This window comes from Propionivibrio sp., assembly GCF_049316945.1.
Taxonomy (GTDB): Bacteria; Pseudomonadota; Gammaproteobacteria; order Burkholderiales; family Rhodocyclaceae; genus Propionivibrio.
The window spans coordinates 1-57,671 of sequence record NZ_JBMOJE010000003.1 but is presented as its reverse complement, the minus strand read 5'-3'; the positions used below and the strand labels follow the sequence as shown (position 1 = coordinate 57,671).

General features: G+C 58.3%; 45 protein-coding genes and 2 pseudogenes (1 of these 47 running past the window's edge). 35 read left to right on the top strand and 12 right to left on the bottom strand.

Annotated features, from left to right (window positions below; genetic code table 11):
- The 3 genes and pseudogenes from istA to ACOYNV_RS01315 all read left to right on the top strand — a co-directional run.
- Nucleotides 1–396, top strand: a pseudogene (istA, locus tag ACOYNV_RS01325) (IS21 family transposase) (its annotated part extends 459 nt beyond the left edge of the window); the annotation flags it as partial.
- A 116-nt stretch (nt 397–512) separates the two neighbouring features.
- Nucleotides 513–1,277 (top strand): IS21-like element helper ATPase IstB, encoded by a 765-nt coding sequence (gene istB / locus ACOYNV_RS01320; RefSeq protein WP_422897958.1) that lies wholly within the window; start codon nt 513–515, stop codon nt 1,275–1,277.
- 335 nt (nt 1,278–1,612) lie between these two features.
- The gene (locus ACOYNV_RS01315; RefSeq protein ID WP_422897925.1) at nt 1,613–1,882 is read left to right on the top strand and encodes a hypothetical protein; all 270 of its coding nucleotides are present in this window, start codon (nt 1,613–1,615) and stop codon (nt 1,880–1,882) included.
- A gap of 209 nt (nt 1,883–2,091) precedes the next feature.
- Here the strand turns inward: ACOYNV_RS01315 and ACOYNV_RS01310 are convergent, their stop codons facing one another.
- Both ACOYNV_RS01310 and ACOYNV_RS01305 read right to left on the bottom strand, forming a co-directional pair.
- Nucleotides 2,092–2,844 (bottom strand): ISAs1 family transposase, encoded by a 753-nt coding sequence (locus tag ACOYNV_RS01310; protein ID WP_422897924.1) that lies wholly within the window; start codon nt 2,842–2,844, stop codon nt 2,092–2,094.
- The gene (locus ACOYNV_RS01305; RefSeq protein ID WP_422897923.1) at nt 2,808–3,872 is read right to left on the bottom strand and encodes a Druantia anti-phage system protein DruA; all 1,065 of its coding nucleotides are present in this window, start codon (nt 3,870–3,872) and stop codon (nt 2,808–2,810) included. The genes ACOYNV_RS01310 and ACOYNV_RS01305 overlap by 37 nt, the downstream gene beginning before the upstream one ends.
- 154 nt (nt 3,873–4,026) lie before the next feature.
- Between ACOYNV_RS01305 and ACOYNV_RS01300 the strand changes: the two genes are divergently transcribed.
- The 3 genes from ACOYNV_RS01300 (at nt 4,027) to ACOYNV_RS01290 (ending at nt 5,952) form a co-directional block, all read left to right on the top strand.
- On the top strand, nt 4,027–4,398 hold the full coding sequence (locus tag ACOYNV_RS01300) for a restriction endonuclease subunit S (RefSeq protein ID WP_422897922.1): 372 nt from the start codon (nt 4,027–4,029) through the stop codon (nt 4,396–4,398).
- Between the two features lie 623 nt (nt 4,399–5,021).
- A complete protein-coding gene (locus tag ACOYNV_RS01295) occupies nt 5,022–5,360 on the top strand; it encodes an STAS domain-containing protein (RefSeq protein ID WP_422897921.1) in 339 nt (112 codons plus the stop codon).
- A 232-nt stretch (nt 5,361–5,592) separates the two neighbouring features.
- A complete protein-coding gene (locus ACOYNV_RS01290) occupies nt 5,593–5,952 on the top strand; it encodes a hypothetical protein (RefSeq protein ID WP_422897920.1) in 360 nt (119 codons plus the stop codon).
- A gap of 78 nt (nt 5,953–6,030) precedes the next feature.
- Here ACOYNV_RS01290 and ACOYNV_RS01285 read toward each other — a convergent pair whose 3' ends face one another.
- The 3 genes from ACOYNV_RS01285 to ACOYNV_RS01275 form a co-directional block, all read right to left on the bottom strand.
- A complete protein-coding gene (locus tag ACOYNV_RS01285; protein ID WP_422897919.1) occupies nt 6,031–7,809 on the bottom strand; it encodes a PcfJ domain-containing protein in 1,779 nt (592 codons plus the stop codon).
- Nucleotides 7,810–7,926: 117 nt separating this feature from the next.
- The gene (locus ACOYNV_RS01280; RefSeq protein WP_422897918.1) at nt 7,927–8,148 is read right to left on the bottom strand and encodes a hypothetical protein; all 222 of its coding nucleotides are present in this window, start codon (nt 8,146–8,148) and stop codon (nt 7,927–7,929) included.
- Nucleotides 8,149–8,279: 131 nt separating this feature from the next.
- Entirely contained in the window at nt 8,280–9,242 is a 963-nt protein-coding gene (locus ACOYNV_RS01275; RefSeq protein WP_422897917.1) for a hypothetical protein, read from the bottom strand.
- A gap of 304 nt (nt 9,243–9,546) precedes the next feature.
- Here ACOYNV_RS01275 and ACOYNV_RS01270 point away from each other — a divergent pair, with 304 nt between their 5' ends.
- The 25 genes from ACOYNV_RS01270 (at nt 9,547) to ACOYNV_RS01150 (ending at nt 44,212) form a co-directional block, all read left to right on the top strand.
- On the top strand, nt 9,547–10,911 hold the full coding sequence (locus ACOYNV_RS01270) for a vWA domain-containing protein (protein WP_422897916.1): 1,365 nt from the start codon (nt 9,547–9,549) through the stop codon (nt 10,909–10,911).
- Between the two features lie 128 nt (nt 10,912–11,039).
- A complete protein-coding gene (locus tag ACOYNV_RS01265) occupies nt 11,040–11,654 on the top strand; it encodes a hypothetical protein (RefSeq protein ID WP_422897915.1) in 615 nt (204 codons plus the stop codon).
- Nucleotides 11,655–11,763: 109 nt separating this feature from the next.
- The gene (locus ACOYNV_RS01260) at nt 11,764–12,279 is read left to right on the top strand and encodes a hypothetical protein (RefSeq protein ID WP_422897914.1); all 516 of its coding nucleotides are present in this window, start codon (nt 11,764–11,766) and stop codon (nt 12,277–12,279) included.
- Entirely contained in the window at nt 12,276–13,601 is a 1,326-nt protein-coding gene (locus tag ACOYNV_RS01255) for a S1C family serine protease (protein ID WP_422897913.1), read from the top strand. The genes ACOYNV_RS01260 and ACOYNV_RS01255 overlap by 4 nt, the downstream gene beginning before the upstream one ends.
- The gene (locus ACOYNV_RS01250; protein WP_422897912.1) at nt 13,589–14,506 is read left to right on the top strand and encodes an FHA domain-containing protein; all 918 of its coding nucleotides are present in this window, start codon (nt 13,589–13,591) and stop codon (nt 14,504–14,506) included. The genes ACOYNV_RS01255 and ACOYNV_RS01250 overlap by 13 nt, the downstream gene beginning before the upstream one ends.
- A gap of 186 nt (nt 14,507–14,692) precedes the next feature.
- Nucleotides 14,693–16,471 (top strand): NYN domain-containing protein, encoded by a 1,779-nt coding sequence (locus ACOYNV_RS01245; RefSeq protein ID WP_422897911.1) that lies wholly within the window; start codon nt 14,693–14,695, stop codon nt 16,469–16,471.
- A 221-nt stretch (nt 16,472–16,692) separates the two neighbouring features.
- Nucleotides 16,693–17,775, top strand: a complete 1,083-nt coding sequence (locus tag ACOYNV_RS01240; RefSeq protein WP_422897910.1) for a lactate/malate family dehydrogenase — start codon at nt 16,693–16,695, stop codon at nt 17,773–17,775.
- Nucleotides 17,768–18,241, top strand: coding sequence for a hypothetical protein (locus ACOYNV_RS01235; protein ID WP_422897909.1), 474 nt, complete (start codon nt 17,768–17,770; stop codon nt 18,239–18,241). Before ACOYNV_RS01240 ends, ACOYNV_RS01235 begins: the two co-directional genes overlap by 8 nt.
- A gap of 346 nt (nt 18,242–18,587) precedes the next feature.
- Nucleotides 18,588–20,219, top strand: a complete 1,632-nt coding sequence (locus ACOYNV_RS01230; protein ID WP_422897908.1) for a tetratricopeptide repeat protein — start codon at nt 18,588–18,590, stop codon at nt 20,217–20,219.
- 49 nt (nt 20,220–20,268) lie between these two features.
- Nucleotides 20,269–21,228 carry a metallophosphoesterase gene (locus ACOYNV_RS01225; protein WP_422897907.1) on the top strand — a complete coding sequence of 320 codons (960 nt, stop codon included), beginning with the start codon at nt 20,269–20,271 and terminating at the stop codon, nt 21,226–21,228.
- A gap of 220 nt (nt 21,229–21,448) precedes the next feature.
- On the top strand, nt 21,449–22,462 hold the full coding sequence (locus ACOYNV_RS01220) for a hypothetical protein (RefSeq protein WP_422897906.1): 1,014 nt from the start codon (nt 21,449–21,451) through the stop codon (nt 22,460–22,462).
- A gap of 301 nt (nt 22,463–22,763) precedes the next feature.
- Nucleotides 22,764–22,991 (top strand): type II toxin-antitoxin system Phd/YefM family antitoxin, encoded by a 228-nt coding sequence (locus ACOYNV_RS01215; RefSeq protein WP_422897905.1) that lies wholly within the window; start codon nt 22,764–22,766, stop codon nt 22,989–22,991.
- Entirely contained in the window at nt 22,988–23,407 is a 420-nt protein-coding gene (locus tag ACOYNV_RS01210) for a type II toxin-antitoxin system VapC family toxin (RefSeq protein ID WP_422897904.1), read from the top strand. The genes ACOYNV_RS01215 and ACOYNV_RS01210 overlap by 4 nt, the downstream gene beginning before the upstream one ends.
- Nucleotides 23,408–23,499: 92 nt before the next feature.
- The gene (locus tag ACOYNV_RS01205) at nt 23,500–24,045 is read left to right on the top strand and encodes a cyclin-dependent kinase inhibitor 3 family protein (RefSeq protein WP_422897903.1); all 546 of its coding nucleotides are present in this window, start codon (nt 23,500–23,502) and stop codon (nt 24,043–24,045) included.
- A gap of 257 nt (nt 24,046–24,302) precedes the next feature.
- Nucleotides 24,303–24,476, top strand: coding sequence for a hypothetical protein (locus ACOYNV_RS01200; protein ID WP_422897902.1), 174 nt, complete (start codon nt 24,303–24,305; stop codon nt 24,474–24,476).
- A 155-nt stretch (nt 24,477–24,631) separates the two neighbouring features.
- Nucleotides 24,632–25,615, top strand: a complete 984-nt coding sequence (locus ACOYNV_RS01195) for a helix-turn-helix transcriptional regulator (protein ID WP_422897901.1) — start codon at nt 24,632–24,634, stop codon at nt 25,613–25,615.
- A gap of 365 nt (nt 25,616–25,980) precedes the next feature.
- The gene (gene recC / locus ACOYNV_RS01190) at nt 25,981–29,691 is read left to right on the top strand and encodes an exodeoxyribonuclease V subunit gamma (protein ID WP_422897900.1); all 3,711 of its coding nucleotides are present in this window, start codon (nt 25,981–25,983) and stop codon (nt 29,689–29,691) included.
- Nucleotides 29,688–33,479 (top strand): exodeoxyribonuclease V subunit beta, encoded by a 3,792-nt coding sequence (gene recB, locus ACOYNV_RS01185; RefSeq protein WP_422897899.1) that lies wholly within the window; start codon nt 29,688–29,690, stop codon nt 33,477–33,479. The genes recC and recB overlap by 4 nt, the downstream gene beginning before the upstream one ends.
- Complete coding sequence (gene recD, locus ACOYNV_RS01180) at nt 33,476–35,629, top strand: exodeoxyribonuclease V subunit alpha (RefSeq protein WP_422897898.1); 2,154 nt, start codon at nt 33,476–33,478, stop codon at nt 35,627–35,629. The genes recB and recD overlap by 4 nt, the downstream gene beginning before the upstream one ends.
- A gap of 696 nt (nt 35,630–36,325) precedes the next feature.
- Nucleotides 36,326–37,225, top strand: a complete 900-nt coding sequence (locus ACOYNV_RS01175) for a zinc-dependent alcohol dehydrogenase (protein ID WP_422897897.1) — start codon at nt 36,326–36,328, stop codon at nt 37,223–37,225.
- 11 nt (nt 37,226–37,236) lie between these two features.
- Complete coding sequence (gene asnB / locus ACOYNV_RS01170) at nt 37,237–39,030, top strand: asparagine synthase (glutamine-hydrolyzing) (protein ID WP_422897896.1); 1,794 nt, start codon at nt 37,237–37,239, stop codon at nt 39,028–39,030.
- The gene (locus ACOYNV_RS01165) at nt 39,027–39,776 is read left to right on the top strand and encodes a class I SAM-dependent methyltransferase (RefSeq protein ID WP_422897895.1); all 750 of its coding nucleotides are present in this window, start codon (nt 39,027–39,029) and stop codon (nt 39,774–39,776) included. The genes asnB and ACOYNV_RS01165 overlap by 4 nt, the downstream gene beginning before the upstream one ends.
- Nucleotides 39,773–40,615, top strand: a complete 843-nt coding sequence (locus ACOYNV_RS01160; protein ID WP_422897894.1) for a hypothetical protein — start codon at nt 39,773–39,775, stop codon at nt 40,613–40,615. Before ACOYNV_RS01165 ends, ACOYNV_RS01160 begins: the two co-directional genes overlap by 4 nt.
- The gene (locus tag ACOYNV_RS01155; RefSeq protein ID WP_422897893.1) at nt 40,533–43,232 is read left to right on the top strand and encodes an AMP-binding protein; all 2,700 of its coding nucleotides are present in this window, start codon (nt 40,533–40,535) and stop codon (nt 43,230–43,232) included. Before ACOYNV_RS01160 ends, ACOYNV_RS01155 begins: the two co-directional genes overlap by 83 nt.
- Complete coding sequence (locus tag ACOYNV_RS01150; protein WP_422897892.1) at nt 43,229–44,212, top strand: AAA family ATPase; 984 nt, start codon at nt 43,229–43,231, stop codon at nt 44,210–44,212. Before ACOYNV_RS01155 ends, ACOYNV_RS01150 begins: the two co-directional genes overlap by 4 nt.
- 93 nt (nt 44,213–44,305) lie before the next feature.
- Here ACOYNV_RS01150 and ACOYNV_RS01145 read toward each other — a convergent pair whose 3' ends face one another.
- Nucleotides 44,306–46,186, bottom strand: a complete 1,881-nt coding sequence (locus ACOYNV_RS01145) for a GmrSD restriction endonuclease domain-containing protein (protein WP_422897957.1) — start codon at nt 46,184–46,186, stop codon at nt 44,306–44,308.
- Here ACOYNV_RS01145 and ACOYNV_RS01140 point away from each other — a divergent pair.
- The gene (locus ACOYNV_RS01140; RefSeq protein ID WP_422897960.1) at nt 46,140–46,448 is read left to right on the top strand and encodes a hypothetical protein; all 309 of its coding nucleotides are present in this window, start codon (nt 46,140–46,142) and stop codon (nt 46,446–46,448) included. The genes ACOYNV_RS01145 and ACOYNV_RS01140 overlap by 47 nt on opposite strands.
- A 290-nt stretch (nt 46,449–46,738) precedes the next feature.
- Here ACOYNV_RS01140 and ACOYNV_RS01135 read toward each other — a convergent pair whose 3' ends face one another.
- The 3 genes from ACOYNV_RS01135 to ACOYNV_RS01125 all read right to left on the bottom strand — a co-directional run bounded on the left by ACOYNV_RS01135 (nt 46,739) and on the right by ACOYNV_RS01125 (nt 51,810).
- Complete coding sequence (locus tag ACOYNV_RS01135; RefSeq protein ID WP_422897891.1) at nt 46,739–49,309, bottom strand: DNA phosphorothioation-associated putative methyltransferase; 2,571 nt, start codon at nt 49,307–49,309, stop codon at nt 46,739–46,741.
- Between the two features lie 27 nt (nt 49,310–49,336).
- Nucleotides 49,337–51,271, bottom strand: coding sequence for a hypothetical protein (locus ACOYNV_RS01130; RefSeq protein WP_422897890.1), 1,935 nt, complete (start codon nt 51,269–51,271; stop codon nt 49,337–49,339).
- A gap of 182 nt (nt 51,272–51,453) precedes the next feature.
- Entirely contained in the window at nt 51,454–51,810 is a 357-nt protein-coding gene (locus ACOYNV_RS01125) for a hypothetical protein (protein WP_422897889.1), read from the bottom strand.
- Between the two features lie 134 nt (nt 51,811–51,944).
- Between ACOYNV_RS01125 and ACOYNV_RS01120 the strand changes: the two genes are divergently transcribed.
- Both ACOYNV_RS01120 and ACOYNV_RS01115 read left to right on the top strand, forming a co-directional pair.
- Nucleotides 51,945–52,865, top strand: coding sequence for a hypothetical protein (locus ACOYNV_RS01120; RefSeq protein WP_422897888.1), 921 nt, complete (start codon nt 51,945–51,947; stop codon nt 52,863–52,865).
- Nucleotides 52,862–53,098: a hypothetical protein gene (locus ACOYNV_RS01115; protein ID WP_422897887.1), complete on the top strand. Its 237-nt coding sequence runs from the start codon at nt 52,862–52,864 to the stop codon at nt 53,096–53,098. Before ACOYNV_RS01120 ends, ACOYNV_RS01115 begins: the two co-directional genes overlap by 4 nt.
- A 103-nt stretch (nt 53,099–53,201) precedes the next feature.
- Here the strand turns inward: ACOYNV_RS01115 and ACOYNV_RS01110 are convergent, their stop codons facing one another.
- The gene (locus ACOYNV_RS01110) at nt 53,202–53,900 is read right to left on the bottom strand and encodes an RES family NAD+ phosphorylase (RefSeq protein WP_422897886.1); all 699 of its coding nucleotides are present in this window, start codon (nt 53,898–53,900) and stop codon (nt 53,202–53,204) included.
- A complete protein-coding gene (locus tag ACOYNV_RS01105) occupies nt 53,897–54,289 on the bottom strand; it encodes an MbcA/ParS/Xre antitoxin family protein (RefSeq protein WP_422897885.1) in 393 nt (130 codons plus the stop codon). The genes ACOYNV_RS01110 and ACOYNV_RS01105 overlap by 4 nt, the downstream gene beginning before the upstream one ends.
- Nucleotides 54,290–55,050: 761 nt before the next feature.
- Here ACOYNV_RS01105 and ACOYNV_RS01100 point away from each other — a divergent pair.
- On the top strand, nt 55,051–56,916 hold the full coding sequence (locus ACOYNV_RS01100; protein WP_422897884.1) for a phage integrase family protein: 1,866 nt from the start codon (nt 55,051–55,053) through the stop codon (nt 56,914–56,916).
- A gap of 453 nt (nt 56,917–57,369) precedes the next feature.
- Here the strand turns inward: ACOYNV_RS01100 and ACOYNV_RS01095 are convergent.
- Nucleotides 57,370–57,501: pseudogene (locus ACOYNV_RS01095) on the bottom strand (IS1595 family transposase); the annotation flags it as partial.
- Between the last annotated feature and the right edge of the window lie 170 nt (nt 57,502–57,671).

The following is a 57,671-nucleotide window of genomic DNA, read 5'->3' as shown; positions in this document are numbered from 1 at the left end:
GGCAAGGACTACTACCGCAAGCCGCGCCTGTTTGTCTGCACCTTACGTTATTCGCGGCGCAGCTTTCGACGCGTGGTGTGGAAGTCTAGCCAGGAAACATGGGCCAAGCTGCACGAGCAGGCTTGGCGATATTTCGGCGGCAGTTGTAGCTATGTGGTCCTCGATAACCTGAAGGAAGGGGTCATCAAGCCCGACCTGTATGAACCGGAGTTGAATCGACTTTATGCGGCCGTCCTCACGCATTACGGCGTGGTGGCCGACCCGGCGCGCGTCCGGGACCCGAATCGAAAAGGGACCGTGGAGCACGCCATCGGGCATACCCAGAGCACCGCGCTCAAGGGCCGACGTTTCGCCTCGATCGAGGAGCAGAACGACTTCCTCGAACACTGGGAACTGGTGCTGACTCAGGATGACCCCTTGATCCGATCCGCCGAAGACTATGCCGACCTATTCACCCTTGGCGCTCAGCGTAGCGCCGCCTTGCCACCTCCCTTGGAGAAAATGTTATGAGTATGACCTTGACTGAAATTGAACGCGCCCTGCGTGAACTCCATCTGTCCGGAATTCGGGCAACCCTTGAGACACGCATTCTGCAAGCCCAAGTGACCCAGGAGCCGTTCCTCGATACGTTCGCCATGATTCTGCAGGATGAACTCGATCGGCGTCGTTCGCGGCTCATGGAGCGCCGTTACCTTAAGTCGGGTCTGGACGAGCGCGTCACGCTGACCGACTTCGATTGGCGCTTCAACCCGAAACTTCCTCGTCAGGCTTGTTTCGAACTTCACACGCTCAAATTCGTCGCCGAAGGCCAGAACGCCTTGATCATCGGCAAGCCCGGCACCGGCAAAAGTCGGATTGCCAAGGCGGTCGCTTATCAGGCTACGCTGCAAGGCCATGACGTTCGTGTTCTGGAGGCGGACAGCGTCTTTGCCCAGTACGCGCTCTGTAATAGTGCCGATCAACAGCGGCAATTGCATCCCTGGCTTGAGGCCGATCTGGTTGTGCTGGACGATCTATTTCTCGCCAGGCGCATCAGCGACAGTGCGGGCGAGCTGCTGCAAACGCTCGTTCATCAGCGCTATAAGACGCGGCGCAGCATCGTGGTGACATCCAACCGCGTCGTCCAGGACTGGGGGAAATATCTGGGCGATAACACGATGGCCACCACCATTCTCGACCGTCTGATGCACCGTTCGCATCTCTTGGAGTTCGAGGGAAAAAGCTACCGGCTCAAGGAGGCCGCGACACGATTTGCATTGCAACCGGAAACCGACTGATGCGCACCCTCAGAACATCCCGCCGGCTTCCAAAACCTTGGGGCGCCGCCCCAAACCCCGCGTTCGCCACGTGGCAGCCGCCGGGGATGATCAAACCATCCCCGGCAACCGCCCGGAGCGTGGGGACGCTGCGAGCCGTCAAGTGGCTTTCGCGGCATAAACAGGCGGCATACTGCGCCGCCCATTTATTCCACGGTCCACTTGACCGCTCTACGCTTCACTCAAAACAAGACATCCGCACACAGAACCACTTTCCCGGTTCGCCATCGGTTTCGTTACCCCGTAACGACTGTTGCCGTACCGTTACTGCGTAACGTGATTGAAAGGAATTGAACATGCCAAAAACAGCCGCTCAACGACAAGCAATGTATCGGGCACGGCGCCCCTTCGCCGGCACGGACGGTAACGGCGAACGACGCCTGAATCTCTGGATAAGCACCCACGCCAATTTGGCGCTCGAACGTTTGGCCCGCCATTACTGCGTAACGAAACGCGAGTTCATCGAACGCCTGGTCACGGCCGAAGAAGAGCGCATCCTATCCACCATCATTCTGGATTCGAACGAGTGGAATAACTACTTCCAGATAGCCCCCGTTACGCAGTAACGTAATAAAAATCGCCCACTCGTTGTGGCTCAATACATCGATCCGCAACAGCTAACTGCATTACAATTTCCACCGTCCTGCCTGGGGGAGTTTGGGTGGCCATAAGTGGGGGAGTTTGAAGTGACCATCGGGGTCCTTCACAGTGAAGTTGAAAAGACGTATGTCGAGCATTGGTGGCGAAGCACGGTAAATTTGTTCTCCCCGCGAGATCAGGGCGAGAGAGGGCGAGTCGAGTTTTTGGTCATGCGCAGATAGTCGAAGACTAATCGAGTATTACGGTCCAACTGGCGCATTTTTTCTGCGATGCTGGCGCTGCCATCGGAGATGAACTGAATGACCCCGACGGCGAATCGGCGCAGGCGAGATACGTTTTCAGGACCGTAGCCTTTGCAGATGCGGCTGCGATCCTCATCGAAATTCCAGTCGATGACATAGTGGCATCTGTTTTCGATTGCCCAATGGCCGCGATTCGTTGCGAGAACCCGCTTTGGATTGGCTTGTTCTGGTGGACGACTGGTAATTCCGACCACGCATTCCAAGGTCTGTTTGCCGGTTTTTTTGTGGAACACCTCCCGCTCGATCATGAAGGTTTGACCCACATGGGGGAAGTCGAGATAGGTATTCAGCGCGGTACGGCACCAGATGCGACGGGTTTCAATACGGCCATGGTCGGGCGGTGAGACCTCGACAAAATCCGGCGCCTTCCGATCCTGGAACAGAAGCGTGATATCCGACTGAAGCGTTGCTTGATTGCCTTTGACCGTAAAGTGGTAATGCGCCTGACGCTGCACCACCAGATAAGTCGCAAGTTTGCGTTGCGTCAGCAGCGCATCGGCGGTGATGTCCTTGCCGGCGATGTCGATGCCATCCAGTAGCGGAATGAACATCCCGATTTCATTGGTTTTCTTGGCTTCTTCGCCCCCCGCTACGGGCAAGGTACCGACTTTTTTTGGGTGCGGCACAAGGCGGTTTCATGGCCGATGACGCTCATGATGTGCGCTTGTTGCCCCTGTGCGTCAATCGCGTTGCGCATGGTCTTGCCGTCCACCGCGTAGCTATTGTCTTCTTTGCCGAAGGCCGCATTCCACGCTTGCAGCGCACGATCAAGCCGCACCGGATCGACACGAACCAGCACCTCACGAATGACCGATTCGCTGGGGACGACGTAACGTCCCTTTTCGCGGCGGCAGCCAAAACGCTCGCGGGCCTTGGCGCCCAGGTCGTTAGCCCATCCGGAGATGGCATTGTAGCCACGCATGCCGCACAGGGTTGCGCCAGCGGCGATGCCGAGCACCACGGGGAGTCGATGGCGCCGTCCTTCGGCGCGACGGTGATCCGGGATGTCGTTAAAGAAATCGGGCAGAGTGCGCATCTGTTCGGCATTCAGCATTATCTTGGGGGATCCAGTGAGGTGAAGACGTGCTCGGTCGGGGTGCGTCAAGCATGCTTGCGCCGCGCGACAGAGCGGACGCACAAAGACGCGCTTCGGCGCGTCGATGTCCGCGCTGTAGCCGTCCCGGGTTCGTCGATAGCCTTGGGTTAACCCCAGTTCCATCCAGTTGGCAGCGCGATAGACGCCGCCATGAAAACGTCGGGGGTCGACAAAGGTTTCCAGGAGCAGCAACGGATGTCCAAAGCGGGCCTGCCAGTCCGCAACGACCCTACGCTCGATCAGCGAGAGGACGCGAGAGCCAACGTTCGGGTGGTGCCAGTCGGGGAGGATCAAAAAGCGACTGTTGTTGGCAATCAGTTTGAGCCGCCCATACTGGGTGCGAAAGTCCCAGCCAATCCAGCGATCGCGGACGCCACATTTCAGCGCCGCCGCCGATAGACTCAGCTGCGCGACCCACTGCTCACGCCAAGTCGCGATGTACCACACCGTCTCGCCAATCTTCGCTAGCTCGCCAAGATAATGGTGACGCGCCATCTGCTCTTGATAGCGCGCCTCCTCGCCCCGTTCCACAGGACGTACTTGGATCTCGGCTAGCATGTCGTTTCTGAATTCGGCTCGGTTCATTCCAGGCTTTATACCGGGTCTGTTTCACGATGTCCAGCTTTACCGCTTATCTCATTGTTTTATGTGTCAATTCTCGGGAGCATAAATTCACCCTGGGTGGCGAAGTGAGGCAGCAAACATTCAAGATTTGGGAACGGGTACTACTGTTAAAGGTATTCGACTTGAGGACATACGTTCGCTTAATTTTCCTTTGGCTCCTCTCCCAGAACAAAAGCGCATCGCCGACAAGTTGGACACCCTGCTGGCACGCATCGAAAACTGCCGCGACCGCCTTGACCGTGTGCCAATAATCATCAAGCAGTTTCGACAGTCTGTCCTCAAGGCAGCTACGTCGGGGCGGTTGACTGAGGATTGGCGCAACAGCCGGTGCTTGTCAGATGTGTCGTCATCTAGGATGACATGCCTGAGGAGGATCCAAAGAGAGAAGACTGCTTGGCTTCACGAAAATACCGATCACAACGAGGCAGGCCGCATACAAAGGCGGCTTGAGTCTTTCTAAGAGGGATCTGTCAGTAATGATGGGTTGCCTGATACGTGGTGCTGGGCAGCTCTTGAGGACGCCGCGCTAATGCGTTGTAAACGAACGCCATCGTACCCAGCGCCTACGACAAACTGCGTCGCTTACAGTTTGCCGACTCCGAGGCGCACAAACGCACTCAAACAACGCTCGCCATTTCCCCTGCATGCAGGGATAAAAGATGATTTGGCCGAACGGCGGATGCCAGGGTGAGTTTCACCTTGCCGGCAAGGGTGTCGATCAAACAAATGAAACCTGCCTGATTTGGTGAGTGAGGAATTGCCTGGTTTCTTGGCCGAAGACGGCATGCACGTCAGACGCCAGCATCTTCCGCCAGTCCACTCCGTTGATGTTGTGCGAGGCGCTGTAACCACCGTTTGCGATGAATCAACGTGAAAACAATAGAGTCGTCGCCTCCGCACACGAATGGAACAGGAGATGGGTTTGCATAGTCCGAAAAATATTTCTTATAAAGCAATTGAACCACACCAGGAAAATGGACTCTTATAAAAAAATAATACGAATGACGTACTGCTCATCTGTTCGACCTGCTGACATTGGCGAACCGTCCTGCAGTTGTTAAAAAATTGCACAAGGGGAAATCCATGAACAACTCTAGCCAGCCCAGCGAACAACCGTTTCTTCTCAAGCTCGACGGCAAGATGACCTATCCCAATTACCCGGAACTGGAAGAGAAGATTACTGCTGCTATCCAGCGCCACAAGTTTCTTGAAATAGACCTCTCGGAAGTTAGCGAGATTGATCTTTGTGGACTGCATTTGGTCGGCTTGCTGCAAAGCGCTGGGGTGATCGTTGCCTCTTCACCAATCGTGGAACAAGCGTCGAAGAACCTGTTTTCGACGCTCAGTGCGGCGGCCCTCGGCCGTGCAGCACGAAGTGATCGCATGGCCAGGACGCACGTAAACGAAGTGCGCACTGGATAGCTCATTTTCCGGCGTGACTCCTGACCTCCTTGAAGTTGATAGGCAATTCGAAGATTGGCGGTAACCCTGGTTTGCCCTGCCTCGGTCGCATTGCGCCCAGGTGAAAGGCCGGGATTTAGCCACGGCAAGCCGCGTCACATTCCATCAGCGGTACAGTTTTTCTGCTTACTTTATCTGACGGGGGCGATGGGCCATGCGTAAATGCTGCAAACGTGTGATCAGGCCCGTATCGGTGCCAATTGGCCCGAGCCAGCACGCTGATCTCATGCTTGGATCGCGCTTGCACCTGGAGATGGTCCTGACCCAGCCGGCCGTGCCGGATTACCAGTATTCGGTGATGGGCGTTTTCAATATTGCTTTTGCGCTGGCTTACCTGCAGAGGAATCTTGCGATCCTGAAGCAATTCGAAGCGGCTCAACTCACCCTGATGCGGTTAATCCAGGAAAAGCGCATCCCGGATCATGAAGAGGGCGATTCGCTTTGCCACTGTTTCAACCAGGCCGACCGGTTTATCGGAATACAGAGTAAAGCATCCTTTGTCCGGGCTACCGAATTAGTGAATCATGTGATTGCGCGGAAAGAAGCGGCTTGAAGTAGCGAATGGCCGAGGTTGCGGATCAATCCGGCCTCTCTGCGTGGAACTTCAAACAAGCCCAGCACAGAAATACCTTCAGTCGGTCACAAGAGAAACAGGGCTGACGATGCAGGCAATGAGTTCTTCAAATTTGATGCGTCCATGCGTCGACTCAGCAAGGAAACTGCTCATCAGCGAGGCATACCGGTAATCCTGTGCAAGCGTTGGTTCAAGACGGGTCAGCAACCTCTCCCGCGAAAAGTTCATGAGCAGCGGAACACCATTGGATCCTTTCAGAAATTGGAAAAATCCTGAAACAGCCGCTTTGTCTTCCTTGCTAGGCGTGCTGTTCTGAAAGGCTTTGTGTTGAACGAGCTCAATATCGTAGGCGGACAATGATAGTGTTCTGACCGTGATTTCAAAGGTGGATCGTGGCTTCCCATGACGGTCACGCACCGAGAAAATAATGGATGTTCCGTGGTGGCATTCGGCACCGTAGCTCTCGACGCAATGGCCGAGGCGAACCGTTTCAGCGCTTAAATCGGCTTGCGAGGTGAGTTGGACAATCGCCTGCTCGCCATGGTTGAAAGGGGTTGGCAAGAGCAGGGGAAAAGGCTGCAATGTTTTTCTGGCGATGAGCGTTTGATCTGAGTCTCTTTTGATTGCTTGCCATTTGGTGGCCAGCAATTCGACGCGACGCAATCCGATTTTCACCAGGGCGTTCGAAGCCACGACCTGCGCTTGCGCAACAGGATGTCCTTTGGTTCCGAGTTTCTCGACCCGGATATGGGCCGCCAACGCGTTGCCCAGATTCTTGATGAACGCTTCGATGCAACTGGCGCGCTCAACCAGGCTGGCGTTTAGGGTCTTGTTCAACTGCCAGTTTCTGCGGGCAATATCGCCCAGAAGAATTCCGGTGGACGCGGAGTTAACCGGGTGTTTGGTTGTTCCCTTGATAAACTGAACGGCTGCAGTAAATGCTTGCCACTGTGCGGAAGTTGTTGGATACCGCTCCGGTGGCAAGGTTGAAAGCAGAAAAAGCAGCGACTGAAGTTTTCCCCGCCAGCTTTCGCCGATATCGTTCTCTGACAGATAGCGAAGCGCTCTGGCCGCAGCCAACCGGACGTGGAACTTCTTGGCGATCCAATCGATGATTTTCTGTCCCGAATCGATAACCTTGCCCAGCTGGATAATCTCTGGTGTCGGTTCGGGCTGATTCAGAATTTCACCGACGAGCAGTGGAAAAATCACCACCGCCTGTCTTCTGTTTCTTCGAATGGTCGAATCCAGGTGGCAAAGGTAGTTGTACCGGTAACAATTGAACACCCCTGGTTGATTGGCCGCGTACAGGATGTCCGGATCAAGTGAAGCCAGAAACCGGCTTACCTCGGACTCCAGTCTCGATGTCATCTCGGCCAGTTCATGGCTTGCCCGGTGTGAGATTTCGGCGGGTTGAAGATGGGGGTTGAGTTGCACCAGTTCGCAAGTGTGTTGCATGCGCCAGCGATCCAGACGCCACGCACCGGGCCGCCCTGGATTCATGTCCATCAAGAGCAGGTTGCAATCCGCGCTATCGCTGACCTGAATTTCCAGAGCGCGCAATGAGAATGCTCGCGGCGCACAAGCCATCAATGATCGACCGATTGATTCCAACAGGGGGAGTACATCGGTCGTGCTGTACGTAGCCGACAGGAAATAGACCTGATCATTGGCCAGGTGCACGATCGCAAGGACTTCCCGCTGCTTTCCCCTGTTTTTCTTTTCGACAATCAGCGTAACTGAACTGATGACAGTTTGTCGATCTGGATTCAGACTGTGCCATGAGGTTAGGTCGTCAAGGCCACTTTCTGCTGGCACGGCATCGCCGAGGCGCAATCGGGTCGAGTCCAAAAAACCGTCTGCCGTGTTGTCGGCTCTCAGCCATTGGTAGGCAGGCGCATCAGTGGGCATCGCGTCGGTCTTTGCTTGGGGATAAGACGAACCTCGGGGTTTTCAATCGATTGCCGACTCGATCGGACAGCCCTCTACCGAGCCATCGAAGTAGGCTGTAATGGATCTGCCCAATCCTGGAACCCACTCAAATTGGAGCATTACCCCTCCCATGGGGGGGCCTTCTCCTGCTTTCGCATACGCGGCCCCTTGCTCAGCCGTGTACTTGTTGATTTTGGCCAATTGCTCATCAATCAAGATAAAGTCAGAATGTTCCAGTCCCATGTTTTTCCCTTTGATAGTGCATTGATCTTCCCGCCCAATGGATTGCGGTAGGTGGTGTAGCCATTGCCGCGCAGCATCCTGAAGCCATGAGGGTGGACACCCCGTGCTGATGATTCTTCCGTGGCTCGTTTTTACCCAATTTCTGTCCTCTCGGCATTCCGACGAGGCATTGCTCTTGCGGCACTCATCAAGACAGGAGATTCATCAACCGCGACGCTCGCCTGCTTCGGCAAAAACGCACTGGCACAGGCCCGCAAGGTGTTGTCATGGATATCGAGTACCCGGCGCAGCGGCGTCTGATAACCACCCGCAAGATTCCAGGCTACCGGCAGGCCGATCCGGCGCGCCGTGTCGAACACGAGCCGGTCCCGCTCGGCCAGTTCTTCCGTCGTCAGCCACCCGCCGAGTGGATCATCGACGTGAGGATCCGCCCCGGCCTGGTAAATGAGTACGCCACAGCCGGCGAATGAGTCGACAATCGATGGCAACAGGCGCAAGAAAGATTTAGCCTGGCTGCGATGGTGTAATTTCTCGCCGGCGGTGTAATGCAGTACCCGGGCGTTGAAGTTCAACTTGTGTCTAATAGCGTTGGTGCCGTCGCCGTAGTGCATGTCGCAGTCAAGAATGCCGACCCGGGTCACATTTTCCTCCTGAAGCAGAACCGCAGCAGTCACCATGAGACCGTTGAACGTGCAGAATCCACCACCTGTAGCATAGCCGGCGTGGTGGAAGCCCGAACACGGCGCGACCGCCACACATCCGTTGGCCATTGCCTCCCGTGCAGCGGACAGCATCGCACCGGATGTCCAGGGAAGGGATTCGGCCACCGTCGGGCTCGTGTTACCGAAGCCGTTTTTGCTTCGGCAGGCGAGAATGTCCTCTACGTACAGGCGATCATGCGCCAGGCAAAACTGATCCAAACTTACCGGCTCGGGTGCTGCGACGCGCAGTGGAATCCCCAGCGCACGCCATGAATGGATCACCTCACGCGGTTTCCCCGCGCTGGGAGAAAAGCTGGCAATGTCGGCAGCCATCCGGTCGCTGTAGAAAACCGGAATGGCATCGAGCGCTTTGAAAGGGGTGGTGTGGGTCATGGACTCTCCAGTAGGTCGGCAGCGATTCCTTGAAGGGCCCGGTGATCCGGGACAAAGGAAGTCGCTCAATGAACCCAGTATGCAGAGCGTGAGGCTCACTGGATGCGCCTATGGTATTTGCTGCCGACTTTTCCCCGATCGACCGCCAACATTCCCGATGTCGAGCGAAGTGCCGTCAACCGATCGGAGGCGCTTCTCCAAACTGTTAATAATTTTCCCACTATTTATCCAGGCTCGTTCTATGAGCCCCTGAGCCCGTATCGTGTATCTCATGCCTCGGCAATTACGCCGGGCAACAGGAGACATGATGCCAAACAACAATACCCCGCAAGTTCTGATTACCCCGCTCAAACCCGCCTTGATACTCGGCCATGCCCAGAAGTTGCCGGTACTGGTTCGCGTGCAGGCTCCGGATAGCGATCCGGCCCAGAAGAAGGTGCGCAAGCCCTACCACCTGTCGCTGGTCATCGATCGTTCCGGATCCATGTCCGGGGAACCCTTGATGGAGGCCGTGCGCTGCGCCGGGCACATCATCGACCGTCTCAACGCCACCGATATCGCGTCCTTGATCGTCTTCGATGACCATGTCAATACGCTGGTGCCGGCCCGTCCGGTCAGTGATCGCAAGGTACTCTACGCCGCACTCGCCAAGATCCGCTCCGGCGGGTCGACCAATCTTTACGGTGGGTGGAAGGCCGGCATGGAGTCCCTGCTGCCGGCGGCACGGAATGCCGCACTCGCCCGCGTCATCCTGCTTTCCGACGGAAATGCCAATGTCGGCGAAACGGAAGATAGCAACGAGATCGCCGCCTTCTGTGCCGAAGCCACCGAGAAGGGAGTCAGTACCTCCACCTACGGACTGGGGAGCGATTTCAATGAAGCGCTGATGGTCGAGATGGGCAAGCGAGGTGCCGGCAACCATTACTACGGCGACACTGCCGCCGACCTGTTCGAGCCCTTCGCCGAGGAGTTCGACTTCATCTCGAGCCTGTACGCTCGGCATGTCCGCTTGTCACTGTCGGCACCGCAGGGGGTGAAGATCACGCTGCTGAACGACTATCCGGTCGAGGAACGGGATGGCTTTCCGCTGATCCGCCTGCCGGACATTCCCCTCGGTGCCGAGGCATGGGTGCTTGTCGAACTCGAGATTCCGGCCGGTCTGGCCCTGGAGTCCGGCAACCAGTTCCTGCAGGCGGAGGTTACTGCGACCACACCGGAGGGAGAACCGCTGGCTTTCCGGAACGAGTCGCTGACGCTGCAAGCCATGTCGCTGCCCGCTTGGGATACCTTGCTGCCCGATCCGCTGGTGCTTGCCCGTCAGGCCGAAGTAGCGGCCGGATCCTTCCTGGACAAGGCCCGCTCTGCGGCTGAGCAGGGTGACTGGGAGACGATTCAGAAAATGATCGCCGAGGGTCGCACACGCTTTGCAGACAACCCCTGGGTCATGGAGGTGCTGGAGGGCCTGGCCGAACTTGCCAGGACAATGGACGGCGCACGTTTCCGCAAGGAAGCGATGTACACCAGTCGCAAGATGGGCTCACGCGTCTCGGCCAAGGACGAGGTCTTGGGCAGCACGGCCTCTGAAGCCGCGATGCCGAGTTTCCTGCGCCGCAAGAAAATGCAAGGCAAGGCCCAGTTCGGGCCGCGTCCAGAGGACGGACCGAAGTAACGGGGCAGGGCGGGAGGTAAATTCCTCCCGCCACCCGAAATTCAAGAAAAGTTCACCAGTGCAGCACCCATAGGAAAAAACATGGCTCCTGATGAACACCCACCCAACCTGACTTGCGACTGGATTCAATGACAGAACTCACATTAATATCTCCCGCCATGGGCAAACCGCCTCAATCAGAACAAGGCATTTCCACACGGATTTCCGAAGGCGCGTGGCGGCCACCGGGCAAACCGGTGGTCATCACCGCCACACTCATTGATCTGCTCCGGGAGAAATTCCACCTCGACTGGAACGGGATCCATGGGGTGGCCCACTGGGCACGTGTCAGATCCAACGGCCTGACGTTGGCCCGCCGCAATGGGGCCAACCCCCGCGTCGTCGAGTATTTCGCCTTTTTACACGATGTCTGTCGGCGCAACGATGGCCGGGATCGGAGCCATGGCTCACGCGCCGCCGCCTTTGCCGAGCAAATCCGCGATCGACACCTTGTGCTGGACAATGGGGAGTTTTTTGTGCTGGTCGCTGCCATCGATGGCCATACCCATGGGAAGTCGCATGAAGACCTCACCGTCCAGACCTGCTGGGATGCCGATCGTCTCGACCTGGGAAGAGTAGGGATTGAACCTTTGCCGGAACGGCTGAGTACACCGGAAGCCAAGGATCCCTCGGTAATCGCGGGAGCCTGTGAAAGTGCGCGACTATGGTTGCGCCAGTATCGCGATGGTGGCGGTTCGCGGTGAGGTGGAAAATTTCTCCGATCAGTATCCCTCTTCCCGTATGATGATAATTGCATCGTTCGGCATCAGTTGTCGCGATATTCAAGAGATTCTTGCCTGAATGGATCAATCCATGCCCATCACCCCTTTCCATTTCGGCCCAGGCGCCCTGATCAAGGTTCTCGCACCGGACGGATTCAGTTGGACCTGCTTCGCTTTGGCAAATGTTCTGATCGATCTGGAGCCAATCACGCTGTTCATTTTTACCGGGAATCCGGCCCATCCCTGGCTGCACACGCTGCCCGGTTCCTTGGCCGTTGCTATCGTGGCGGCCACATTCGGGCGGCGATCGTGCGAACGCCTGCTCACATTCTGGAACCGTCAACTCAGCCCCCAGCAGACGAACTGGCTCGGTGTCTCGCCACACATCCCGATCATGGCGGCCTGGTCAGGCGCTTTGATCGGCACCCTGAGTCACCTCGCGCTGGACACCTTCATGCACGCCGACGTTGAACCCCTCTGGCCATTGATTCAGGGGAATCCCTGGCGTGGAATGATTTCTCTCGAGTCGCTCCACTGGAGTTGCATCGTTGCCGGCGGCGCTGCGCTTGTTGGATGGTTGATCCAGAAAATACTGGGACTCCGGTGACAAGCGCTCCGGGCGTCCCGCCCATAAATGCACGCTCATCCCTTGCCCTTCTGCTGGTCGGGGGCATCCTGCTCGGCTGCGGAATGGCTGTTCAAGCCCAGTCCGTGGCTCAAAACGAAAAGCCCGAAGGCGCAAGCAAAGTCTTTGAGGAAGCGCGCAAACGCATCTATCAGATCCGCACGCTGACCGTCGACGGAGCGGCCGAGAACTCGACCGGTTCAGGCTTCCTCGTTGGCAAGGACGGACTAATCGCCACGAACTGGCATGTCGTGTCCGACAAAATCCTGGAACCCGAACGTTATCGCCTTGAGGCGATGCGTACCGATGGGAGCCACATTCCTGTCAGTGTGGTGGCCATCGATTCAGTGAATGACCTGGCCCTTCTCAAGGCGGCGGACGAAACGGGTCGCCCATTCACCATTCATCCTTCCCCGCTGGTCAAGGGAGACAAGGGTTTCTCCCTCGGCAACCCCAGCGGCATCGGCTTCACGGTGGTCGAGGGTACCTACAATGGGGTCGCGGCGAAATCGCTCAGCGAGAATTTCCACTTCACGGCCGCCATCAATGCGGGGATGAGCGGTGGGCCGGCACTGACCACCAATGGGGACGTGTTCGGCATCAACGTCGCTCGGCGCACCGACGGAAATTTGATCAGCTTCCTCGTTCCCGCCATGAAACTGGCGGCACTCATGGCCAGGATCAGAACAACTAATTCGACCTCGGAAGCGCTGCTCGGCGAAGCTCGGCAGGGAATGATAGACGGTCAGGAAAAGGTGACGGCTGACATCATCGGTTCTCCACCCAGAATGCAGCCGATCGGGCCTTTCATTCTGCCCGTCGAGTCCGGGTCTGCTTCACGTTGTGGTGGTACCTCAAGAAAAGAAGAGGACGACGGTTACAATCTGGAGTGGGTCTTCTGCGTGGCTGATCTTTCCATTACGGCCGGAGGAAAGCATTCGGTGGGCGTAATGTGGTCAGAGTATCGGGTGGTCAGTAACTTGGGGCTGGATGCCTTCCGTTTCGCTGCCCGGCTCTCGGATCAGTTCAATGCGGAGAAAGATGACGGCGGCGACAAGAAAATTGTCGGCTACTATAAATGCCGAACCTCCTTTGTGAAGTTGAAGGGAGGTACGGCTCGGGTGACGCTATGCAAACGCCCTTACAAGCAACTCGACGGATTGCTCGATGCCCACCTGCGACTGGTAACGGTCGACAGTAGCGAGGTCGGGCTTGTCGGAAATCTCATGTTGCTCGGCTTCACCGAAAGCAACATCAAGCGACTTGCTCGCTGGTATCTGGAGACGATCGAGTGGAAGCGCTAGCCGTCGTTGAGGTACTGGGACGCCATGGCGAGATACTTCATCGCGAACGCCTTTTTTCCTTGCCGGCCATCATTGGGCGGGGCTTTGACGCGGATCTCATGCTTGACGACCCGCATGTTGCCGCTCACCACCTGCGGCTTGAAGCCAGTGATAAAGGCGGCTTCGTGCTGACCGACCTGGAAACGCACAACGGCTTCTCGGTACCCGCACACCCCATTGGCCCGCTGCTGGCGACAACTGAGATATCGGCCGGCGAAACGATCCGGCTTGGACACTCCCAGATACGAATCTGGCGTCCTGACTCGACCGTCAGTCCGGAAGTGCCGACCAGAAACGCCTGGAACCCCCGGGGCTGGCTTTCATCTGCGGCCTGGATTGTCACAGCACTGATCTTGATTGGGGCCTTTGCCTGGATAGAAGCGACCGGCGCCAATCGGGATGGCGCGGTGAGCATGTGCATCATGGTAACGGGCATCCTCATGGCCGTCTGGTCCGGGCTGTGGTGGGTTGCCTCCCGATCCTCGCACCGGCCTGACGCCTATCTCGCCCACCTCGCCGTGGCAGGGAGAATGGTGTGCCTCGTTATTCTGGGCCAGATCGCGACGAGTACGATGTTCTTTGTCTTCGATCTTCACCGCTATGGCCTGGATCAAGTGTCGAACATCGTGCTGGGCGGTTGCCTGGCCTACGGGGGGTATCGCCACCTCCGTCTGGTCAGTCGCAAACCGAGGCGAGTGCTCGGTACAATGTCGATCGCGCTGGTTGCTGCATTGCTCGTTCCCGCCAATTACATATCGAATCAATACGATCTCGACAAGAGGGGGCTGCTGGATATTCCCTCGACACTGCGCCCACCCTGGATGCGGGTTTCAGAGGGCGTGTCACCTGAAGAGTTCCTGAAATGACCGGGCTCACGATTTGCTCCCCAAAGCGGGTGCTGTGCGTAACATACGCTCGCACTCAGGTAAATCCCCATCGCGCAATACCCTGGTCCATCAAGAGCCTCGGTTTTGATATATCACCAGTGCGCTTCAGGGAATCCACACGCTCGTCGTTACTCCATCGCACTTCACCATTGAATTCGCCCACCCATGGAAATCGATAAACATCCCATTCCCGAAGCCGTGGTCGACGCCTTTTGCCGACTGGCGGACGAACTCAAGCCCGCACTGATATTAGCCAAGGGGGAACCCACGCTCTTTCAGAAGCATCGCGTCCTCCTGCAGAACGTGCCTGTGGCCCTGAAGTGCATCAAGACGTCACTGAAGAACGACCGTCATCTTGATCCGGCGATTGCAACGCTTCTGCGCTGCGACAGCCTTTATATGAAAGTGGTGGCCGTTCTCTCGGAAGCAGCACTGGCGAACGGTTTTTCAGCCCTGGTGATCTACTATGGGGAGGCGGATTTTCTGGCGGCCACGCTGCTCGACGAACGCGAGGCGGTGCGAAAGTTGGCACACGATTTCATTGCCGGCTGGGACGGTAACAACTCCGACGACGGCCGGCGCGAACAGGCGGCAACCGACATCAGCACCACGTTCGCCCCTTTCCTCGAGAACCTTCAGCGATTTGCAGCCAACGCCTTGCCACCCATGGCCTGCGCTGACAAAGGTCAAGGACTGGCCGAGAAGATCAAGCACGACAAAGCGCTTGAAGCCGCCAAGGCCGAACTGGCACGTCTCACCAAAAGTTCCGACCGGGAGCAGAAGGAACGGAAGGAACTCCAGAACCAGAACGCCGTTAAGCAGCTGGAGATCGATCGATTGCTGGGCGACATGGTTGCGGCGCACAAAGAAACCAGATCCCACCAGTGTTCGCTCATTGATGCCCAGAAGGAACTTGCGGAGTTACAAACTTCGTTACAGCGGCTTATCGACGAAGGCATCAGCAAGGCATTAGCCAATAAGCTCCGACATTGGATCGAGCCGGTTCTGAACACTGAAGTTGCGGTGGCCAGCGAGCAGCGCAGCGATCTGCTGGCCCGTTCGGCCGCTGCGCTCGTGAAACAGCGCTCGCAGGATATCCACTCCGGAAACCGGGCCGAACTGACCCGAATGATTGCGGAACGGCGCCAGATGTTGGCCGACGTACAGCGGGCGCGGATTGATGCGTTGAACCCGCTTCCGGAACTCACTTCAATTGCCGCCGAACTGGAGCGCGCAATTGGCGACCTTTCTCGCCGTCTTGGGCCGTCTGATGAACACCTCAGCGCGACCGTGTCGGGACTGCTGGCCAGAATCAATGCGGCAATTTCGCTCGACGCGTTGTCCGCGGTACGTAAATTCATCCAGGAGGCGGCCTCGTACGGACTGTTTGAGCGGGATGAACTGCACTGGCTATATCGTGCAACGGACAATAAAGCGGGCCTGCTTTACGACAAGGCGGAACTATTGGACAAGGAAAGTCCCGGTTCTCCGACGACGCGGTTTTTTCTCCGTCACGCGATTGCGCAAGGACATCCCTTCACGCTGTTTATCGATGGGCACAACGTTCTCTACACACTCAAGGATCTGTTCTTACGCCATTTTCTGGACGACCACCCTGGCCCCTTGGCGCGAACCGAACTCGCCAACTGCCTGACCTCAATCTTTTTCAAGCAGGGGGCCGACGTGATGCTTTATTTCGACGGCAATGACCCCTCACAACAGTCACTTTCCGATCAAGTGCGCGTCTTTTATTCCGGTGGAGCGGGAGCGCATCGGGCGGATGAGGCGATCCTCAAGCATCTCATGCATTACGTCCATTCGGATTCCTCCGCACCACTCTGCCTGGTCACCAATGACGCGGACTTTGCCCGCCAGGCGAGTGCAATGGGCGTCTGCATCATTCACCCAGAGGAATTCGCCACATCGCTCGATATCGTTGCGTGATACAGGTGCATGGACCGCGGGAATTCAGACTGATGCAGTGTTTCTCATGATGGTCAGTGAGCAAAAGTGACGTTGACCGGGGTATGGCACTCAAGGATACTCGGTCATGCGCTTTTGCAATTTTTCCCCATTGGGCTACGAAGAGATGTCAGTAGTAGCCTGAATGCAGCGAGCTAAAGCCAGGAACTTCACCCGATCAACGTACGCAAAAGATCTCGACAATGGATATCTCGGTAATCGGTGCCAGTGGAAGCTGCGGCCGTGAGGTCGTGACCCGGCTCGTCAGCGAAGGCGTACTCGGGCGCGGCGAGTTGCTGCAACTCGTCGGCGGAAATCCGGACTCCGTCCGGCCCAGCTATCTGCACGGCCTGCGGGCGGATCTGCAGGACGCCTACGCCGAAAACATTCCCGAACTGGATGTCACCGACAACGCAGATGAAATCGTTGGCGATATTGTCGTCATGGCCGCTGGTGCCACCTTTCCCACCGATGCCGCCAAGGCCGGAAGTCTGCAAAGCAGGGACGATCTGGCGCGTGCCAACGCTCCCCTGTTTGAGCACTTTGCCGCCGCCGTGGCGCGCAACCGCAAAGGCAATCCACCCGTCGTCATCGTGCTGAGCAACCCGGTGGAACTGGGCGTTCATGTGTTCTGCCGCCACTTGCCGCGTGAATGCGTACTGGGCATGGGCTCCTTCAGCGATTCGCAGCGTTTTCGCTGGGAGATCGCCAGCCAGCTCGGCGTCGGGCGTCAGCGCGTGCATGCCTCGATGGGCGGTGAGCACGGCCTGGGCATGATGCCGCTCTGGTCAACGGTGCGCATCCACGGACTGCAGGGCAAGGAACTCGCTGCAACGATTGCACGCTTGCGCGATGGCACGACCTCGGCCGACTACGCGGCCCGTCTGGCCTCCGAGCATGCGGCGCTGATGGCCGAAATGATGGCGGATCCTATCAACGGCCCGGTTCGCGCCATTGCCCGGATCACCCGGTTACCGCCCGATCTGCGTGTCGCGCTAAAACCCTTCCCGGTGCATTACTCCCAGGCCAAAACGATTTCCGCCTCCGCCACGGCCACCGTTGAGCTCGTGAAAGCGCTGTGCGAAGGCAGGGCGGTAGAAATCTGTGCGCAATACCAGCATTGCGGTGAACTCGGCATCCACGGCCCGATCGGCAACCGCGTGATTCTGGAAGGCGCGGTGCGGCGTGTCGTGCCGGGCGACGATCTGACGGAAGAGGAAATAACCCTCCTGCAAGCCTGTGGTATCCGCTGTAGCAGCAAGATCAAGGAATGGACCCATGAGTGAGGAAGCGAATGGCCCCGTCGACGAATCCCCGCTCAACGTACTGGCCATCGGCCTGCTGGATCGGCCCGGCGCAGCCCATGGCGTGGCCGAAGTGTTTTCCGGGCGTGGCCTGCAAATGGAAGCCTTTCACGGTACCGCTGGCAGCCTCAACCCCGACGGCCAGGCCCAGGCGCTGATCCTTTTTCGCGCCGACCCCGACCGCGCCAATCTCGTTATCCGCGTCATCCGCCGCCTGTCCAGCGTCAGCAGTGCCGAACTCCTTGCGGCGGACGATCCGCGCATCATTCAATCCGTGCTGATTGCCATTTCCGACGCATCCGCGCCAATGGGCATCAACATCACCCCGCTGGACCCACAAACAGCACTTGCCGCAGGATCGCCCACGGCGATGCAGACCTGGCTTGCTTCCAGCGTGGCACCACGGCGCCTTGGTGCGCTAAGGCTGGATCTGCTACTCAAGCATTAGTCACACAACCCACACTGCCAGTAACGACTCCGGGGCAATTGCCCAGAATGAAACGATCGTTTGCGCCTGTCTGGTCAATGGAAAATGCCATGGCATTGAAGAACTCGAACTCGTTTCCTTACCGACTTTGCACGAGAAGTTGAAGAACGGAGAAGCGATCGCGAATATAAGGCGATGAAGCGGGCTGGACAGCTATTTCAATTGGTTTGAAATGTATTCGCGACTCCAGTTCGTTTCGCTGCAGAAGTATGGCGCATCTCTTTCGGGAGGCTCGTTATATGAGCCTCCTGCCGCGTAAAGTGATGCTTATGCCTTCAAAAACAGCGTAATCAGACAGGAGTCGCCCATGTCAAAAAAACTCAGCCTGGATCAGGAATACTCACAGTGGCAGCGTCAGTTTGCCGCCGATGCGTTGGCGGACGACTATGCTGAGATGCGCCGCCATATTGACTACCTTGAACTGGATTGCACGCCGCAGGCCATGGTTGATGATACAGCGATGCTGCTCCTGGCTACCCTGGTTTACCGCCAAATGGACGGGCAGGAATGGGAATCCATCCTCAAGCAGCAACGCTACCGCCTCGGTGGCGACGGCCTACCTTTCTACTGCATGACATTCTGTTTGCTCGAAGGCCATTACGGCCGAATCCTTGCCGACGAGAAGATGTCTGGTGTGGACTTCGCTGACCTGTTCAATCATCCCTGGGACGAGTACAAAACGGCCGGTTTCAGAGACGTCCGGATATCTCGGCTCGATGGGGAGGCGATTGACGGGGACGAACTTGAAACCTTGGAGCGCCTGTTTAAGGAAGACATCTATTACGATTGCGCTGAAGACGAAGTTGACGCCTGGGTCACTGCAACGGAACTCGAGGATACAGTTCTGGCCAGCGCCGTGGATGTCTGCCTTCCACAGAACCTCCAAGCCGAATTCCAATCGTGCAGCCTGGCGGCAGCAACTGGCGATACTGACGCGATGAACCAGCTGGGTGCCTTGCTGCTTAATGGCACAGGGTGCACCGCCGATGCCGAAGCAGCGGTACGATGGTTCGAGGCAGCAGCGGAAAAGGGCGACGCGGCCGCCCAGTTCAATCTCGGCTTGCGCTACCTTGACGGCAGTGGGGTCGAACAGAACGAAGAAACGGCCGGTTACTGGATCGCCCGCGCTGCAGAACAAAATCATCCCGCCGCCCTAGGTGAACTCAGTACGTTTTATCGCGTCGGGCGTGGGACCGAACTGAATCTGGTCCAGGCGTGCGAACTGCACATGCTGGCTGCACGACTGGGAGATGCCGGCGCGCTTGGCAAACTGGCCGAGTATCGGGGCGATCTCGTCAAGCTTGCCCTTGACGGAAACCGGCAACTCGCTTTTGCGCTGTGCCACATGTATGACTGGGGTCTGGGCGTCGACATGAACCCGGCGCTGACCTGGGCGTGGCTGCGCTGGGCCCATGACGGCTGCGACCCCCTGTCGGACGATAAGGCATGCGCGTTGGCGATCAACGCCGACGTAGTCGAAGCCTTCCGCTTCTTCCGGCGCGTGCTGGACAAGACCGTAATGGAAGAAGGCGAAGCCCATTTGATCGAGTGGCTCACTGCTGCCGGGATGTCGGACAGCACCATCTTCAGGCCCATCCTGGTCGTTCTTGCCGAAGGCGGCAGCATCGCCCTCAAGGGACGCTGGGTCAGCGGATCGTGGCAGTTCATCCGCGAGGTTGGCGACCAGACACCGGAGATGATCGACGAGCAGGCCATCCATCACACGAGTCCTGCGGCTGATAGCTGGCGTGGCGCACTCAAACTCATGGACCGATATCCATGGCACTGTTTGACAGCAACCGAGGTTCATCCTGAGTTTGCCGAGCGCGTCTGGCAAGCCTATGAACGGCGCTGGAGTCGCATTGATCGCCAATACGAACGTAACCGCGATTGCTGGGAAATAGCCTGTGGCAGGCGTTTTGAAGAGGATGGCAATTGAATCCGGCATCCCGTGACACAATCCATGATCAATACATCGGGGGATCAATATGAACTACGACATCATCGGCGACATCCACGGTCATGCCGACGCACTCAAGGCCCTTCTGTCGAGCATGGGCTACCGCGAAAGCAAGGGTGCCTGGCGCCATTCGGAACGGCAAGCCGTCTTCGTTGGCGATTTCATCGACCGCGGACCGAAGCAACTCGAGACCGTAGATCTTGTGCGGCGAATGGTCGATGCCAGTAGTGCCCAGGCGGTCATGGGCAACCACGAGTTCAATGCCATTGCCTGGTACCTGCCTGACCTGAAACAGCCCGGCGAATACCTGCGTCCCCACCTCTCAGCCAAGCATGGGGACAAGAACTACAGGCAACACGAGGCGTTTCTCAATGAAGCTATCGGCACGCCACGGCATAAGGAAGTCATCGACTGGTTTCTGACCCTGCCGCTATGGCTGGAAAACGAGATTCGTGTCGTGCATGCCTGCTGGCATCAGCCTTTCATCGAATACCTCAGTGAATGGCTCGCTAGTGGTAACAGACTGAGCGCAGAACTGATGGTCGAGGCCAGCCGTGAGCCTGCGAATGAGGCGGAAAAGGATACGCCCGATGAAACGATCTTCAAGGCCGTCGAAGCCCTGACCAAGGGAATCGAGATTCCCTTGCCGGATCCTCATTTCTTCGTCGACAAGGATGGGCATAAACGCTACCGGGTGCGCACGAGTTGGTGGAATTCCGATGCGGCGACATATCGGCAAGCCGCGCTGCTGGATGCCCCGTCACGCGAAGCGCTTCCTGATGAGCCGATTCCAGCACACGTCTGCATCGGTCACGATGGAGGGAAGCCATTGTTCATCGGCCATTACTGGAGGTCCGGGAATCCTGAACTCTTGTCGGACAAGGTGGCCTGCGTCGATTACAGCATCGCCAAAGGCGGCAAGCTCGTCGCCTATCGCTGGGACGGAGAACCCCTTCTGGATAAGAGCAAGTTCCATTGGGTTTCATAGCAGGGGAGAGCGAGTGCTGCGTACTGACACAATCGCGGTTCGCCTACAAGTTGAGTTGGTTTATCCCCCAGAACTGGCGACGAATGTGTGCACAAAACGTCGCAGACGTGATCTTGTAAGCCAGCAACTTGAAAGCGTTACGCGTTTTCCTAGGCCGGAAAGTCATGCAATTCACACAGCCTCATTGTCGTGTTCGAAATTTTGAGAGAGGGATTTGCTTATGGACTGGTTTGAACGTCTTACAGGATTTCGTGAGAACGCCTACGACGAAACCTGTCGCCAACTTGAGGTAGAGGGCAACCAACTTCACTCCCTGGTCAACGGGAAAAGCTATGGCATTGGAGAGCTCGAACTTGTATCGCTACAGACTTTACGCGAGAGGGTAAATAGCGGGGGTGGCCTGCCGGGGCGACTCAAGGTAAGCGTAGTGACGGGTGACGTACGGAAACTCCACCAGTCGCCGGAATATAACGGAGCACTGTTCCAGGTCGCCTCGCAGTTCAACTTGTTGGAAATGGTTTCACCCACAGTGACACCGGAGCAGGGCGTCACACGCTATCAGCACGATTCAACACAAGGTCCAGCCTGCGCAATCGCAGCGGGCGCGGCCACAATATACCGAAACTATTTTGCCCCGGTGGCAGGTGGCCATGGCCAGACAAGTGAGCGTCAGTTTGACGGCTTGGCTGACCTTGGAAATATCCTGAGCCAAGCCGTCGGTCTGACCGTTGAAGCGTTGTGGAGCATGAGTAATGGCTACGCCTTATGCACCAGTGACGGACTCAACGCGATTTCAGAATATCTTGGGGCACTAGCGCCAAAGGAGATCGACGTATTGAGTGGCAAACTGCGGATCGGTGTGCATAGTGATGTAGAAGTCACAGACGCCCAAGGACCTGGCCGGCCGCATGTTTCACAGGTTTTTTGTTCGGCTCTCCCGATCGCCTACAGCAGTGTGTCTGGCGCTCACTGGAAAGCGTTCGCGTCGCTAATCCTTCAGGCCGCGTACAACGCCACGATGTTGGCCGCTGTGCTGAATGCACAGCGCGGCGCATCGAAGATCGTTCTGCTGACACGACTTGGCGGTGGTGCTTTTGGAAATGACGACGACTGGATCCATGCGGCGATGCGTCGGGCGCTACAAACTGTTGAGGGATTTGATCTCGATGTGAAACTTGTAAGCTATGGATCGCCATCGCACGCGATGCTGCAAATGGTCGAGGACTTTGGATAGGTTGCCAGTCGGGGGCCTTCATTCTATGCGATCGGCTATGTTTTCTCAAATAAAGCACGGCACCTTCGGCATTTCGGGAACCCACATAAACATTAGGGTGCTGTCGCCTAACTTGCCGAATCCTGAGTAAGTAGCTCTATTTGGTGGAAGTTGGTTTCCTGGCATTCACCGAGACAAAGTGCCGCCCCGTGGCATTTTGGTTCAAGCAGGACCGCGCCCGGATCTCGGATCATTACCTAGAGTTAATCTGTCCAAAGCGTGCTATTATATGACTATGGTTGACGACTATGGGAGCTATACCATGCAAACAACAATTGGCGCCGGAGATTTCAAGACAAAGTGTCTAAAACTGCTGGATGAGGTGGCTCTCACAAAGGAGCCATTGATCATCACCAAGCGCGGCATACCGGTTGCGAAACTTGTGCCCATCCCGGCTGAAATTGACCTGTACGGGGCGCTGGAAGGCAGTGTAATAGCCGAAGGTGACATCATCTCCCCGCTGGACAACGAGTGGTCGGCCTGTCAATGAGTGCGCTTGTCATCGACACGCATGCTCTTGTATGGCTACTGGAGAAGAGCCCGCAGCTAGGGCCCATCGCAAGAGCAGCTCTAAAGCGGGCTGCGTCGGTCCATGCGTTGTATGTTCCTGCAATTACCCCCTGGGAAATTGCAATGCTCGTAAGTAAAGGCAGGCTGACGCTCAAGCGCGATGTCGGTGACTGGCTGGAGTCCGTGTTCGCATTACCTGGGATACGACTTGAGCCGCTATCGCCGGCGGTCGCGGTGGCCAGCACGCGATTGCCTGGAGAAATTAACAATGACCCAGCCGACCGCATTATCGTGGCAACGGCCAGACATCTGGGCGTACCGCTGGTTACCGCAGATGCCAACTTGTTGAGCTATGGCGAGCAAGGACACCTTAAAATCATCCAGGCTAGACAATGACCCAACCGCCATGCAGAACTGCCGGGGTTTCAGTTGAGGTGTCTCTCCTCCAGTAAATCGCACAGCATTTGAATACCCGCCGGAGAAAATTGATGGTTATCAAGAACAGCCTAAATTCACCGCTTCAAATCGCCGAGGTTCTTTTGCAGCCCGGCGAAGGGCGCATTGGACTCACTTTGTGTCCTGGTAAAAAGGATCCAGGTCACTGGAATCGGAACTTGAGTGAAGATCTCAAGGTTATCCGGGCCTGGGGTGCGACGACAGTCGTGACGCTGATTGAGGATCACGAATTTCAAATGCTTGGCATTGAAACGCTGGGGCAGGATGTGCGCGCACTGGGTATGGACTGGCTGCATCTTCCTATCCTTGATGTCAGCATCCCCGATCACCGCTTAGAAGAAGCCTGGGGCCTGACTGGCCCCAAACTGCATTCCCGGCTTGACGCGGGTGAGCGAATCCTGATCCATTGCCGTGGCGGACTTGGCCGCACCGGATTGCTCGCAGGTCGTATGTTGGTGGAGCGTGGTTGCGATCCGCGAACTGCGATTCAACGGGTTCGGGCGGTTCGGCCCCATGCAATCGAAACAGCAGCACAAGAACAATATGTTTTGAATTCGACTGTAAGGGCGGCAGAGTAAACCTGAACGTGCCATTCCGACGATCATTGAATCCCGGGGAGAGTGAAAATACGGGCATGGCTTAACTCCACCATCAGGGCAAGTGTTTTCCTGCTAAACACTTTCCCCATTCAAAGAACACCTGGCTCATCTGGCGAGCCCTGAACACTCGACAATCCCATTGCACTGCGCGATAGCTCAGGGAAAAACATTCCAAAAAGAGAGCATCACGCCTGGCAATGCGTTTTAACTCTTGTCAATTGTTCGGGCCTTAACCAATGAACACACTGCAACGACTCTTCGACCGTCTGGTCGGCTTCTCCCGCTACGAAACAGAACTTCGCCACAAAGCCTATCAGGTGTATTGCGGACCGACCCTCAACCTCATTCCACTTGAAACCCCAGCCTGCTGGCGACGCCCGGCGCGAGTGCAGGGAAGACGTCGCGCATGATCACCGGGCACACGGTGGTCAAACATCATTCTATGCCCTCAGTCTTATGCCAGCGCATCGGCAAACCGGTTAAGATGCTTCCCGAGGCTCACGTTTCGAGCTTGGCGGGAGGCGCCCTGTTCATTCCTCCCGGACATCAGAACCGGGGGAGAGCAATGAGTCAGACCGAGCGGTACTACAAGATCGACCAGTTGCTCAACGATCGCGGAATCGTTTCCTTCCAGACGCTGATGGATGAACTCGAGGTCTCACGAGCCACGCTCAAGCGGGATCTGGCCTACCTGCGCAACCGCCTCAATGCCCCGATCATCCACGACCGGGATGCCGGCGGCTACCACTACGATCGCATTACCCCCCGGGTTGGCGCCCAGTACGAACTCCCGGGCCTCTGGTTCTCGGCCGAGGAAATCCACGCCCTGCTCACCATGCAGCACCTGCTGGTCAACCTCGACACGGGCGGCATGCTGGGTCCGCACATCAAGCCGCTGCTCTCGCGGCTGACCGCCTTGCTTGGTACCGCCGACAACCCGGTCGAAGAGATCGTTCGGCGGATTCACATCGAAACGGTGGGCGCTCGCGAATTCCATCTCGACAACTTTCAGGCGGTGGGATCAGCCCTGTTGCGCCGCAAGCGCCTGATCATTGACTATTACGCCAAGGGCAAGGACGAACTGACGCAACGTGAGGTTTCTCCACAGCGTCTTGTCCATTACCGCAACAACTGGTACCTCGATGCCTGGTGCCATGTTCGCAACGACCTGCGCGCCTTTGCAGTGGATTCGATCCGGCGCGCTGAAATACTGGAAAAGCCCGCCAAGAATGTTTCCGAGAAGCGACTGAACGAGGTGCTGGGTGCCGGCTATGGGATCTTTGCCGGAGAAAACGTACGCTGGGCTACCTTGCGCTTCTCGCCAGAACGATCACGCTGGGTGGCCAGCGAACGCTGGCACCCGCAGCAGAAGGGCAGTTTCCTTGAGGACGGCCACTATGAACTGACTTTGCCGTATAGCAACGATCCGGAATTGCTCATGGACATCCTCAAATACGGCGCCGATTGCATGGTGATGGCGCCTGATGACTTGAAGACAAGGGTCAGCGACGAGATAGGCAAGATGGCCAAGGTCTACGCGACGGCGTAAAAAAGCCATCGGCCAGTGCTGCGATATCTCTCCAATCAGCTCATCTGGTGAGCCTTTAGGCCAGGATAATAGCGAAGGCTCACGCGAGCCCGATCCGTCCGAAGCCGCAGGGCACTAACCAAATCAGGGAGCGACCATGCAAATGCGTGGCAAGCAAATTTATCGTTCGGCCGCCGCTTCAGGCAGTGACCTGAAGTGGGAGTCCGGCGCCCCAAGTGACCAACTTCACCTCGACAATCCGTTCCCGAAAACCTCGCCACGCTCACAAGCCCGCCTTTTTTCCTGCCGATGCGACATGTTCTGTCGGGCTCAACCTCTATTCTCCATCGTTCGCCCCCAACGCCCATTGATCACTGGAGCCTGACTTGACTGCAACCCACCTTCCGGCCGGCCTGATGCTGGTCCATGGCAATTACCCCGAAACGCTGCGCGACCTGTTGCTGACCTGGATGAAGCGTTATCCGCTCGCTCCCCTGGAAAACGAGGTCATCCTGGTGCAGAGCAACGGCATTGCCCAGTGGCTCAAGCTGGCGCTGGCGGCCGATGTCAAAGCAGGGGAGGGCGACGGAGAATCGACCGGGGGCTGCGGGATTGCCGCCGCGCTGGATATCTCGCTGCCATCGAGTTTTCTGTGGCAAGCCTATCGCGCGGTGCTCGGGCGCGAGGCGGTGCCGGAGGCGTCCCCCTTCGACAAATCGCGCCTGCTCTGGCGTTTGATGCGCCTCTTGCCTGACGTCATGACCCAACCGGTGTATGCCCCGCTGCAGCGATTTCTGGACAATGATTCTGACCGGCGCAAGCGCTTCCAACTCGCCGAACGCTTGGCCGATCTCTTCGACCAGTATCAGGTGTACCGCGCCGACTGGCTGGCCGCCTGGGCGTCAGGGGAGGACGTGCTGATAGAAGCCCGGGGCGGACGTCCCTCATTGCCGGATGAGCAACGCTGGCAGGCGGCTCTCTGGCGAGCCCTGCTGGCCGACGTGGGGGCGGACAACGCACCAGCCGGCGGGCGGATGGTCGTGTCCAATGCCGGGCGCGCTGCCGTGCATGCGGCCTTCATGCAGGCGGCCGGCGCCTGGCCGCAGGAAACCCGCCCGCCCGGCCTGCCGCGCCGTGTCATGGTGTTCGGCATCTCGGCCCTGCCGCGTCAATCACTGGAGGTGCTGGCGATGCTGGCGCGCTGGACGCAGGTGCTGATGTGTGTGCATAACCCGTGCGAGCATTACTGGGCCGACATCGTTGCAGACCGCGATCTGCTGGGCGCCACACAGGCTCGCCAGACTCGCCGCAACGGCGTTCCCGAAATCATCTCCGAGGAACTCCTGCACCTGCATGCCCATCCGCTGCTCGCCGCCTGGGGCAAACAGGGGCGCGACTTCATCGGTCTGCTCGACGAGCACGACAGCGATGCGGCGCGCGCGAACTATTTGCCACACTTCACCGCGATCGGGCAGCGCATCGACCTGTTCGACGAACGCGACGCCTCGACCCTGCTGCACCAACTGCAGGACGACATTCGCGCCCTGCGCCCGCTCAACGAAACGTGTGATGTCTGGCCGGCCGTCGATCCGGCACGGGATAGCTCGATCCGTTTCCATCTCGCGCACAGCGCACAACGCGAAGTGGAAATCCTGCACGATCAGTTGCTCGCCGCCTTCAATGCCGATGCGAGCCTCCTCCCGCGCGACATCGTGGTCATGGTGCCGGATATCGATACCTATGCTCCGCACATTCAGGCGGTGTTCGGTCTACTCGAAGTGCAGGACCAGCGTTACATCCCCTTCAGTCTGGCTGATCAGGGTCGACGCCATTCCGATCCGCTAGCCCAGGCTCTGGAGAAACTGATCGGCCTGCCGCAGTTGCGCTTTGCGGCCAGCGATCTGCTGGATCTGCTCGAAGTCCCGGCGCTGCGCCTGCGTTTTGGCATCGCCGAGGAGAATTTGCCGCTGCTCCATCGCTGGATCCGTGGGTCCAACATCCGCTGGGGGCTGCATGCCGAGCAACGCGCGAGCCTCGATTTGCCGGCTCAACCCGAGCCGGCAGCGCCGAATACCTGGCTATTCGGGCTGCGCCGGATGCTGCTCGGCTACGCCGTCGGGGCCAAAGCGACTGACTGGCAGGCAATCGAACCCTATGACGAAATCGGCGGGCTCGATGCCGCCTTGCTCGGACCGTTGGTGCACCTCCTCGACCGGCTGGACGCCACCTGGCGAATCCTGCGCGAACCGGCGCCGGTCAGCGGGTGGTGCGCACGCCTGCGCGCACTGATGGCCGATTTCTTCTTGGCGGAGGAAAGTGGCGATGCCTATACCCTGCAGCAACTCGACAGCGCCCTGCAACGCTGGCTGGAGGCGTGCGACGAGGCGGCACTTAATGAGACGCTGCCCTTGTCGGTAGTTGGCGATTACTGGCTGTCCCAACTGGACGAGGGCGGCCTGTCGCAACGCTTTTTTGCCGGCGCGGTGACCTTCGCCACGCTCATGCCGATGCGCGCCATTCCCTTCCGCCACGTCTGCCTGCTCGGCATGAACGACGGCGACTACCCGCGCACCCGGGTACCGATGGATTTCGATCTCATGGGCAAGGATTACCGACCGGGCGACCGTTCCCGGCGCGAAGATGATCGCTACCTGTTTCTCGAAGCACTCCTCTCCGCGCGCGACAGCCTGCACATCTCCTGGGTGGGGCGCAGCATCAACGACAATACGACGCGCCCGCCATCGGTACTGATCGGCCAGTTGCGCGACCACTTTGCGTCCGGCTGGAAACTGGCCGGATTCACCGGCGAAGCGACCAAAGGGGGCGAAGCGCTGCTCGCTGCGCTCACCGTCGAACACCGGCTGCAGCCCTTCAGCCCCGACTATTTTAGGGTCCAGCCGAATTCCTCACCGCTCTTTACCTATGCCCACGAATGGCGTAACGGCGCCGAACTCCCTCGGGAGGCAGTCAGATCCACGGCAGGGGGCCTGCTGCCGCCACTGCTCCGTGATGAGCCGCTTTCGGTGCGTGATTTGGCGAGCTTCCTGAAGGACCCGGTCAAGACGTTTTTCCGGCAACGGCTGAACGTGTCTTTTGAGCGCGACGACCCGGCGAGCGAGGATCAGGAGCCCTTTGAACTCGACGGGCTGGGCAACTGGAAGCTGCAGGACGAACTTATTCGTGCCCAGGAAAACGCTCTGCTAGACGGCAAGGTGATTGAAACGGCCTGCGCTGCTCAGCTGGCCCGCATCCATCGCCGCGGCGAACTGGCTGCCGGCGGATTTGGCGAGTACATGGCGGCCACCTTGGCCGAACCCATGCCGGATCTCTTCGAGCGCTATCAGGCGGCGCTACTGCGCTGGCCCCGGATCAGCGAAGGCGAAGAGGAAATCCGTTTTTCCGCCGACATCGACGGACAGACGCTGGACGTGGCGGACTGGCTGGGCGGCATCCGGATGTCGGACACCGGCGAGCGCGGCCGGGTCGTGCTCGAGACGAGCAATCTCGTCGACAAGACCAAGCACTATCGCGGCGACAAGATGATTCGCCATTGGGTCACGCATCTGGCCAGTCACCTGGCCGGCGGGCCGCTCACGACGATGATCGTCAGCCTGAAAGGCGAGATCGAACTCAAACCCATGGCGATCAGCGAAGCCGAGGCACACCTCAAAACATTGTTGGCCGCCTGGCAACTGGGCATGCGCCGACCGCTGCCCCTGGCGGCCAAAACCGCGTTTGCCTGGCTCAAAGTCATGCCCGCCCCAGTTAAGGTTACTGGCGGTACGGAAGGTACCGCTAACGCGGCTGAACGCCGTGACGGCGAGCCGGCGGTGGCGCCGCCATTCCCTGTCTCGACCCTTGACAAGGCCATGGACGCCGCACGCCAGGCTTACGAGGGCGGCTACAGGCAACAGGGCGAGGTCGATACCTGTGCGTATCTGCAACGCGCCTACCCGGATTTTGACGCACTTTTTGCGGACGGGGAATTTGCCGAACTCGCCGAATCCCTTTTGCGTCCGCTGCAGCGCGCGATCCCTGCCGAACGCAAGAAAGCCGACAAACCCGCCCCACAAACAGATGCCGGAGTCGCCGCATGAGCACCCCCTCTTTCCCGACTATTCCAGCGCTTCCTGAGGCCCTTCCCGAAGTGCTCGATCCCCTTCGTTTTCCGCTGCATGGCAGCCGGCTGATCGAAGCCAGTGCCGGCACCGGCAAGACCTTCACCATTGCCGCACTCTATGTGCGTCTGGTGCTGGGCCACGGGCAGGCGCAAGCGTACGCTCGTGCACTAACCCCGCCCGAGATTCTTGTCGTTACCTTCACCGATGCCGCCACCCAGGAACTGCGCGACCGGATCCGCCGCCGTCTGGCCGAAGCCGCCGTCTGTTTCTATGCCGACCCGGCGGGCATCACGGCCCGGCCCGCCGGGGAAGACCTGCTGCATGACCTGCGCGCCGAGTACCCGCCTGAACAATGGACCGGCTGTGCGCGCAAACTGCAACTGGCCGCCGAGTGGATGGACGAGGCCGCCGTGTCCACCATCCACGGCTGGTGCAACCGCATGTTGCGCGAACACGCCTTTGACAGCGACAGCCTGTTTACCCAGACACTGAAAACCGATCAGAGCGAATTGCTCTCCGAAGTCGTGCGCGACTACTGGCGCACCTTCATGGCGCCGCTCGATGCGCCCTCCGTGGCCGAAGTCCTGCCCTGGTGGCCGGGGCCGGCAGTTTTGCAGAGTAACTTGCGCAATCTTGTCGAGCACGCCGGCCTGCTTGCTGCCACGGGTGAACCGGCGGTGGCTTTGCTGGCCGCGCGCGCGGAAAAACAGCTACGCCTAGCTAAACTGAAGGCACCTTGGGCGAGCTGGGTAGAGGAATTAAAGGAATTGCTTAACGACGCCGTCGCGGGGAATTGCGTCAATAGGCAAAGACTGCAGGCGCGCTTCTACCTACCCTGGCTTGAGGCGCTACGCGCGTGGGCTGTGGATCCGCAAGCGCTCCAGCCCGAACTTACCGACACCGGCTGGACACGCCTGACCCCGGCGGGATTGAAAGAGGTCTGGATCAAGGGGGACCCTCCAGAGCACCCCGCCCTTGATGCCATCCTGGTTCTCCAGGCGGCTTTGAAAGCACTGCCGACCGCCCGCAACGATCTTTTGCGCCACGCCGCCTGCTGGGTCGCAGAGCGTTTTGACGCAGAGCAGGCCCGCCATGCCCAGATGGGTTTCAATGATCTGCTGACCGGGCTCGATGACGCCCTGCATGGCCCCAATGGCCTGCGCTTGGCCGAAATCATCCGGCGGCAGTTTCCGGTCGCGCTGATTGATGAATTCCAGGACACCGACCCGGTGCAGTACCGGATTTTCGATGCGGTGTATCACGTCGCGCAGAACGACCCCGAGACCGCGTTGATCCTCATTGGCGACCCCAAGCAGGCCATCTACGCCTTTCGTGGCGCGGATATCCATACCTACCTGGCCGCCCGGCTGGCGAGCGTCGGCCGGCTCTATACCCTCAAAAAGAACTTCCGATCGACCCACGCCATGGTCACTGCGACCAATCGCTGCTTTGAAGCGGCGGAAACACGCACGCTGGGTGCAGGGGCTTTTCTCTTCCGCAGCGAGAGCGGCAACCCGGTTCCCTTTGTCACGGCCGATGCACAAGGACGCAAAGACATGCTTCAGGCCGAAGGGGTGCAACTGCCGGCACTCACGGCCTGGTGGTTACTACCCGAGAACGAGGCGAAGCCGATCAGCAAGACAGACTACCTCGACCTGATGTCGGAAGCCTGCGCCAGCGAGATGGTGCGCCTGCTCAATCTGGGCCAGGCCGGGAAGGCGGGGTTCGGTGCCGAGACCCTTCTGAAATTACTGCGCCCGGCGGACATGGCCGTGCTGGTCAATAACCGGACCGAGGCGGTTGCCATCCGCAAGTCACTGGCGGCACGCGGGGTGCGCAGCGTCTATCTGTCCGACAAGGACTCGGTGTTTGCCAGCGCCCAGGCCGCCGAGTTGCAGCACTGGCTGGCCGCCTGCGCGGAACCCGACGACGCGCGTCTGTTGCGTGCGGCGCTCGCCACTGCGACGCTCAACCTGAGCTACCCTGAACTCGATACCCTCAACCACGACGAACTGGCCTGGGAAGCCCGTGTGCTGCAGTTTCGCAGTTACCGCGAGTGCTGGCGTCGGCAGGGTGTGCTGCCCATGCTGCGCCGGCTGCTCAACGATTTCCAGGTACCGGCCCGGCTGCTCGGTGACAGTGGACGAAGAACGGGAGACAGTCCGCAAAACGGCGAGCGCATCCTCACCGATGTGCTGCACCTGGCTGAACTGCTGCAGCAGGCCAGCCTCCTGCTCGATGGCGAACACGCCCTCATTCGCTATCTCGCCGAGCAACTGCGGGAGGCCGGGCAGGGTGCCGGGGGTGATGCTCGGCAGATCCGCCTGGAGAGCGATGCGGATCTGGTGCAAGTGGTCACTGTGCATAAATCCAAGGGTCTTGAATATCCACTGGTGTTCCTGCCATTTGCCTGCGGCTACCGCCGGACCAAAACCAATGACCTGCCGCTGAAATATCATGACGAGGAAGGCCGCTTGCAGATTGCGCTCTCCGATGAGGATGGCGTACTCGAGTTGGCCGACCGCGAGCGCCTTGGTGAAGACATGCGCAAACTCTATGTGGCACTCACCCGCGCCCGTTACGCGACCTGGGTCGGTATCGCCCCGCTGGCCTCGCTGGAGCGTAGCGCCTTTGGTTACCTCCTTCGTGGTGGAGAGGCGCTGGCAGCCGGTGCGCTCGCGGCTTTGCTGAATGACTTGCGCGGATCATGCGAACACATCGTGGTCGCCCCGGCCCCCGAGGCCACAAACGAGCGCTTCAAGACACGGGGTCCGACGACCGTCAGCGGTAAGGCGCGCCAGACGCAACGGGCGGTTCGCGAACACTGGTGGATCGCCAGCTATTCGACCCTGAAGACAGTCGGTGCCGACAGTCTCACGGTGCCCGACACCCCGGCCGAGGACGTATTCCGTGAAACACGGGCTGCGCTGGCCGCCTTGCCCGCCCCGACAACACTCCCGGCAACGCCCCAGGCAATTGGACCGGCCGCCGCAGCGCCTTTCCCCGGCTCGCTGCACGGGCTTCCGCGCGGCGCCGAGGTGGGCAGCTTTCTGCATAATCTGCTCGAATCGGTGGCCACCCAGGGCTTCGCGAAGGTCGCGGCACGCCCCGTGCGGCTGGGAGACATGATTGCCCGACGCTGCAATTTGCGCGGCTGGGATCACTGGATCGAGCCACTGACCGCCTGGCTTCAGGATTTTCTGATCACACCGCTGCAACTCCCGGCGATGGATGGCGTTCCGGCGGCCTCGTTCTCGCTGGCCGGACTGGCCTCCTCCATGGCTGAAATGGAGTTCTGGCTGGCGACGCACACCGTCGATATCGAGCAAATCGACCGACTGATCCGTGCCCATACCCTCGCTGGGGCGCCGCGTCCAGCGCTCGAGCCGGGACAACTCAACGGCATGCTCAAGGGCTTTATCGACCTGGTATTCGAGCACGATGGGCGTTACTACGTGGCCGACTACAAGTCGAACTGGCTGGGACCGGACGATGCCGCCTATACGCCGGAAGCGCTGTGCGAGGCGATTCTCTACGCGCGCTATGACCTGCAGTACGTCCTGTATATTTTCGCCTTGCATCGCTTGCTCAAGGCCCGGCTGCCCGATTACGACTACGACCGCCACGTCGGCGGGGCGGTGTATGTCTTCCTGCGCGGCCTGCATGCGCCCGGTCAGGGCCTGCACACCGATCGCCCACCACGGGCCCTGATCGAAGCGCTCGATGAACTTTTTGTGCAAAAATCCGCAAAGGAAATCGCATGAACCCCGGTATGACCCCCGGCCTTCCGCAGACCGCCCCTGCTACCCCGTTCGCCCCCGAAACCCTGGACAGCAAGGGCCACATGCAGCATCTGCTGACCGACTGGGCGGCGCGCGGCTGGTTACGCCAGCTCGATACGGCCTTTGCCGATTTCCTCTGGCGCGAAGTGCCGGATGCGCCCCCGTTTCTGATTCTGGCGGCGGCCCTCGCCAGTCATCAGCTCGGGCGCGGACACGCTTCCCTGGATCTGGCGGCCACCCTGGATGACCCGGCGTTTGCCCTGTCGCTTCCCCCCGAAGGTACGTACGCAGAAGAATCCGGGAATCCGGCGCAACTGCCCGGCGAAGTGCTGGCCGGGTTGAGCCTGACGCAGTGGCAGGTAGCCCTGGAAAATACCGTCCTGGTGGCTTCCGGGTCTGGTGACACCCCGCTGGTCCGCGTCGGTTCGCGCCTCTATCTGCGCCGCTACTGGCAATACGAGCAGGACGTGCGCGCCGGAATCGATCAGCGCCTTCAGACATCGCCCACCTTGCAGGCGGCGCTGCCGATCCCGGCGTTGCGCCAGACACTCGAGAGCCTTTTCCCGGTGTCATCCGAGCCGGGGCCATCGCCTAACTGGCAGAAACTGGCCTGTGCGCTCGCCGCGCGCAGCGCCTTCAGCATCATCACCGGCGGCCCCGGTACCGGCAAGACAACGACGGTAGTCAAGCTGCTTGCGCTGTTGCAGGCCCTGGCACTGGCGGCGGCACCATTGGGCGATCGGCCGGCACGGCCCCTGCGCATTCGCCTGGCGGCTCCGACCGGCAAGGCGGCGGCCCGCCTGAATGAATCGATAGCCAGCGCGGTGGCCAAACTGCCGCTGGACAGCCTGACCAAGGGGGATTTGGTTCGTGCCGCCATCCCGGTGAAAGTGACAACGTTGCACCGGCTGCTTGGCAGCCGTCCCGACACCCGGCACTTCCGCCACCACGCCGGCAATCCGCTGGCCCTCGACGTACTGGTGGTCGACGAGGCGTCGATGGTCGACCTGGAAATGATGGCCGCGGTGCTTGCAGCCTTGCCGGCCTCGGCGCGACTCATTCTGTTGGGTGACAAGGACCAGCTCGCTTCGGTGGAGGCCGGTGCCGTGCTCGGCGAACTCTGCCAACGCGCGGGGCAGGGCCATTACACGCCGGCCACCGGTGACTGGCTGCTGGCCGCCACCGACGTGCGGATCAACCCGGCGCTGATCGACGAAGCCGGGACTGTGCTCGACCAGGCGGTCGTGATGCTACGTCACAGCTTCCGCTTTTCTGCCGAGAGTGGCATCGGACAACTGGCCGAAGCAGTCAATGCCGGCGATACGGCGGCGGTGGGTAAAATCTGGAAGGCGGGTTATACCGATCTCGCCTTGCTGCCGCTCACCCACAGCGACGACGGGCCATTCCGGGCACTGGTCATCGAGGGGCGCATGGAGATTGGGCAAGCCGCTAAATCTCCTGAGCGTTCAGAGAGCAAACCCGTGCGCTACGGCTATCGCCATTACCTCGACACCTTGCGCCAAGGGCAACCTAAGCTTGAAGCGAGCCCGGAAGCATTCGATGCCTGGGCGAGAGAAATACTGCAAGCCCACGGCCAGTTCCAAATCCTGAGTGCGTTGCGACGCGGTCCGTGGGGGGTGGAAGGGCTCAACCAGCGCATTGCCCACCTGCTCCACGAGGCGGATCTGATTCCGGCAAGCGAAGGCTGGTATCTCGGGCGCCCGGTACTGGTCACCCGCAACGACTATGGCCTGGGGCTGATGAATGGTGACATCGGCATCACCCTGAGGCGACCGGGTGTTGGCGATCAGGGCTGGAGTCTGCGCGTGGCGTTTCCGGCAGGGGATGACGCTCAGGGCATCAAGTGGGTATTGCCGAGCCGTTTGCAGGCGGTGGAAACGGTCTATGCGCTCACGGTGCATAAGTCACAGGGCTCGGAATTCACCCATGCCGTCCTGGTTTTGCCCGACACCCTGAATCCGATTCTGACGCGCGAGCTGATCTACACCGGGATCACCCGAGCAAAGGCCTGGCTGACGCTGGCCCATGCCGGCAGCGCGAAAGTGCTGGGGCAAGCGATTGGGCGGCGTGTGCTGCGCATGAGCGGGTTGATGGGCGGCAACGGGGGATAAATTCAAGCGACTGAATGGAGGGAAAAGCGAACGTGAAATATGGCCGTGCCCATCCGTGGGTGTCAGCTTTTTACGCATTCGGAAATTCAGTCGGTTCTATCCACAATATTGGTGCCTGTTCTCGGTCCATGCAGGTCACTGGAGTTGAGGGTTTTGAATAGACTTCCCATCCGGGCAGGCTTTCATGCAGTCATGATTGTTGCTGCGGGATACAAACTGAGCATCATGCGAATTTCACTAACCCACCATTTTCATGCGATTTTTAAAATGACAATGGGAATTAAGATGCTTTAGCCTGCTCAAAAATCAACGCGCATAAAGGCCAATCTTGCTCGCTCAAACAACCGCCGACGGCAATATCCCTGCCGCAATTCATCATAAGCGATACTTCTTCGTTCACCCACGTAGACAAATTTCAACGTCCAGATCAAACCGTGCATATCGAGATATGAGAGTTTGCCTGAAGGAACAGATTTTAGACCGAATGTTAGATACTTACGTCTTTGGTGTTGTACAAAACGTGTTTAACAATTATGCGGATTGTGTGTATTGAATGACAATGTAAAGATAGATGGATCGAACCTCCACGCGCCACAATACGGACCGTTCAAATTTCAAATATTTTGGCTGGTGGTGTTATTACAAGAAATATTAAGTGACGCATTTTGAATGTGTGCTAAAAGCATCCCCATGCTCATGAAAGCCTTGGTCAAAACAGCTTCTGGCGTGCAATGCATGGAATTGCCCGTGCCTGCTTTAAGTGGGCCGCAGCAGGTGCTTATCCGAGTGTTGCGTGCGGCGATCTGCCGCACCGATTTGTTCGCGGCGCGGGGTATTCTGCCGGTGGCGGATGGGCGGGTACTGGGGCATGAGTTCACGGGAGTAATCGAGGCGATGGGCGTCGGCGTGACGCGTTTCGCCGTCGGTGAGCGAGTGGTGGTGAATCCGCTGTTGGCCTGTGGTCACTGCGCGGAGTGCGCGGCAAAAAAGCCGCACCAGTGCGCTCATGCGGACTTTCTTGGGATTCATGCAGACGGGGCCTTCGCGCAGTTCATCGTGGTGGATGAGGCGCAGGTGTTTCCACTCGTTGACTGGGTCGGGGATACGATCGGAGCTTATGCAGAGCCGCTGGCGGCGACAATGGCGATACTCGATGCCGACCTGCCTCCCGATGGGAAAATCGCCGTCACGGGCGTGGGCCGAATCGCGGAGCTGACGCACTTCATTCTTGAAGATCATGGCTACGACGTAACACTGACGAGTGAAGGCGAGTTCGATGCTGTGGTGGAGACGGACCTTTGCACTGCGAACGCGGAGGCCACGCTGCTCATGATCAAGCCAGGCGGGTTGCTCGTATTAAAAAGCCGCAGGCCTGCGGCGGTCGCACTGCCTCCGCTGCTGTGCATCACGCGGCGACTGCGGATGCAGGCTGTGTATTATGCAAAGTTTGAGTGGGCACTGTGCTACCTTGGGCAGTTAGCGCATAGGCTGGATGGCTTCATCGGCAGCGAGTGGACTCTGGAGGCGCACGAACAGGCTTTCGCGGCGGCTTGCTTGGATGATGCGCTGAAAATCTACTTCAAACCTAACGACTGATGTGCGGCATCGTGGCCATTCATTCCGCGCAGCGTGACACGCTGAAACCACGGCTGGAGGCTGCTCTAGCCACCATGCGGCATCGCGGGCCTGATGGTGATGGGACGTGGCTTTCGTCGAGTGCGGGTATTGGTCTCGGCTCGGTGAGGCTGGCAGTGATGGGCGTTGAAAATGGCCGCCAACCACTCGCGAATGAGTCGGGAAATATTCACGCTGTGGTGAATGGCGAGTTCTATGACTTCGAGCGCTTGCGTGGTGATTTGCAGACTCGTGGTCATGTATTCCTGACGAGCAGCGACAGCGAGCTGCTGGTGCATCTTTATGAAGAGCACGGCCTAGACTGCCTGCGGCATCTGCGTGGCGAGTTCGCCTTTGTTTTGTGGGATGACGCAAACCGTCGCTTCATCGCAGCGCGAGATCGTTTTGGCATCAAGCCGCTGAACTTCGCCCGAATTGACGGAGAGTGGATTTTCGCATCTGAGATCAAAGCGATCATCGCAGCGGGCATTGAGCCCCGTTGGGATGAGGTGACATTCCTGCACTGTCTGGCTTATCAATACTCGCGTCCTGATGAGACGCTATTTGCTGGAGTGAGCCAAATCAAACCAGCGCATGTGATGGTGATCGAAAATGACACAGCGCACGAGGTTTGCTACTGGCAGCCTTCCTTCGAGCCTGATTCCATCATCACTGCCGCAGATGTGCGTGCGGCCCTAGAGGAAAGCGTGCGACTGCGGATGCGTAGTGATGTCCCGATGGCCTGCACGCTCAGTGGCGGCTTGGACTCCAGCGCAGTGGCGGCGATCTCGGGTGTGCGGGATTGCTTCTGCGTGCGCTTCGATGCTGAAGGCTATGACGAAGGCACGCTGGTGCTTGCCGATGCTGCCGCGCATCAGCGTGTTCATGAGGTGCGCGTGACGCGGAGCGATCTGATCATGCATCTCACCGCTGCAGTGCGTCAGAGTGAGGGCTTGGCGATAAACGGGCAACTTGTCGGCAAGTTCCTGCTCTCGCGTGCCATTCACGATGCGGGCTTCAAAGTCGTGCTTGCGGGCGAGGGTGCGGACGAGGCCTTCCTCGGCTACTCGCATCTCCAGCAGGATTACACGCAGATACATGCTGCCTTCGCCTTGCAGCGCGGCGTGATGCTGCCTGCGGAGGGCGAAAGCGCTACCTGGAGCACGCCCGCATGGCTGGATCGATTGCCTACCTTTCTTCAGGCAAAGCTGTCCACGGGCAGGCACTTAGCCGACCTCACGCGTGAGCCATTCGACTCGCAGCGTATCCTCGATGGGGCCCTCGCGGACATCGGCGTTATCCGTGGATCACTCGTGCGGCAGAGCGCGTGGCTATGGACTCGTATGGCCCTCGCAGGATACATCCTGCGCACGCTGGGTGATGGCGCAGAGATGGCGCACTCGGTCGAGGCTCGGCTGCCGTTCCTCGATCACGTCCTCTTTGAACTGGCCGCGAAAATCCCCGCTGAGTCACTGATCGACCGCGACCACACGAAGCTCATGCTGCGTGAATCACTTCGTGGACTCCTACCAGAAAAGGTGCGCTCACGGCCAAAGCACCCCTTCCTCTCACCGCCGCTGGAGAGTGACCCAGCGGTGCGGGATTTCATTCGGGACACAATGCACAGCACGGCCTGTCGCAGCCTTCCTCTTCTCGATCACCGCGCCGTGCTCGCGTGGACGGATGACCTCGACACTCTCTCCGCCTCCGCACGCGCGCGGCTCGATCCTGTGCTCATGTTACTACTCACTGCCACACTGCTGAATCAAACCTACTCCCTCTCATGAACACACCCTGGTGGCAGACATTCTATGATGAAAATCTCGCCGACATGCTGCTGGAGCAGGCCAGTATGGTGGAGATCGCGCGCGCAGCGGATTTCCTCATCCAAACCCTTGTGTTGCGTGGCGGCGAGAGCGTGCTGGACCAGTGCTGCGGCAGCGGTCGCCTGACTTGGGAGATGGCGAGGCGTGGCTACACAATGCGCGGCATGGACCTCATCCAGGGCTACATCCAGCGGGCGCAGCAGCGTGAACCTGCGGGCGCAAATGCGCCACTCTTTGAGGTGGCGGATGCCTTTGTCTTCAAAGCTGATCCGCTTTGCGATGCGGTGTTCAATTGGTGGACGAGTTTTGGCTACGCGGATGATGACGATACAAACACGCTTATGCTCCGCCGTGCCTGGGAATCCCTGCGGCCCGGTGGGCGCTATGCGCTGGATTTCATGAACGTGCCCGGGCTTTACCGGCACTTCCTGCCGGATGTCGTCACGCGCTGCGGAGAGGTTACCCTCGTCCGAGAAAGCACTCTCGACTTGTCAGCGAATGTCATCCGTAAGCAGTGGACTTACTTCCTGCCGGATGGCCGCCGCGTGGTGCATCAAAGCGCGGTGCGGCTCTATGATCCGGCGGCACTGCGGCGCATGTTTGAGGACGCTGGTTTCGCTGATGTGATCTTCTTTGGCGATGTGGATGCTTCGCCGCTCACCCTGAGCAGTCCACGCTGCATCATCATTGCTCGCCGACCGCTATGAACTCGCCTTTTTTCAAAACCACACTGCCTGCTGACAACGTTGTCATGCGTGAGCGCCTCTTCGCAGGAGATGTTTTCCTGATGCAATCGGACACAGCCTCTCAGTCGCTCGTGGCTCGTGTCATCAGTCTCATTCAGGAACGGCTGGAGACGGAGGACATCCGCACGGGTCATTTGAAATGGAGCGCGGAGGAGATGTTTGATCGCATCGGCTCATTGCGGCGCACGGTGTATCTGGACGCGGAGTTTCACGAGCGCGTACGGGCTGTAGTGGCGGAATGCGGCTTCGCACCGGGACGCGTGGCCTTTGATTCCATCCGCTTACGTGTAGTGCAGTCTGGTGGGCATCGGAACCCGCTCGCCGCACCCGTATATTACCCGCATCGGGATACCTGGTATGCGCACTCGCAGAGCATGATCGTATGGTGGGTGCCGCTGCATGATCTGGAGCCGGAGGAGACCTTTGTTTTCTATCCCGACCAGCTCGATCAGCCGGTGGCGAACGACTCGGAGATATTTGATTATGCCGTATGGACCAAGGACGGCCCAGCTCTGAAGATTGGATGGCAAAAGCGAGACTCTGGCATCTCCGCCCGCTATCCTGGATCACTGGAACAGGTGATGCCCGCTCATGCCGAGGGCTTCTCCTGTCGTGCGGGTGATAATCTCATTTTCAGCGGGGCGCATTATCATAAAACTCTGCCGCATGATCTGAAGCGCACGCGCTACAGCCTGGACTTTCGTATGGTGCATCTGGATGACGCCGCCGCTGGTCGTGGCGCTCCGAACGTGGACAACCGCTCGCGAGGCAACACACTCAAAGACTATGTGCAGCCTTGATGCCAGTCAGACCTTCGTCTGGAATCTCGCGCGTGTCGTGGAGGCTCATGCGGAGCGGAGCGCCATCGAGACAGCAGCGGGGCAACGGCTGACATACGCGCAGCTCTGGGAGCGTGCGCTGGAGCTGAGGACGGAGTTTCAGCAGCATGGCGTGGAGCGTGGTGTGGTTGTGGCGATCAACCTACCGCGCTCGTTGGATTTCGTCGCAGGCATCATTGCCGTGTGGCTATGTGATGCGGTGGCTCTGCCGATCGATGTGCAGATGCCGCAGGTGCGGCGGGAGATGATCTTGAATGAGGCGAGGCCTAGCTTTGTGCTGGGTGTGGGCGAGAGATTCACGAGTGAAGTCATCTCGACGGCAGCGGCGTATTTTATCTACACCTCCGGCTCTACTGGCCAGCCAAAAGGCGTGCTCGTCTCGCTCGCAGGTTTGGTTTCCGTTTTAAAACAGCAGATCGAGTGGTTTCGGATCACGCCGGAGAGTCGCTGCCTGTGGATGCATGGCACGGGTTTCGATGCCTCCCTTTCAGACATTGGTACAGCGTTGCTCGCAGGTGCGGCGCTATGCTTTGATGAAGTGAAGCCGCATGACCTCGGCCTCATCGAGCGCATGGACATCACGCATGTGGATTTGCCGCCTGCGCTGCTGCCGTATCTTGCTGACTTGACCCGGCTGCAAACCATTGTTATCGGCGGTGAGGTCTGTGCAGCGGCAGTGATTCGGAAATGGGCGGTGAAGACGCGGCTCATCAACGTCTATGGCCCTACCGAGGCGACGATCTGCACGAGCATGATCGTCTGTGATGAAACTTGGGATCGTGCGTGGATCGGGCAACCCATCGAAGGCATTGACTATTGCGTCTGTGGTGACGATGGCCGCGAAGTGGCCACGGGCGAGTTGCGTATCAGCGGGGCAGGGGTGTCGCTCGGCTATCCCTGGCTGCCAGAGCTTTCCGCGCAACGATTTGTAGATGGGGGTAGGACCTACCGCACGGGCGATATTGTCACGCGGCATGAGCATGGTGGCTATGAGTTCCTGGGGCGGACGGATCGTCAGTTCAAGCTGAATGGTCGTCTCATCTGCCCCGAGGAGATCGAGCGTGCGCTTTTGGAATGCGGACTCGCCAAGCGGGCGCATGTGCTTACCTGGCAACGCGGCACGCGCACGTTGTTGGCGGCGTGTGTGGAGTCGGAGGCTGATGACGAGATGCTGCGGGCGGAAGTGCAAACACGACTCCCATCATGGATGGTGCCGACAATTTGGATGATCACGAAATCGATGCCGAGCTTCTCGAATAGCAAACCCGACGCTGAGGCCATTCGAGCCGCGTTGAATGCTCGACAGCTTTCTGGACTGCGTCAGCCTTCTGCCGCATTCGAATGTCCCCCGGCCCCCGAAACGCTCCCGGGGGTTGGAGCACTCCAGAACGCTATCGAGACGATTCGACGGCTTTTTGAAGACAGCCTCCAGCTCAACGACATCGGGCCTGATGAAGATTTCTTCACGGACTTGGGCGGCGACTCGCTCGCGGTCGTCGCGCTGATGGCACTGGCGGCGGAGCGTGCGATGCCGCTGCCGCCGGATGCCATTCATCGTGGCCGCACGGTTGCTGGCGTGGCGCGTTTGCAAAACACCTCGGAGGCGTTATCGAGAGGTCAACTGATGTGTGATATGCTGCTCGATCGGACTTTCCAAACAGCACAAGCAGCCGCGCCCCGCTGCATCCTGCTTACAGGTGCCACGGGCTTCCTCGGCACCGCTTTGATGAATGAACTGAGCTGCAAGGTGATCGCGCTTTCGCGGAAGAGTGGCGATGTGCGGCTGGAGCGTTTCGGCTGGGATGAGGCGAGGTGGAGAATAATGACCGAGGAGGTGGATACCGTTATTCATCTCGCGGCGGAGGTGAAGCTCTTCGCACCTTATGCCGAGCTAAAGGCATCGCAAGTCGATGGCACACTGAACGTGCTGCACTTCTGCGCGGAGGGACGTGCGAAGACGCTGCACTTCGCCTCCAGCCTATCCGTTTTTGTCGATGCTGATCCGCTAGTGTCGTGGTGCAGGGAGGATGATCTGCGCCGAGACATCACGCTGATCCACGGTGGCTACGCGCAGTCGAAATGGGTGGCTGAGCAGCTCGTTTTGCAGGCGCGTGAGCGTGGGCTGCGTACGGGGATTCATAGGCTCGGGCTGCTTTCGCTGAATGCGCAGACGGGCAGCGGACCGAGGAATGATTGGCTCACGCTAGCGCTGCCGGGGCTGATGAATGGGTCTGCGGATGAAACGCTGGCTTTTGACCTAACGCCGGTTGATCACGCGGCGCGAGTGATGGGCTGGCTCATCCGCCATGGTGCAAATGGCATCTTCCACATCGCAAATCCGCAGCCGATCACCCTGGCACAGATCGTCGCGCTCGGAAATGGTAGGGCGAGCGCGTTTGCCACACTGGCATGTCGGCGCATGTATCGCTCATTGGATATCTTCAAGTGCTCGCGCACACACTTTGACATGAGGGAAACGACGCTGGCACTCGCGGGCAGCGGCATCGTTTTTCCAGAGATCACAAGCGACTATTTGCGCCGCTGCCTGCGTCATGCAGAGATGCCCTCCATTGCATGACACATCCCGCACAAACCGGAATGATGCTGGGCAAATTCCTCCCGCCACACTATGGACATGTGTATCTCGGCGACTTCGCGCGGCACTTTGTCAAAGAGCTGACCATCGTGGTCGGCACGCTGAAACGCGAGTCCATCCCCGGCCATCTGCGCTATCAGTGGATGAAGCAGCTCTTTCCCGGCGTGAATGTGGTGCATCTCGATGAAGAACTGCCGCAGAACCCGAGCGAGCATCCCGATTTTTGGCAGCGCTGGCAGACTGCTTTGGAAAACATTCTACCCTGCCGGCCCGAGGTCGTCTTTGCCTCCGAGCCGTACGGTCAAAAGCTGGCCGAGGTGCTCGGCGGACGCTTCATCCCGGTGAATCCTGACCGCAGCATCCGTCCTGTCAGCGGCACAGCAGTTCGCGCCGATCCCTACCAGCACTGGGATCTCATCCCACCTCCCGTGCGTGGTTTTTATGCGAAGCGCGTGTGCATCTTCGGCCCTGAATCCACGGGTAAATCGACACTCACACAAAACCTTGCCTCGCACTTCAAAACATGTGCCGTCCCCGAATTCGCCCGCACGCTGCTGGAATGGCGTGAGGGCAAACTCGACGAACAAGACCTGCCTGACATTGCGCGCGGTCAGGCCGCGAGCGAGGATGCACTCGCGCCTTATTCGAATCGACTCCTCTTCACTGACACCGATCCGCTGGCGACTTGCATATGGTCCGACTTCCTCTTTGGCCGCACCGATCCGACGATCACCGAGCTAGCGCAGTCACGCCGCGCCGATCTTTATCTACTCACAGATACCGACGTGCCATGGGTGCCCGACGTCGTGCGCTACCTGCCCGAAGGACGCGCTAACTTCCTCGACCGCTGTGAGCAAGCTCTCATCCACGAAGGCCGCCGCTATGTGAAGATCAGCGGAAATAGGGAGGAGCGCATGCAGCAGGCGGTGGGGGCAGTGACAAGCCTGCTCTGCGAGCGCTAATTCACGACCACGCAGCACTTCGATTTCCGCTCGCAGGCGCGTGATCTCGGCTTCGGCTTGCTCAGCCAGCCTGCGGTACTTCCTGTCAGTTAGTCAGTCGGCCTCAATAAGTTCAAGGCCGCTATCTTGGGCCATCGACGCCGGGATTTCATCGCCTTCATCAACGGCCTCGGTATTCGCAAATACAGCATTGCCTGTTGTGCGTGCAACCAGATCTAGCAGCAGCTTTTGCCGCGCTTTCATGAAGCCGTCGAAGTCGTTGGCATATAGCTCCGGAACGGGGATGCAGTGGGATTTAAGGTAGGTAGCGAGTGCGGCTTTTTCGATGGGTGGCTCGATGATCTGTCCGTTGGGGCCGGCCTTGCCATTTTCCAGCTTTTCCAGATAACTAGAGGGCGCTACTCCGCCGATTATGCGGTTGGTACGGTATCCTAGAGGAGTCTTATTGACTACGGAGTCGTAGAGGGATGCCGGTAACTTGGGCGACTGCTTCTCACACCAGTCTTTCGGGAAAATGTGATGGATATCGACGCCTTCATCGAAGAAGATGGTCTGGTCAAAGGTTTGGCCGCTGCGGAAGTCGATGGCGCCTTGCCGCAGTAATAGCGCCTGCAAACCCTTGTAGGCAGCAGAGAGGCGGGAGCGCATGGTTAGTAGGCGTTCGGCACGTAGCACGCCATCGGCAACAGTGGAGGGCTCGGCACCACCGTCGAGCCAAACCGGCATTTCGAGTATGTCTTTCGAGAAGCGGCTTTCAACGGTAGAACCATATAATTCGCCAAAAACGCCGCACCAATACCAACGGGCGATCTTGTCGTTGTTGGTGGCGTGTTCGGCCTTATCACCGATTTCGGCAAAGATAGCCGCCAGCGGGACGAGTTGCGTCTGGTAGGGGAGATCGCCCACACGGTGAATTTGCTGCTGGCGCAGGAATTTGGCGGCACGTTCGAAGCCAAACTGGACCGCGTTGGAATATTTTTTGTAGGCTGCCAACGGCAGATCAAGCAGCGATTGACGGGTGGCGCGGACAGCCGGCCAGTCGCTTTCCTTCTTCGACGGATCTGCTATTGCCGCAAGGCGGAGTTCCTTGGTATGCAGCAGGGCGATGGCTTGCAGGAAGTCAGTCGAGGCAACGTTGGCCAGTACACCCTGCACCTGCCCGGCAGCGCGGCCGTAATTGGCAAGGCGCTTTTGGATGCCTAGGCGTCGGTCTGGGTTGTCGGCTTTCTCGTCACCGAGCCAGTCATCTCGTAGTTTGTGGCCTTGGGCGGCATACATGGCGGTGAGTAACTCGAAGGCATCGAGTGATTTACCGCCGGTGTTCACCTTCTCGAAGACTAGGCACACGGCTTCGTGTGAGGTATCGGCGCCGAGCGCGATGACCGGAACCTGGTATTCTGAGAAGCTGTTTAGGACTTCATTCTTGAAGCGGAAGAACACTTCGATCTTTCCGCTTTCGCCTTTTGTATTCCAGTAATTCCAAAAACCTTGCATCCACGGATCAGTGCTGAATGCCTGGTTCAGCGGGTACATCAGTTGTTCGTATTCCAACTCTGGCGATGACAGATTGAGAACAATGTCCTTGTCGAAGTTTTCCTTCAACTTACGGTCTTCTGGAACGGCGAAAATCGCCGACTCGCGATCAGCCTCGCTATTCATTGCCTTCATCATGTCGATGTAGAACCATCGCTTAATCAGTCGCTTCTTAGCGGTAATGGTGGAAACGACCTGACGGCGCATGCAACTCTGGTACAAGGAGGTCATGCGTTGTTGGCCATCGAGTAAAAGTTGTTCAGGCTTCGTCTGTGCTACAACCGGAGTGCCCTCAATGGGGCGGTATGCAAACACTACACCCGTGTCGATCTTCGATTTGAGCGACATCAGCGCCCCCATCGGAAACCCGCGTGATACTGAGGCGATGAGGCTCATGATGCGTTCTTCCTCCCAGACCCAGCTCCGCTGGAAATCAGGCAATTGGAGTTTGCCATCTTCGCAAGTTTTAAGCAGCGTGTGGAGCAATACCGGATTTGTGTCGAAAGTTGTTTTGGCCATTTGTGCGCTACTCCCTGTCTATTCTTATTGGTTACGCTACTCTCAAATGCTGTTATTTGCTTTGTTGGACGAACCGCTACGCGGAGAATTCGCTAGCCCACGCCGCACGATTTATCCTTCAATTTCACCCCTTGCTTCGGAGGGGGATGATTTTGCAATATATCGTGAAGATAAACCAGCATGACGCGTGATCCGAAGTGATTTTGATAAAAAATCGAAGTAAAAGTAATTACAAAGCAGTGCAAATCCGACGAAAACATTTTTTTTACAATCAAAATCTACGCGTTAGGGAATTTGCGAAGTAAATTGGAACCTGTAAATTAAATGGCTTACGAATTCTTATTGTTTGCAGAATTACTTCAATTCACGGGAATAAAAGGAAATCTAGGTATTCCCGTTTCCTGACCCTCCTCCCCGGATTCAGCTTTCGCTTCATCCTGGCTACGACAGTAAAATCAGCTTAAGGTAAAACAGCTAACCAAGTGCCTTTACAACCCGTGGCACTAATCGCCCACTCTTCCCAGGAATCATCCGTACGATTGCACGATTTGCATTTGGTCCGTAACTGACGTGAATTGGCCTGTCCTCGCCATAGAAGTAGAGTCGATCAAAAGGTGTGTTGGCAACGACCCATTGCGCCACCGCCAGCATGTTTTCATCCTCAACGATGAAATCAACCGCCGCACCAAGGCGAGAGCAAATGGGTACTCCCATGCGATTCTTCTCGTGAGCGGCGTGTTGATCCAACCTGGGTTCAATGCGACCCGTGATTTTCCGGGCCAGCGGCGGTGAACAAAATCCGTAGGTTAGCCGGATCATCCCGAAATAGTCGATGACCGGATCCAATACCTGCTCGACCAATTCCACGAGCGCGTTGTAGCTTTCGGGTTGCACCGGCAAGTTAGGCAATCCGGTTTGTAATTGTGTTTCGCCGCATTCGATGAGTTGTCGAAAGGTCAGGAAGCGCCCGCAATGATCGTCAAGGTTCGGGATTGTGCGCGACCGCACCAGATCGAACCCGGAGATCGTCCAGCGCTGGCGGGACAGCTCCGAAACAAAGACATCGGGTGACGGGCCGAAGACGGATCTATCAACGAGTTTAAGGTTATCGAGTGCCTGCTCGAATGCCATCTGCTCCGGGTAGTTCCTGAACTCTTCGTTGATGTAGCGCGACTTGTGAAAAAGGAACGGTGGTTCGAAGTATTCACCGTAGGCAAAGTAGTCGATGTTCTGCTCGCGCAGCTTGATCTTGACCCGCTCGACCATGCGCGGCAGCGGATGATCTTCAAAGTGGTCAAACCGCATCAGACTGACTTTGCCCGACCCCGTATGGATCTTGATCAGGTCAGCGTTACGATAGTCGCCGTAGAGCACCGCGGCACATCCGACATACACCCGCAGCAGTGGTGGAAGCTGCTCGACAAGGCTGACGTGCAGTTGAAGATACCGACCTGTCTCAAACCAGCCCAGGCCAAGCTCGCAAGCTTGACGACACGCCTCGTCAATGGCCTGCACATTCGCGATCTGGAACAGCAAGGCCTGGCCTCGCGCTTGGGCGGCGGCATAATCGCCAAAGAAGTGCCTGATATCCTGCTGCAATCCACGCTCCAGGTGGCCGTAAGGTTTGCGTCGCTCAAACTGATTGAGGGCAAGGAAGACTTCCAGATCGGCAACACGAGACGCGGCGGCCCGCTCGATTTCGGCAGGATCATGACGCTCCTCCAGAAAACGCAGCGCTTTGGGCAATGAGCCAAAGCCCTCGGTCAGAACGATTAGATCATCCACCTCCGACTTGTCCGGCCTGCGTCCAAGACGGCACCATCGTTCCCACAACCGATCCAGCGGTTCACGATAAGCATCGTACTTTGCCTTGGCGCGATCCAGGAGTGGTTTTTGACCCTCTTCACGTTGGCGTGGAGACGGCGCGTTCAGCCCGCGCAATCCATTGCGCCTGCTGCGAAAACGGTCAACCAGGAAGCGTTGTTCCGCATCCTTGTCGCGAAAGACGTAGAGCACCCCGGGCGCCACAGGAATGGCTTCCTGATCGAGGACATTCTCCAGAAATCCCTTAATCTCTGATTGGGTGAAATATTTTTGAAAGGTGCGCCGCTGGGTCATTACCCCATCGCGAAATTCCTCACCTCGCGGATTATTCTGGTTAGACAGCATCACGGACACCACCAGCAAACGTTCGGCGACCGACCATGCCCGAGTTAAGGCATCGAGTCGCTCATCGAAGTCTTCGATGACATTGATGACAAAACCAAGATTGACGATGGCCGCCGAGACAATCGGGTTGTCCGGTGCATAGTAGGGATCCCATCCGGCGGCAGCCACGCCGTTTTCGAGCAACCCCCGAACATCATCGCCGCGACCACAACCGTAGTCGAACACTGTATTCCGGCCATCGAGATAACCATGGCGGGCCAACGACTGCACAGGCGCTGAAAACCCGTAGCGAACCATTGCCGTCAGGTGTCGCGCGGCCTGCCAACCAGCGCGCAGCGGAGCCTGCCCGTCGTCATCGACGACTGCGGTCAGGGCCGACTCATCATTTCCCAACGGCACCAGGGCGTGTCCCTCGATGCGAAAGCCTTTTTCCTGAACCAGAGCCAACCACTGGCGACGATATCCAATGCGTTTGGGCTCGTCGAACAGCCCGATGGACTCGGCGGTGGCGGTCAATGTCGCGTATGCTTCGCGGCGAGTATCGTCTGTCGAGAGCAGCAATTCCTTGCGATGCAGGATAGGCGGATTGAACGATTGAGCATAGCTACGATAGCTCACGATCGAGCGGTCCATATCCACCAGCCAACTCTCACGTAGCGAGGGGAAAGGGTCTTCGAAAAAATCAGGGTAGTGCAGCAGTGCGATCCGTACTCCCGCGTCGTCGATACGTACCAAATTGAAATGCACATGTCGACTGACGCCGGACAACAACTCGGCTTTTGCCACGCCTGCCACTGCATCGGCATCGAGGCAGGAAAGCGAGTTAATGTGAAGGTAGGTGCTGCCTCCGATAACTTTTGTCGGAATCAAACCCATCGACGCTTTCCTCTCTCTCAGCCAATGTTAAGCGCATACGTTCAACAATGCGGATAGCAGGTCAAAAATCTGACGCTGCTGTGGTTCCCGGAGACACTTAATGCGCGCCAAAAGTTCGTCCAGACTCAGGCGATCCAGATGCGCTGTCAGTGTTGTCGCGATCGGATCCATTCGAGACTGCTCCTCGGGACAGAGCTCGCAAGGTGGAGTCCGGATCCGTTCTAACAACCGCTGGGTCGTGTGTGCATCCAGGCGATCGACATTTGGAATATCCAGGTAGACCTGTTCCCAGGTAGCGACCTTAGTACGACGCGCCAACTCATCGATATCTGCTCCGCGCCGCCGAACCGCATCAGATAATGCATCGACTTGGGCGACGTGAGGCGCCGCCAAAAAAGTTGGGGCCGTACGCAATTCCCTCTCGAGGGCAACGCAACCCGCTCGGTCAAGCGAATCGATCCGGACTCCCAGTGCTAAACGCGAACTGAACCATTCTGCGGAACGTCGCCGAGCCGCCGCTGAGCGCTCGTTCCCTAAAGACTCGTAGATTGCCGCCATATTCCATGCCGGATCGATCTCATTACTCTCTAAAAACTCGGCCATCCCGGCCAATTGAAGTTCAATCTGGTGCGCCAATACCGCTTCAAGACGTTCCACTGAAACGTCGCTGATCTCCCAAGATCCGACGTCGGACAGAATACGTTCGAGTTGCGTCGCCAGTTCACTAACTTCGCTCTCATCTCGGGTGCCCGCAAAGACGGCACGCAGCCGATTGACCCGGGTCAGCGCCTCCTGAAGTGAATCCTTGCTGTGCAGAACCAACGCATAGACGCCCGCCAGTGCATCTTCCTGTCGTTTGCAAGCCACTCTGAGTTTATCCTGACGCTGCTCAATGGCTTGAATGTGTGCAGCGATCTCGGCTGGTGCAAGAGCGCCCGTCGCCCCCTGCATCCCTGTGACGAGGTTGTCTCCCAGAATGATTTCATCACGAAGGTTACGAACAGAGGTCGACTCCTTCGGCTCCGGCTGGCGCGGATAATCGTTGCATTGCGCCAAAGTCAGGCTGAATGCTTGCCGAGCTTCAACCGTTTGGATGCAGCGTTGGGCCTGCTGGGTCAGCGCGTGTGCCTGCCCAGAGAAGCCCAAACCGGTCAGCGATCTTGTCTGGCCCTCGGTGCGGCGTCGAAAATCAGTAACCATGGCGGCATTTTGGCAACTCTGGCGGGGAATCCAACCGGCAATTTCGCGGTTGATCAGTTCTTTCACAAAAACCAACAGGCCGTCGCATTCATCCACGTAGATACTCGGCCAGAGATGACTATCCTGCATTGCATCCCGCTGAAACAGCACCTGACCACCCAGCCGTATTGCGTGTTCGACGCTCGATTTTCGCATCGCCGACTCGATTTCACGTTCCCAACCCTTGATCTGGCCGACCGTAGCCACAACGATCTGTTCAATCTTGTCGGTCGCATCACGGTGATAGTTGTAGTTTCCTTCAAGACTCTCAGGAAGCGGGTCGACCGTGCGCATCTGCTCAGCCTCACGCGCCAGTCTCATTTTTTCGCCGTAATTCTGCTCTGCTTCCCAACGCTGCAGCAGGCTTCTCCAGCGACTTTCGCTGTCTGCCGAGAGAAAACGGATGCAGCTCGTTGCCAGAACGGCCTCGTCCAGATGATGCTTCCCCTGTTTGTTCGGGAACGCGGAGCCGAGCCAGTCGGCTGAAGCGACGAGCATGCCGTTCTGCTCGATACGCCGGGGCGGACTGTCCAGTCCCAAAAGCAGTCCCAGCAGCAGGCTCGCCGAAGACGCATTGAGTCCATAGGGCGGTGCAATCAGTGCGCGGTAAGAGGTCAACAAATTTCGTCGTGAATCCTCTTGATGAGCCTGCTCCAGCCACTCGAATACGGCCTTGACGCGCGGTTCCAGGGGCGGGGCCAGATCGCCGGTACGCCGGCCCAATGCTTTCCAACTTCCGATCAATACCGCTTCGACGCGGTTTTGCTGTCGCTTTGGCAGCGCCTGCCGTCAACCGAAGTAAATTTGTATAAAAAACGAAGTAAAAGTGCGAAAAAATTGACGGTGTGTCGAGCATCATAAATCGCACCCTTTAATAACAATCACTTACGCTATTTGCGAAGTAATTATACGAAATTGTTGATATGCGTTTTTTTGCGCTCCGTTGGACGCGAAATAAAAGCAATCGGTCGAGCTCGCAGGCGCCAAACATGCCGGTCCAATTCCGTGACACCGAGCAGATCAATGCAGTCGAGGCATTCATTCCAGGACGCTTCCAACGCGTTGGCAAACTCGATCATTTCAGCATCCAAATCGTCAACATCAGACACTGACTGCTCTGCTTTCCATTCCGCTAGGCCATACAAAGGCATCAATTGCTCGCTGACGAAACGTGCGCCGGAGGAGAGATAGGGCAAGATGCGCATCCAGTTCTCGATCCAGACGTTGCGCGAGGCCAGATTCTTGACGTCAATGTAACGCACGCCAACGTTCTCATCTGGACTCAAGAAACCGGCGCGGGACGGCTAGTCATTACGAAAAGTATTTGTGGACAAGCGCGTTGTCTTACGTGACGTCACGTTTATAATGAATTCCGTCACGTCACGAAAATGAAGTCATGCCCACCAATATAGACACCACAACCAAGCTCGGACGGAAGCCCATTCATAAATCACCCGCCGCCCGGGCCGCTGCCTATCGAGCACGCAAGGCGGAAAAGATTGCCGCCGCGCTTGCTTTGGCAGCCCAACCGCCCGACACCACAGAGCTCGATGCTCTTAAAAAACAATTGCAGGCATCGCAAGACTGTTTACGAATGGCCGAAACGAATCTAGAAAGATGCCGAGCAAAGTCCGCTTCATCGCACTCACCCAAGGGATCAACACCAGGCAAGCCCCGCTCGTCATCGGACAACCGCATGGAAGCACTCCGGAAATACTATGTCGACGGTGGATGGCCAAGGCCCGAGGACGCCAAACGATTGCGTGTCAGCACGAAAAAGGCGTCCGGCGCCGCGAAGGAAATTTTCGAGGTCATTGGACGACTCCATTTTGAGATGCGTGACGCCATGGCCGGTGATCTGGACGCCTTGGCAGCCGCGGCCGCTTTGCTTGCCGATTACGGAAACTCGCTCGAAAAAATCCAGAAGGATGCAGCGTTCGCTGTTGAAGTGAAGGCCGTTACTCAGAAAAGGGCCAACGACGCCTTAGTTATTCAGACGATCGACGAAATCCTGCCTGACGTGTCGACACGAAAAGAGGACGCCAGAAGGCTCGCTGAAGACCTGGTGAACTATGAGACCGAAGGCCGCACCTGGTTGGCAACAAGGCATCACACCGCGCGCGGGACGCCCCATGTGAATAATGATTTCCACCTTGCTAATGCCATCAAGATTGGCGATGGCGCCCAAATTCAGCGCCTGGTTGCCGAGTGCAAGATCGAGATGGCAACACGGGGGCGGTCATTTATGTATAACGGGGAGACTTGCTGGATGGGTGGATGGGAAGACTTTATTGAATGGAGGAAGGAAGACAGATGACCACGCCGAAGATACGGCCTCCACCAACGGGTCACGCATCGTGGCTCGACTACGCTGTTGACACGATGGACACCAGGTCAATCGAGATTGAGAGCCTATTTGATGACGTTGAGAATGCACCGACGCGAGAAGCCATGCGCCATTCTGCACGCGCTGAACTTGATGCGTTGCGACAGGCGACGGCTACCATCAGGTCCGATCCGGGCGATGCCGTTGTGACAGTAAAAGGTTAACGTTGGCCGTTGAGCAATTCTTCTTCCGCGGGAGAAGCACTTTGGCGCTCTTGTTATTTGCAAACCCGCTGTATGACGAATGCTCAAGTGGTCAGGATGGAACTTATATTTCAAGCAAGACCACACCCGGCTCCCTTTCCACAGCAATGCCCGTGCGCGTTGTCGAGTACGTCAGAAAGCCTGCGTGCCTGGGATCGGCAAGCACTTTAGGATTGAATACAGCATAAACGCTGCCCAGGGTTCTTGCTGAGGGCGAGACCAACCCTGGATGTCCCTCCCGATGGATTTTGGCCCCCACCTGGTGGGGCAGGGTGTAGTCCTCCGGATGAACCAAGGATGGGAAGCGTTGGGCGGCCAACCTCAAATCAACCAGCGCCGCATCGCAACGCACCTGATAAATTTTCCGTTCAATCGTGATCCCGGGCTGAAGGTAGCCCGCGTCACGCAGAAATCCGGATCGCCAGTGAAAGGCCGTCTCATGAATCGTGGTCTCAATGCCGTCCGCGCCGTACCAGACGCCATAGGACCCATCCGAAAACCGGCTGCGCATCCAGTGCGTGAATGGGTAGTTGATGGCATCGTTCCAGATCGCTTCCTCAAACGGACGGTCAATAACCGGCACGTGGGACGAGAAAACCGCGGGTTTTGTCGACCTTTCGAGTTCAATGGCGCTGTTCCAGTCTTGAGGATCCGGGCTCAAGTCGTCAAACAGGTCTTGTGATACGCGAATCGAGACAATATTCCTCACCAGGTCGCCATGCGTTTCTGCCAGGCCCGCCGCGGAGAAGACGTGCTCGATCATTGGCCGCGCGCCCGGTCAAGGTAGGCCCGCACCATCAACAGCCCGGCAAACCCGTACGCCTGAATCACTTCAATCGGCGAACGGTTCTGGAACGCCAGATTCCGCGCCTTGATCCATCCATAGGCCAACGCACGATTCTGTGAAAATAGAAGGCGCAGATTCTTGTGGATGCCCAGCAAGTGACCGGCACGTTCCAGGGTATCGCGACTGCTGGCCAGCGGCTCCCCCCGGCGGTAGCGCGCCAGGGCGGCCCGGTTCGTGGTGGAAAGTCCCAGGGCATCGAGCTGTTCTTCCGTGTTGAGCTGCCAGTGATCGAACAACTGCATCAGCATGGAGGCCACGGCCTGGCGATCGACGGTTTCGGTCTTGACGGTTTCGACGGCGAACATGAGCGTCTCCAGGGGATTAGTTGTTACAATTATAACATATTTTGTTTTATTTACAACTTTCAATGATTCATCTTTACCTGATAATGCGTATTATCAGGCTTACGTTTATGTGCTAGAATGCCGGCAGATGAACTTAATCCACCCAAAAACCCCGCTTTTGCGCCCGCCGGAACGGGCCGCCGCATTCCCCAGCGCGCGCCTTGCGCGGCCCCGTCCACCCCGGTGCCTGGAGAAGCGCAGGCCGACGACGTCGATGACCGTTCGCCGCCGGGTTATCGTACGAGACGGAAAAACGCTTCGCTGGGTGACCCCGACCATCGCGCATCCACGGTGTCGCCGTTTTCCCCGGCCGGCGGCCACCCATCCCGTTTTGCCTCCCGCAAAAACCGCAACGCCGGCCGCGGATAGCCAAAATAAGGCGCTCGCGTGTTCAGAACGGGACGCACAAAGGCCCCTGGAAGCGATCAAATGCACGCCACGCAGGCACGGGCATCAAACGCAATGGAAAATGGCACCGCGGGCGTTTCTGGCGGTTTCAGGCCCGTCGCTTTCCGCCCCGGGCTTGGCAATGGCCGCCTCGCGGCCTAACGCGACCTTGCTGACACGACCCATCGGCGGCGGCCACCCCAGGTTCGCGGGAAGCGTTTGGCCGCCGCGCCCGGCGAGGCCCGGTGACGAAACGATCAACCAAGGCACGCCGAGCGGCCTTGATCCAAAAGCGAGCGGGTCGTCGCACCGGGCACGGACTGCACGGGGTTGCCATGGCGCAGCATAACGAAATCGAAACCCCCGTCGTCCGCTACACCCGGGCGGACTTCACGGCGCTGCGCGCGTACCTCAACCGCGTGGCGCTCGAGCGCATTGCCGACCTCTACTACACCGAGGATGACCGCGAGCAGCTCGGCCTGCAGGATCCCGGCGACCTGCGAGCGCGCCTCGACACCATGCGCGACCAGCTCGTGCAGCGGGCCAGCGAAGCCAACCCGCACCTGGCCGAAGCGCTGCGCGATGCCCGGCGCGCGCAACGCTATTCGAAGACCGCCATCGATTATCTGGTGCAGGCTGCCGACCAGGACCACACCCACCCGAAACGCACGGACCCATTGTCCCTGTGGTTCCGGCCGCTGATCACGTCGCTGCTGAAAGGCGAAGGCGCGCGCACGCTCGAGGGCCTGGTCGACCTCATCAACGCGCGCGGGCCGGGCTGGTGGAAACCCATTCCGCGAATTGGCGAAGGCAAGGCCGCGGCCATCGTGCGCTGGCTGCAGCGCCACCCGGTGATCGCCGCCGGATTCGACGCGGCGGCCTGGCCGCCGGTACCGGCGGAGCGCACCGATATCGTCGTGCTCGATCCCGATGCGCCGGTATTGATCCCCTTCGAACGCATCGGCCTGCCCGAAACTCTGTCCGGCGCCCAGGGCATGAACCGCCCCTCGGCGGCCAATCACCGGTCCCTGATTTCGGCAAAAAACGATCTGCAGGCGATGGAGGCGTACCTGTATAAATTCCGCGCCCAGCCTAAAACCTGCCGTTCCTATCAGAAGGAGCTTGAACGCTTCCTGCTCTGGTGCGTATTGAAACGCCGCCGCGCGCTGTCGAGCATCCTCTTCGAGGATTGCGAAGCCTACAAGGATTTTTTGGGCGGTCCCGATGAACGCTGGATCGGTCCCCGGGCGCCACGCCTTTCCGCGCAATGGCGGCCGTTTGCCGGAGTCCCTTCCCTTCCCTCGCAACGCTACGCGATCCAGGCCCTGCGCAGTTTCTTTTCCTGGCTGGTCAATGTGCGCTACCTCGCGGGCAACCCTTGGGTGACGGTGGCCGACCCCCGGGTCGAACAGGCGATCCATGCGATGCAGATCGAGAAGGCACTGCCCGAAGCCCTGTGGCGCAAGCTCGCGCAAGCGGAGGGCGTGCTCGATCAACTCTGCGCCACGCCGGATGACGTCCTGCGCGAACGCTATCGGATGCGCGGATGGACAGCCAAAATTTCCATGGCCGCCCAGTTCCGCTTGCTGCGCGCGGTGCTCCTCCTGCTCGGGGATGCCGGATTGCGGCGCGAGGAAGCGGCGACGGCCTCGCGCAGCAAACTGAAACCCCTGCCTGAAATGCCCGGTCTGTGGGAACTCGAGGTACTCGGAAAACGCAACAAGCGGCGCACTGTCTTCCTGCCGATCCGGGCCATCAACGCATTGCGGGCGCACTGGCAGGATCGCGCGCTGGACTTCGACTACGGCATGGTCGCGATACCCCTGATCTCGCCGCTGGCCATTCCCCCGACGGCGTCTTCCCGGAAGAAGCACACCAGCGCCGACGGCCAGCGCCGGGACGCCGGGTTCACCCCGGACGGGATCGGCCAGCTGATTTTCGCTTCGCTGATCCGGATCGCGGACGACGAGACCGTGGCACTGGACTTCGACGAACGGGAGATCCTGCGCCGCTCCGGGGCGCACGCTTTCCGCCATACGTTCGGGACGATCGCCGCCGCCAAGGAGGTACCGCTGGATGTGCTGCAACGCGCCTTGGGACATGCCTCGCTGAACACGACGACGATCTATGTGCAGGCCGAGAAGCGTCGCTCGATCGAGGAATTGGCCAAGTTGCACGCGAAAATGAATGTCTGCCCGTAGGATGATCCGGTCGGGCAAGCGACTTTGTTGGCCGTTAAGACAAAGACGACTCGGGTGAAACCGGCCGTTCATCAAAACAGGATCAGGCGATCTTATGGGCAGCGATTGGACGGGGCCGAGATCACGTCACGACGGCGCACCCAACCACTTTTTTGTCACTCTTGGCGCGGGTGGTTTCTGAACTAACGAGTTTCTTATTGTCTTCTTGCAATAGCCTACTCAATTCGATCCACTCAGTTTATTCCATGACTTGCTGCTTGGGATCAAGAGATCAAACAACTCGGCCAGCCTGAAGGTGCGGTATATAAAGGTTGGTTCCCATACCCCCCTGATAATTCAACACATGAAAGAAGCCATAAAATGCAAAATTCTTGTAATCTTTTCTCTCGATAATGGGTCTCCCCTTCAAGCTACCTGGTGCCGATTTTCCATGGAAATGGTTGTAAAGGATGCCGGGCCTACAGTCACGGACTGCTGGGCGAGACGGATAACAAATAACATTCTGCAGGCACTTGAACTGCGACGGTTGAAGCGAAACGTGAATTCATCGAGGTAGTAATAATCGAGATGCCGTTGTACAACACGCAGTAGCGTAAAGAACAAACACCCCTGTGCTGCAAGTCGACGTTATGAACGCGCGGCATGACTTCATTGGCTTTTCCGTCCGAGCCGCTAATGCCTGTGTCGCGAAGATTGTAGCCAACTACTTGCAGGTCAGAGCAACCCTTTTACCCGTCTATATGAATAGTCGCCCC

What these genes read in the sequence shown, in the direction of transcription:
- ACOYNV_RS01105 (WP_422897885.1), bottom strand. Translation starts at nt 54,289, where the DNA reads ATGTTCGCCGTCGAAACCGTCAAGACCGAAACCGTCGATCGCCAGGCC.
- ACOYNV_RS01240 (WP_422897910.1), top strand. Translation starts at nt 16,693, where the DNA reads ATGGATATCTCGGTAATCGGTGCCAGTGGAAGCTGCGGCCGTGAGGTC.
- ACOYNV_RS01305 (WP_422897923.1), bottom strand. Translation starts at nt 3,872, where the DNA reads ATGCTAGCCGAGATCCAAGTACGTCCTGTGGAACGGGGCGAGGAGGCG.
- ACOYNV_RS01225 (WP_422897907.1), top strand. Translation starts at nt 20,269, where the DNA reads ATGAACTACGACATCATCGGCGACATCCACGGTCATGCCGACGCACTC.
- recD (WP_422897898.1), top strand. Translation starts at nt 33,476, where the DNA reads ATGAACCCCGGTATGACCCCCGGCCTTCCGCAGACCGCCCCTGCTACC.
- ACOYNV_RS01235 (WP_422897909.1), top strand. Translation starts at nt 17,768, where the DNA reads ATGAGTGAGGAAGCGAATGGCCCCGTCGACGAATCCCCGCTCAACGTA.
- ACOYNV_RS01270 (WP_422897916.1), top strand. Translation starts at nt 9,547, where the DNA reads ATGATGCCAAACAACAATACCCCGCAAGTTCTGATTACCCCGCTCAAA.
- ACOYNV_RS01205 (WP_422897903.1), top strand. Translation starts at nt 23,500, where the DNA reads ATGGTTATCAAGAACAGCCTAAATTCACCGCTTCAAATCGCCGAGGTT.
- ACOYNV_RS01120 (WP_422897888.1), top strand. Translation starts at nt 51,945, where the DNA reads ATGCCCACCAATATAGACACCACAACCAAGCTCGGACGGAAGCCCATT.
- ACOYNV_RS01210 (WP_422897904.1), top strand. Translation starts at nt 22,988, where the DNA reads ATGAGTGCGCTTGTCATCGACACGCATGCTCTTGTATGGCTACTGGAG.
- ACOYNV_RS01265 (WP_422897915.1), top strand. Translation starts at nt 11,040, where the DNA reads ATGACAGAACTCACATTAATATCTCCCGCCATGGGCAAACCGCCTCAA.
- istB (WP_422897958.1), top strand. Translation starts at nt 513, where the DNA reads ATGACCTTGACTGAAATTGAACGCGCCCTGCGTGAACTCCATCTGTCC.
- recB (WP_422897899.1), top strand. Translation starts at nt 29,688, where the DNA reads ATGAGCACCCCCTCTTTCCCGACTATTCCAGCGCTTCCTGAGGCCCTT.
- ACOYNV_RS01155 (WP_422897893.1), top strand. Translation starts at nt 40,533, where the DNA reads ATGACGCCGCCGCTGGTCGTGGCGCTCCGAACGTGGACAACCGCTCGC.
- ACOYNV_RS01315 (WP_422897925.1), top strand. Translation starts at nt 1,613, where the DNA reads ATGCCAAAAACAGCCGCTCAACGACAAGCAATGTATCGGGCACGGCGC.
- ACOYNV_RS01115 (WP_422897887.1), top strand. Translation starts at nt 52,862, where the DNA reads ATGACCACGCCGAAGATACGGCCTCCACCAACGGGTCACGCATCGTGG.
- ACOYNV_RS01245 (WP_422897911.1), top strand. Translation starts at nt 14,693, where the DNA reads ATGGAAATCGATAAACATCCCATTCCCGAAGCCGTGGTCGACGCCTTT.
- ACOYNV_RS01110 (WP_422897886.1), bottom strand. Translation starts at nt 53,900, where the DNA reads ATGATCGAGCACGTCTTCTCCGCGGCGGGCCTGGCAGAAACGCATGGC.
- ACOYNV_RS01215 (WP_422897905.1), top strand. Translation starts at nt 22,764, where the DNA reads ATGCAAACAACAATTGGCGCCGGAGATTTCAAGACAAAGTGTCTAAAA.
- ACOYNV_RS01100 (WP_422897884.1), top strand. Translation starts at nt 55,051, where the DNA reads ATGGCGCAGCATAACGAAATCGAAACCCCCGTCGTCCGCTACACCCGG.
- ACOYNV_RS01280 (WP_422897918.1), bottom strand. Translation starts at nt 8,148, where the DNA reads ATGGGACTGGAACATTCTGACTTTATCTTGATTGATGAGCAATTGGCC.
- ACOYNV_RS01220 (WP_422897906.1), top strand. Translation starts at nt 21,449, where the DNA reads ATGGACTGGTTTGAACGTCTTACAGGATTTCGTGAGAACGCCTACGAC.
- ACOYNV_RS01200 (WP_422897902.1), top strand. Translation starts at nt 24,303, where the DNA reads ATGAACACACTGCAACGACTCTTCGACCGTCTGGTCGGCTTCTCCCGC.
- ACOYNV_RS01140 (WP_422897960.1), top strand. Translation starts at nt 46,140, where the DNA reads ATGATGCGTTCTTCCTCCCAGACCCAGCTCCGCTGGAAATCAGGCAAT.
- ACOYNV_RS01195 (WP_422897901.1), top strand. Translation starts at nt 24,632, where the DNA reads ATGAGTCAGACCGAGCGGTACTACAAGATCGACCAGTTGCTCAACGAT.
- ACOYNV_RS01260 (WP_422897914.1), top strand. Translation starts at nt 11,764, where the DNA reads ATGCCCATCACCCCTTTCCATTTCGGCCCAGGCGCCCTGATCAAGGTT.
- ACOYNV_RS01165 (WP_422897895.1), top strand. Translation starts at nt 39,027, where the DNA reads ATGAACACACCCTGGTGGCAGACATTCTATGATGAAAATCTCGCCGAC.
- ACOYNV_RS01150 (WP_422897892.1), top strand. Translation starts at nt 43,229, where the DNA reads ATGACACATCCCGCACAAACCGGAATGATGCTGGGCAAATTCCTCCCG.
- ACOYNV_RS01160 (WP_422897894.1), top strand. Translation starts at nt 39,773, where the DNA reads ATGAACTCGCCTTTTTTCAAAACCACACTGCCTGCTGACAACGTTGTC.
- ACOYNV_RS01275 (WP_422897917.1), bottom strand. Translation starts at nt 9,242, where the DNA reads ATGACCCACACCACCCCTTTCAAAGCGCTCGATGCCATTCCGGTTTTC.
- ACOYNV_RS01175 (WP_422897897.1), top strand. Translation starts at nt 36,326, where the DNA reads ATGAAAGCCTTGGTCAAAACAGCTTCTGGCGTGCAATGCATGGAATTG.
- ACOYNV_RS01230 (WP_422897908.1), top strand. Translation starts at nt 18,588, where the DNA reads ATGTCAAAAAAACTCAGCCTGGATCAGGAATACTCACAGTGGCAGCGT.
- ACOYNV_RS01135 (WP_422897891.1), bottom strand. Translation starts at nt 49,309, where the DNA reads ATGGGTTTGATTCCGACAAAAGTTATCGGAGGCAGCACCTACCTTCAC.
- ACOYNV_RS01295 (WP_422897921.1), top strand. Translation starts at nt 5,022, where the DNA reads ATGAACAACTCTAGCCAGCCCAGCGAACAACCGTTTCTTCTCAAGCTC.